The 57,671-nt window shown below is 54.6% G+C and carries 48 protein-coding genes, 1 tRNA gene and 1 other RNA gene (2 of these 50 running past the window's edge); 24 read left to right on the forward strand and 26 right to left on the reverse strand.

Annotated elements, in window-relative coordinates; all coding sequences use genetic code 11:
- A protein-coding gene (gene argS, locus ACPUC8_RS01830) for an arginine--tRNA ligase (protein ID WP_494925492.1) crosses the window boundary here: on the forward strand, positions 1-723 show its 3' end. 1,008 nt of this gene lie to the left of the window's left edge; the window shows 723 of its 1,731 coding nt (coding positions 1,009-1,731); its start codon lies off the left edge, out of view; its stop codon occupies positions 721-723.
- Between the two features lie 122 nt (positions 724-845).
- Here the strand turns inward: argS and flhE are convergent, their stop codons facing one another.
- The 10 genes from flhE to ACPUC8_RS01880 form a co-directional block, all read right to left on the reverse strand.
- The gene (flhE, locus tag ACPUC8_RS01835; RefSeq protein WP_494925493.1) at positions 846-1,253 is read right to left on the reverse strand and encodes a flagellar protein FlhE; all 408 of its coding nucleotides are present in this window, start codon (positions 1,251-1,253) and stop codon (positions 846-848) included.
- A gap of 3 nt (positions 1,254-1,256) precedes the next feature.
- Positions 1,257-3,344 (reverse strand): flagellar biosynthesis protein FlhA, encoded by a 2,088-nt coding sequence (gene flhA, locus ACPUC8_RS01840; protein ID WP_039335289.1) that lies wholly within the window; start codon positions 3,342-3,344, stop codon positions 1,257-1,259.
- Positions 3,337-4,488: a flagellar biosynthesis protein FlhB gene (gene flhB / locus ACPUC8_RS01845; protein WP_039335288.1), complete on the reverse strand. Its 1,152-nt coding sequence runs from the start codon at positions 4,486-4,488 to the stop codon at positions 3,337-3,339. The genes flhA and flhB overlap by 8 nt, the downstream gene beginning before the upstream one ends.
- Before the next feature lie 87 nt (positions 4,489-4,575).
- Positions 4,576-5,385: a uroporphyrinogen-III C-methyltransferase gene (gene cobA, locus ACPUC8_RS01850; protein WP_058972526.1), complete on the reverse strand. Its 810-nt coding sequence runs from the start codon at positions 5,383-5,385 to the stop codon at positions 4,576-4,578.
- Positions 5,386-5,396: 11 nt separating this feature from the next.
- On the reverse strand, positions 5,397-8,000 hold the full coding sequence (locus ACPUC8_RS01855) for a nitrate reductase (RefSeq protein ID WP_058972527.1): 2,604 nt from the start codon (positions 7,998-8,000) through the stop codon (positions 5,397-5,399).
- A complete protein-coding gene (gene nirB / locus ACPUC8_RS01860; RefSeq protein WP_081998137.1) occupies positions 7,997-12,064 on the reverse strand; it encodes a nitrite reductase large subunit NirB in 4,068 nt (1,355 codons plus the stop codon). The genes ACPUC8_RS01855 and nirB overlap by 4 nt, the downstream gene beginning before the upstream one ends.
- Before the next feature lie 10 nt (positions 12,065-12,074).
- Positions 12,075-12,863, reverse strand: a complete 789-nt coding sequence (locus tag ACPUC8_RS01865; RefSeq protein ID WP_039335220.1) for an ABC transporter ATP-binding protein — start codon at positions 12,861-12,863, stop codon at positions 12,075-12,077.
- Positions 12,864-12,873: 10 nt separating this feature from the next.
- Entirely contained in the window at positions 12,874-13,749 is an 876-nt protein-coding gene (gene ntrB / locus ACPUC8_RS01870; protein ID WP_039335218.1) for a nitrate ABC transporter permease, read from the reverse strand.
- Positions 13,750-13,760: 11 nt separating this feature from the next.
- Positions 13,761-15,014, reverse strand: a complete 1,254-nt coding sequence (locus ACPUC8_RS01875; protein ID WP_494925502.1) for a CmpA/NrtA family ABC transporter substrate-binding protein — start codon at positions 15,012-15,014, stop codon at positions 13,761-13,763.
- A gap of 266 nt (positions 15,015-15,280) precedes the next feature.
- Complete coding sequence (locus tag ACPUC8_RS01880; RefSeq protein WP_039335214.1) at positions 15,281-16,501, reverse strand: nitrate regulatory protein; 1,221 nt, start codon at positions 16,499-16,501, stop codon at positions 15,281-15,283.
- 485 nt (positions 16,502-16,986) lie between these two features.
- On the opposite strand from ACPUC8_RS01880, the gene ACPUC8_RS01885 reads away from it, so the two are divergent.
- The 8 genes from ACPUC8_RS01885 (at position 16,987) to ACPUC8_RS01920 (ending at position 25,974) form a co-directional block, all read left to right on the forward strand.
- Positions 16,987-17,478 carry an SH3 domain-containing protein gene (locus ACPUC8_RS01885; RefSeq protein WP_197063365.1) on the forward strand — a complete coding sequence of 164 codons (492 nt, stop codon included), beginning with the start codon at positions 16,987-16,989 and terminating at the stop codon, positions 17,476-17,478.
- An 85-nt stretch (positions 17,479-17,563) separates the two neighbouring features.
- Entirely contained in the window at positions 17,564-18,778 is a 1,215-nt protein-coding gene (gene icmH / locus ACPUC8_RS01890) for a type IVB secretion system protein IcmH/DotU (protein ID WP_039335213.1), read from the forward strand.
- On the forward strand, positions 18,778-20,892 hold the full coding sequence (gene tssM, locus ACPUC8_RS01895) for a type VI secretion system membrane subunit TssM (protein WP_494925494.1): 2,115 nt from the start codon (positions 18,778-18,780) through the stop codon (positions 20,890-20,892). The genes icmH and tssM overlap by 1 nt, the downstream gene beginning before the upstream one ends.
- A 13-nt stretch (positions 20,893-20,905) precedes the next feature.
- The gene (tagF, locus tag ACPUC8_RS01900; protein WP_039335209.1) at positions 20,906-21,604 is read left to right on the forward strand and encodes a type VI secretion system-associated protein TagF; all 699 of its coding nucleotides are present in this window, start codon (positions 20,906-20,908) and stop codon (positions 21,602-21,604) included.
- A 33-nt stretch (positions 21,605-21,637) separates the two neighbouring features.
- Entirely contained in the window at positions 21,638-22,753 is a 1,116-nt protein-coding gene (gene tagH / locus ACPUC8_RS01905; protein ID WP_039335207.1) for a type VI secretion system-associated FHA domain protein TagH, read from the forward strand.
- Positions 22,750-23,526, forward strand: a complete 777-nt coding sequence (locus tag ACPUC8_RS01910) for a PP2C family protein-serine/threonine phosphatase (RefSeq protein ID WP_494925495.1) — start codon at positions 22,750-22,752, stop codon at positions 23,524-23,526. The genes tagH and ACPUC8_RS01910 overlap by 4 nt, the downstream gene beginning before the upstream one ends.
- A 14-nt stretch (positions 23,527-23,540) precedes the next feature.
- Positions 23,541-24,491: a hypothetical protein gene (locus ACPUC8_RS01915; protein ID WP_039335204.1), complete on the forward strand. Its 951-nt coding sequence runs from the start codon at positions 23,541-23,543 to the stop codon at positions 24,489-24,491.
- Positions 24,492-24,558: 67 nt separating this feature from the next.
- The gene (locus tag ACPUC8_RS01920; RefSeq protein ID WP_494925496.1) at positions 24,559-25,974 is read left to right on the forward strand and encodes a serine/threonine protein kinase; all 1,416 of its coding nucleotides are present in this window, start codon (positions 24,559-24,561) and stop codon (positions 25,972-25,974) included.
- Here the strand turns inward: ACPUC8_RS01920 and ACPUC8_RS01925 are convergent, their stop codons facing one another.
- Complete coding sequence (locus tag ACPUC8_RS01925) at positions 25,975-26,643, reverse strand: gamma-glutamylcyclotransferase (protein ID WP_039335199.1); 669 nt, start codon at positions 26,641-26,643, stop codon at positions 25,975-25,977.
- A 546-nt stretch (positions 26,644-27,189) separates the two neighbouring features.
- Here ACPUC8_RS01925 and chaA point away from each other — a divergent pair.
- A complete protein-coding gene (chaA, locus tag ACPUC8_RS01930) occupies positions 27,190-28,281 on the forward strand; it encodes a sodium-potassium/proton antiporter ChaA (protein WP_039335196.1) in 1,092 nt (363 codons plus the stop codon).
- 131 nt (positions 28,282-28,412) lie between these two features.
- Here the strand turns inward: chaA and kdsA are convergent, their stop codons facing one another.
- From kdsA to hemA, 6 genes are read right to left on the reverse strand one after another with little or no spacing between them, the layout of a single operon-like run.
- On the reverse strand, positions 28,413-29,267 hold the full coding sequence (gene kdsA / locus ACPUC8_RS01935; protein ID WP_039335194.1) for a 3-deoxy-8-phosphooctulonate synthase: 855 nt from the start codon (positions 29,265-29,267) through the stop codon (positions 28,413-28,415).
- 26 nt (positions 29,268-29,293) lie between these two features.
- Positions 29,294-30,103, reverse strand: a complete 810-nt coding sequence (gene sirB1 / locus ACPUC8_RS01940) for an invasion regulator SirB1 (protein ID WP_058972533.1) — start codon at positions 30,101-30,103, stop codon at positions 29,294-29,296.
- Positions 30,100-30,498: a SirB2 family protein gene (locus tag ACPUC8_RS01945; RefSeq protein ID WP_039335189.1), complete on the reverse strand. Its 399-nt coding sequence runs from the start codon at positions 30,496-30,498 to the stop codon at positions 30,100-30,102. Before ACPUC8_RS01945 ends, sirB1 begins: the two co-directional genes overlap by 4 nt.
- A gap of 14 nt (positions 30,499-30,512) precedes the next feature.
- Entirely contained in the window at positions 30,513-31,343 is an 831-nt protein-coding gene (gene prmC, locus ACPUC8_RS01950) for a peptide chain release factor N(5)-glutamine methyltransferase (RefSeq protein ID WP_494925497.1), read from the reverse strand.
- Positions 31,343-32,425, reverse strand: a complete 1,083-nt coding sequence (gene prfA, locus ACPUC8_RS01955; RefSeq protein WP_283228297.1) for a peptide chain release factor 1 — start codon at positions 32,423-32,425, stop codon at positions 31,343-31,345. The genes prmC and prfA overlap by 1 nt, the downstream gene beginning before the upstream one ends.
- 41 nt (positions 32,426-32,466) lie before the next feature.
- On the reverse strand, positions 32,467-33,723 hold the full coding sequence (hemA, locus tag ACPUC8_RS01960; RefSeq protein ID WP_039337413.1) for a glutamyl-tRNA reductase: 1,257 nt from the start codon (positions 33,721-33,723) through the stop codon (positions 32,467-32,469).
- Between the two features lie 216 nt (positions 33,724-33,939).
- Between hemA and lolB the strand changes: the two genes are divergently transcribed.
- The 4 genes from lolB (at position 33,940) to ACPUC8_RS01980 (ending at position 37,904) form a co-directional block, all read left to right on the forward strand.
- Positions 33,940-34,563, forward strand: a complete 624-nt coding sequence (lolB, locus tag ACPUC8_RS01965; RefSeq protein WP_039337411.1) for a lipoprotein insertase outer membrane protein LolB — start codon at positions 33,940-33,942, stop codon at positions 34,561-34,563.
- Entirely contained in the window at positions 34,563-35,417 is an 855-nt protein-coding gene (ispE, locus tag ACPUC8_RS01970; protein ID WP_494925503.1) for a 4-(cytidine 5'-diphospho)-2-C-methyl-D-erythritol kinase, read from the forward strand. Before lolB ends, ispE begins: the two co-directional genes overlap by 1 nt.
- Positions 35,418-35,554: 137 nt before the next feature.
- Positions 35,555-36,502, forward strand: a complete 948-nt coding sequence (gene prs, locus ACPUC8_RS01975) for a ribose-phosphate diphosphokinase (protein WP_102136006.1) — start codon at positions 35,555-35,557, stop codon at positions 36,500-36,502.
- A 226-nt stretch (positions 36,503-36,728) separates the two neighbouring features.
- Positions 36,729-37,904, forward strand: a complete 1,176-nt coding sequence (locus tag ACPUC8_RS01980; protein WP_494925498.1) for a GGDEF domain-containing protein — start codon at positions 36,729-36,731, stop codon at positions 37,902-37,904.
- On the opposite strand, the gene ychH is transcribed toward ACPUC8_RS01980, so the two are convergent.
- Complete coding sequence (gene ychH, locus ACPUC8_RS01985) at positions 37,901-38,176, reverse strand: stress-induced protein YchH (RefSeq protein WP_039337403.1); 276 nt, start codon at positions 38,174-38,176, stop codon at positions 37,901-37,903. The genes ACPUC8_RS01980 and ychH overlap by 4 nt on opposite strands.
- 258 nt (positions 38,177-38,434) lie before the next feature.
- Between ychH and pth the strand changes: the two genes are divergently transcribed.
- Both pth and ychF read left to right on the forward strand, forming a co-directional pair.
- The gene (gene pth, locus ACPUC8_RS01990; RefSeq protein ID WP_058973484.1) at positions 38,435-39,022 is read left to right on the forward strand and encodes an aminoacyl-tRNA hydrolase; all 588 of its coding nucleotides are present in this window, start codon (positions 38,435-38,437) and stop codon (positions 39,020-39,022) included.
- A gap of 111 nt (positions 39,023-39,133) precedes the next feature.
- Positions 39,134-40,225, forward strand: coding sequence for a redox-regulated ATPase YchF (gene ychF, locus ACPUC8_RS01995; protein ID WP_039337399.1), 1,092 nt, complete (start codon positions 39,134-39,136; stop codon positions 40,223-40,225).
- A 41-nt stretch (positions 40,226-40,266) separates the two neighbouring features.
- On the opposite strand, the gene ACPUC8_RS02000 is transcribed toward ychF, so the two are convergent.
- Positions 40,267-41,079: a DUF817 domain-containing protein gene (locus ACPUC8_RS02000; RefSeq protein ID WP_494925504.1), complete on the reverse strand. Its 813-nt coding sequence runs from the start codon at positions 41,077-41,079 to the stop codon at positions 40,267-40,269.
- 136 nt (positions 41,080-41,215) lie between these two features.
- On the opposite strand from ACPUC8_RS02000, the gene ACPUC8_RS02005 reads away from it, so the two are divergent.
- Together ACPUC8_RS02005 and gap are read left to right on the forward strand one after the other, a co-directional pair.
- Complete coding sequence (locus ACPUC8_RS02005) at positions 41,216-42,193, forward strand: GlxA family transcriptional regulator (protein ID WP_494925499.1); 978 nt, start codon at positions 41,216-41,218, stop codon at positions 42,191-42,193.
- 78 nt (positions 42,194-42,271) lie between these two features.
- Positions 42,272-43,282 carry a type I glyceraldehyde-3-phosphate dehydrogenase gene (gene gap / locus ACPUC8_RS02010; RefSeq protein ID WP_494925505.1) on the forward strand — a complete coding sequence of 337 codons (1,011 nt, stop codon included), beginning with the start codon at positions 42,272-42,274 and terminating at the stop codon, positions 43,280-43,282.
- A 36-nt stretch (positions 43,283-43,318) separates the two neighbouring features.
- On the opposite strand, the gene phoA is transcribed toward gap, so the two are convergent.
- Positions 43,319-44,725 (reverse strand): alkaline phosphatase, encoded by a 1,407-nt coding sequence (gene phoA, locus ACPUC8_RS02015; protein WP_039337283.1) that lies wholly within the window; start codon positions 44,723-44,725, stop codon positions 43,319-43,321.
- A gap of 245 nt (positions 44,726-44,970) precedes the next feature.
- On the opposite strand from phoA, the gene ACPUC8_RS02020 reads away from it, so the two are divergent.
- The 3 genes from ACPUC8_RS02020 (at position 44,971) to ACPUC8_RS02030 (ending at position 45,731) form a co-directional block, all read left to right on the forward strand.
- Positions 44,971-45,058: transfer RNA gene (locus tag ACPUC8_RS02020), tRNA-Ser, on the forward strand.
- A 48-nt stretch (positions 45,059-45,106) separates the two neighbouring features.
- Positions 45,107-45,237, forward strand: a non-coding RNA gene (locus ACPUC8_RS02025) — RtT sRNA.
- Between the two features lie 341 nt (positions 45,238-45,578).
- Positions 45,579-45,731 carry a Hok/Gef family protein gene (locus ACPUC8_RS02030; RefSeq protein ID WP_039331820.1) on the forward strand — a complete coding sequence of 51 codons (153 nt, stop codon included), beginning with the start codon at positions 45,579-45,581 and terminating at the stop codon, positions 45,729-45,731.
- Positions 45,732-45,832: 101 nt separating this feature from the next.
- On the opposite strand, the gene ACPUC8_RS02035 is transcribed toward ACPUC8_RS02030, so the two are convergent.
- Positions 45,833-46,687, reverse strand: coding sequence for a LysR family transcriptional regulator (locus tag ACPUC8_RS02035; protein WP_039331819.1), 855 nt, complete (start codon positions 46,685-46,687; stop codon positions 45,833-45,835).
- A 94-nt stretch (positions 46,688-46,781) separates the two neighbouring features.
- On the opposite strand from ACPUC8_RS02035, the gene ACPUC8_RS02040 reads away from it, so the two are divergent.
- Complete coding sequence (locus tag ACPUC8_RS02040) at positions 46,782-47,774, forward strand: nitrilase family protein (RefSeq protein WP_039331817.1); 993 nt, start codon at positions 46,782-46,784, stop codon at positions 47,772-47,774.
- Positions 47,775-47,854: 80 nt separating this feature from the next.
- Positions 47,855-48,061, forward strand: a complete 207-nt coding sequence (locus ACPUC8_RS02045) for a hypothetical protein (RefSeq protein WP_039331815.1) — start codon at positions 47,855-47,857, stop codon at positions 48,059-48,061.
- A gap of 68 nt (positions 48,062-48,129) precedes the next feature.
- On the opposite strand, the gene phoH is transcribed toward ACPUC8_RS02045, so the two are convergent.
- The 5 genes from phoH to putP all read right to left on the reverse strand — a co-directional run bounded on the left by phoH (position 48,130) and on the right by putP (position 54,527).
- On the reverse strand, positions 48,130-48,918 hold the full coding sequence (phoH, locus tag ACPUC8_RS02050; RefSeq protein WP_039331813.1) for a phosphate starvation-inducible protein PhoH: 789 nt from the start codon (positions 48,916-48,918) through the stop codon (positions 48,130-48,132).
- A 574-nt stretch (positions 48,919-49,492) separates the two neighbouring features.
- Positions 49,493-50,773: an iron uptake transporter deferrochelatase/peroxidase subunit gene (gene efeB / locus ACPUC8_RS02055; RefSeq protein ID WP_039331811.1), complete on the reverse strand. Its 1,281-nt coding sequence runs from the start codon at positions 50,771-50,773 to the stop codon at positions 49,493-49,495.
- Positions 50,774-50,775: 2 nt separating this feature from the next.
- Positions 50,776-51,894, reverse strand: a complete 1,119-nt coding sequence (efeO, locus tag ACPUC8_RS02060) for an iron uptake system protein EfeO (protein WP_039331809.1) — start codon at positions 51,892-51,894, stop codon at positions 50,776-50,778.
- Between the two features lie 54 nt (positions 51,895-51,948).
- Positions 51,949-52,782 (reverse strand): iron uptake transporter permease EfeU, encoded by an 834-nt coding sequence (efeU, locus tag ACPUC8_RS02065; protein ID WP_039331807.1) that lies wholly within the window; start codon positions 52,780-52,782, stop codon positions 51,949-51,951.
- Positions 52,783-53,042: 260 nt separating this feature from the next.
- Positions 53,043-54,527: a sodium/proline symporter PutP gene (gene putP / locus ACPUC8_RS02070; protein ID WP_039331804.1), complete on the reverse strand. Its 1,485-nt coding sequence runs from the start codon at positions 54,525-54,527 to the stop codon at positions 53,043-53,045.
- A 445-nt stretch (positions 54,528-54,972) separates the two neighbouring features.
- On the opposite strand from putP, the gene putA reads away from it, so the two are divergent.
- Positions 54,973-57,671, forward strand: the 5' portion of a protein-coding gene (gene putA, locus ACPUC8_RS02075) for a trifunctional transcriptional regulator/proline dehydrogenase/L-glutamate gamma-semialdehyde dehydrogenase (RefSeq protein WP_039331801.1). 1,246 nt of this gene lie beyond the right edge of the window; 2,699 of the gene's 3,945 nt are visible here — the first part of the coding sequence; it begins with the start codon at positions 54,973-54,975; its stop codon lies off the right edge, out of view.

Below are 57,671 nucleotides of genomic sequence, written 5' to 3' on the forward strand. Positions count from 1 at the left end.
ATCGACTCACGCCAACATCAACACTTGCAACAGGCCTGGACCATCGTGCGTAAAGCCGGTTATGTGCCAGAGTCGGTGCCACTTGAGCACCACGCGTTTGGCATGATGCTAGGCAAAGATGGTCGTCCGTTTAAAACCCGCAGTGGCGGCACCATCAAGCTGGCCGACTTGCTGGATGAAGCGGTAGAGCGTGCGCACGCGTTAGTGAGTGAGAAGAACCCAGAGATGTCAGCGCAAGAGCTGAAAGATCTGGCGGAAGTGGTCGGTATTGGCGCAGTGAAATATGCCGATCTGTCAAAAAGCCGCACCACTGATTACATCTTCGACTGGGACAACATGCTGGCGTTTGAGGGCAACACCGCGCCTTACATGCAGTATGCCTACACCCGCGTGCTTTCCGTGTTCCGTAAAGCCGGTATCGACGCTGAGACACTGAGTGGCGACATCGTGTTAACCGAAGATCGTGAAGCGCAACTGGCTACCCGTCTGCTGCAGTTTGAAGAAGTGATTACTCAGGTCGCTCGCGATGGGACGCCGCACGTGATGTGTGCTTACCTGTACGATCTGGCTGGCCTGTTCTCCGGCTTCTACGAACACTGCCCGATTCTCTCTGCCGAGGATGAACAAGTGCGTAACAGCCGTCTGCAGCTGGCCGCGCTGACGGCTAAGACGCTGAAGCAAGGTCTGGATACGCTGGGGATTAAAACCGTCGAGCGTATGTAAGAACCACCCGCTATACGAATGGCGCAACGCTAACCTGTGATGCGCCATTCGGTCGCCATAAATGGCGCCCCTACAAGAACGGATACTTCTTTTCGTAGGGTGCGCATTTATGCGCACTAAACCTACCTGTAATTCACCGTCACTTCACTGCTGATTACCCGCAAGCCCGGGGGCAACGCGCCTTTCCCCTGAAAACCAAACGCCAAATGCAGGGTTTCCTCAGCTGAGATATTTGCCAGCCCACGCGTACTGCCGCTACCGCCCTCAAGCTCCACGCAACGTTGCGTGGTACACAACCGCACGATCATCCCGGAAGGCGCGGGACGGCTGAGCTGATAACGCCAGTTCACGACTGTAATAGTGCCCGGTGCAGCAGAGGGTGCCTTTAAAGCCGGCGTCATTAGCCAGTTACCGCGCACCCCGATACTCGGACCACTGGCGCTGTCGCTCCATGCACCCGTTGCGGCATCGGCATACAGTGGCAGCGCCACCATCGGTAACATCATTAATGTCCAACACCAGCGACGCATGGATTACTTACCTCCAATGGTGGCGGTCATACGGATTTGACGATTATCGGTCAGTTCCATATTCGACAGCACCACCAGTTGCGGCAGATTACGACGCAGGAAGCGCGCCAGCAGCGCACGCAGCGGATGGTTAACCAGCAGCACCGGCGGTGCACCAGTCATCTCCTGCTGCTGCAATGCACCCTGTGCTTGTACCAGCAAGCGGTCTGCCAGGCCCGGTTCCAGACCACCACCGCCCTGCAATGCTTGCAGGAGCAGACGTTCTAAAGTGGCGTCGAGACCAATCACCTGAACTTCGCCGTTGCCGGGGAACCATTGCTGAGTAATCGCGCGGCCCAGGGCGACACGTACCACACTGGTGAGCTCCTGCGGGTCGGTTTGCACCGGAGCATGCTCTGCCAGCGTTTCGATAATGGTACGCATATCGCGAATCGAAACGCGTTCGATCAACAGGTTCTGCAATACCTTGTGCAGCGTGGTCAGGGTAATCACGCCCGGCACCAGATCTTCTGTCAGCTTTGGCATCTCCTGCGTGACGCGATCCAACAGCTGTTGAGCTTCCTGACGACCAAACAACTCGCTGGCATACTGACCAATCAGGTGGTTCAGGTGAGTCGCCACCACGGTACTGGCCTCTACCACGGTAAAGCCCTGAATCTGTGCCTGCTCTTTCAGTGCGCTGTCGATCCAGATAGCCGCCAGGCCAAAGGCTGGATCGACGGTCGGTTCACCCGGCAACGAACCTGCTGCGGTGCCCGGGTTAATGGCCATCCAACGCCCCGGATAAGCATCACCACTGCCAATTTCCACCCCTTTCATCAGGATGCGATATCGCGCAGGGGGCAGCTCCATGTTGTCGCGGATATGCACCACCGGCGGCAGGAATCCCACCTCTTGCGCCACTTTTTTACGAATACTGCGGATTCGCCCCAGCAGTTCACCATTTTGCAGGTGATCGACCATCGGGATCAGGCGGTAACCCACTTCGAGACCCAATGAATCTTCCAACTGGACATCGGTCCATGACGCTTCCACTGTGGCTGGCGTCTCCTGGGTTTTCACCAGGCTTGAGGTTTCAGGCGCTTTCTTCGGCTTCATCTCACGTCCACGCAGCCACCAGGCAAGACCCAGCAGTGCCGCAGTAAACAGCAGGAAGACAAAGTTCGGCATTCCCGGTACCAGGCCGAGCAAACCGATAACCCCGCCACTCAGCATCAATACCCGAGGATTGTTGAACAACTGGGTAACCATCTGCTCGCCAACATCCTGATCGGTGCTGACGCGCGTCACAATGACACCCGCAGCGGTGGAGATCACCAGCGCCGGGATCTGTGCCACTAAGCCGTCACCGATGGTCAACAGGGTATAAGTTTCACCTGCGTGACCGAGGTCCATACCGTGTTGCACCACGCCCACCAACAGACCGCCGATGACGTTGATCACCATGATCAAAATTCCGGCGATGGCATCACCACGAACAAATTTACTCGCACCGTCCATCGAGCCGTAGAAGTCAGCTTCCTGCGTCACTTCCGAACGACGACGCTTAGCCTCTTCTTCACCGATCAAACCGGCGTTCAGGTCAGCATCGATCGCCATCTGCTTACCTGGCATCCCGTCGAGCACGAAACGGGCGCCTACTTCGGCGATACGTCCGGCACCCTTGGTGATAACCATAAAGTTGATGATAACGAGGATGATGAACACCACGATACCGATGGCAAAGTTACCGCCTACCAGGAAGTGACCAAAGGCCTCTACCACGCGGCCCGCTGCGTCAGCACCGGTGTGACCATCCAGCAGGATGATACGCGTTGACGCCACGTTCAGCGCCAGGCGCAGTAAGGTGGAGAACAGCAGAATGGTGGGAAACGCGGCGAAATCCAGCGTGCGCTGCGTAAACATCGCCACCAGCAGCACCATGATCGACAGGGCAATGTTAAAGGTGAACAACAGGTCGAGAATGAATGCCGGTAACGGCAGCACCATCATCGACAGGATCAGCATGATCAGCACCGGCCCTGCCAGCACCTGCCACTGCGTGTCTTTAAAATTGCCCGGTAAACGCAGCTTTTCGGCCAGATTAGCCATCGTTTCTGTTCTCTCCTGCAAAGTCCATGTCTGCCGGAACCGGCAGCTGTTTTGGTTTGGTTGGGATCAGGCCGCCTTCACGCTTCCAGCGCCGCAGTTGCCATACCCACGCCAGCACCTCCGCCACCGCAGCATAGAGCGCGCCGGGGATGAACTGACCAATCTCTGTGTGTCGATAGAGCGCACGTGCCAACGGCGGTGCTTCAAGGATCGGGACGCGGTGCTCTTTTGCCAGCTCACGTATTTTCAGGGCGATATCACCGGCCCCTTTGGCAATCACCTTGGGCGCGCTCATCTTGCCTTCCTGATACTGCAGCGCCACCGAGTAGTGCGTTGGGTTGGTAACAATCACATCCGCTTTCGGCACATCCGCCATCATGCGACGTCGCGCGGCTGCACGCATCGCCTGACGAATACGCCCTTTCACGTGCGGGTCACCTTCGTTCTGCTTATGTTCGTCTCGGATTTCCTGACGCGACATTTTCAACTTTTTGAAGTGGCTGTAGAGCTGCCAGAACACGTCGAAACCCACCATCGGAACCAGGCCCAGCATGATCAGCGCACAGCTGATGGCCATCATGCTTAAACCGTGGTGCAGCGCGTTGACCGGGGATTCACTGATCAAGCGCAGCATCTCTTGCCAGTGTGACCAGATGTACCAGCCTGCCACCAGCCCCACCAGTACTGCTTTCAAAATCGCCTTTAACAGCTCAGCCCAGGTTTGCGAGGAGACCATGCGTTTCAATCCGCTAAGAGGATTGAGCTTATTGAAATCCAGCTTGATAGATTTGCCACTGATGTTGATACCGCCGAGTAGCATCGGTGCTGCAATCGCGACAATCACCAAGCCCGCCATCAAAGGCAGCAAAGCCATCACTGCCTGACCAATCAGGTTGCTAATGTGTGCAATGATCATTTTGTCATCGGTGACCATGGCGTGATCAAAGCGAAACCCGGTGGCCAGCATACTGGCCAGCTGTTCCGCCATATGGGTGCCACCCAGCCACAGGATCAGCAAGCCCGCCAGCAACATCAACACCGATGTCAACTCGCGCGATCGCGGAATCTGCCCCTCTTCGCGCGCCTTTTCTAGTCGGTGCGCCGTGGGCGATTCTGTTTTGTCCTCGTCGCTCTCTTCAGCCACGACATACCTCAGCTGGCAGGAATTCTGAGCATAGGATGCCAAAACCCGCCGTGGCTAAAGCGTGGATTAAGGGGGAGAAATGCGAGTTTATTGGGCCATAAGTGAAATTGCGCTGCAGTGCTCGCGATAAAACCGCACCACCTCTCCCACCAACAGCAGTGCCGGAGATTGTGCCTGTTCGCGGACAATGGTTGCCGACAAGTCCGCCAGCGTTGTCACCATCACACGTTGATCGATGCGCGTGCCATTTTCGATGATTGCCACTGGCGTATCGGCAGCGCGGCCCTGTGCCAGCAGTTGTGCGCTGATGCTGGCGCTCCACTTCAGCCCCATGTAGAACACTAAGGTCTGATTGCTGGCGGCTAAACTGGCGTCTTCCAGTTGAGGTTCGCCGCTCCTGCCATGCCCGGTGATTAACCGCAGCGATTGCGCGCAGTCGCGATGGGTAAGTGGAATGCCGCTGGCCGCAGCACAGCCTGCTGCAGCGGTAATCCCTGGCACAACCTGACAGGTAATACCCGCTTGCTGGAGAAACAACATCTCTTCGCCACCGCGTCCGAAGATAAAGGGATCGCCTCCCTTCAGCCTCACCACCAAGCGACCACTCGCGGCTAAATCTGCCAGCAACTGATTGATCTGCGCCTGCTTCAGCCCATGGCTGCCCGGCTTTTTACCGACATCAATAGCCAGCGTACTGTGTGGGACTTCGGCCATAATCTCATCGCTGACCAGGCGGTCAAATACCACCACATCAGCAGATTTGATTAACCGTAGCGCTTTAAGCGTCAGCAACTCGACATCCCCCGGCCCGGCCCCCACCAACCAGACACAGCCCTGAACAGTTTCGCTTCCCTGCGGATTGAGCAACTTATCAAGAGAGCTTATCGCCTGAGTCATCACATGCCCCTTTACTGCGCGACGCGCAGGGTTGTCAGTAAATTTTTTAACTCTGGAATACAGGAGCCACAATTGGTGCCACATTTCAGCATTGCGCCAAGTGCGGCCGTGGAATCGCAGCCCTGCTCAATCGCCCGTCGAATCGCTACGTCGCCGACACCGAAGCAGCTGCAAATAGTCCGGCCTGGATTTTCACCTTGTGCTGGACGCCCGCCCAACAGGGTATGGCGCTGCTGAGGTGAATTCGGTGTGTGCGTAAAAGCGCGAGCAACAAATCCATGATCGATTTCCGGCAACCAAGGGGCCGCATAAAAGGCACATACCAGGTTGCCGTTACGCCAGCCCAGCATATGCCGCTGCTGACCCGACTGTGCTTGTTGCCACTGCACATCCCGCATGCCCGGTTGCTGCATCAGCCAATCCGATGCCTTACCGTTGCCTGCCACGACATAACGCTGTACCCCCTCTTGAGGCGCGCGAGACCAGTACAGCAGTTGTTGAGGTGCCATCACCGCTGGCATGAACAGCCACCCCTGCCATGCAGGACGCAACGGCTGCAGACGCACGGCGGTTTGTTTCAGAGCAGGTTGGCCAGAATCGGGACAGCAGTTGGCCGCCACTAAGCCATCTACGTTGGCCTGAGCGCTAAACTGGCGCGTCCAGTGCATAGGAATAAACAGCTGACCACGCGTTAATCCGCTGTCGATCACCACACGACCGCTCCACCAGCCCAGCGCAGACTGTACACGCGTCAGATCCCCCTGACTTAAGCCATGCGCTGCCGCGTCGTGCGGATGCAGTGACACAAAGGGCTCATCGTAATGCTGCATCAATCGCGGAACATTGCCGGTGCGGGTCATGGTGTGCCACTGGTCGCGAATACGACCAGTGTTCATTAACAAGGGGTAATCGTTACAGGTCTGGGTTTTGATGGGGATGGCGGGTGGCAGCAAGCGCGCTTTACCATCTCCATGGAAGAAGCGCCGATCGGCAAACATCCGCGCCGTGCCTTCAGGCCTTCGCGCATTGATTGGCCACTGCACCGGCGTCAGCTGGTCATATTGTTCCCGGGTGATAGTTGCCAGCGCGCTGATATCAAAAGCACGGCGACCACCATTCTCGAAGCCAGACAGCGCGGCATGCTCAGCAAAAATCTCGCAGGGGTGCTGCCAGGCAAAGGCCGCGCCGAATCCCAACCGCTGCGCCACCTGCGCCAGCAACCACCAGTCAGGTTTCGCTTCGCCTGCCGGTTCGATAAAACATCGCTGGCGTGAAATACGACGTTCGGAATTCGTTACCGTGCCATTCTTCTCGCCCCAGCCTTGCGCGGGGAGCAGCACATGCGCTAAATCCGCGGTATCGCTATGGGCGCTCACCTCCGACACCACCACCAGTTCGCATCGGGCTAACGCCTGAGCGATACGATTACCTTCTGGCATCGAGACCGCGGGATTGGTGCCCATGATCCACACCGCTTTCACTTCACCACGATCAATCGCCTTAAACAGATTGACCGCCGTTAACCCTGGCTGACGGGCCACGCGTGGGCTGTTCCAGAAGCGGCTGACCCGGTCCACCTCCTCCTCACTGAACCCCATGTGCGCCGCCAGTTGATTAGCCAGTCCACCCACTTCCCGGCCGCCCATGGCATTCGGCTGCCCGGTCAACGAAAACGGTCCTGCGCCGGCATAGCCAATTTTGCCGCTTAACAGATGCGCATTGATAATGGCGTTGTTGTTGTCACTGCCGGTTTGCGACTGATTAATGCCCATACACCACAGCGTCAATACGCGTGGTTGCGATGCAAATAGCTGCCAGAAGTTGGTGATTTCCTGTTCGCTAAGCTGGCAGGCTTCTGCCACCGTCGCCAGATCCCACACTTTGCAGGCTGCCAGCGTCGCTTCAACGTTCGCCAGATGCGGCAACATGGCGGCATCGACGGCATCATGGTCGCTCAGCCAGTTGAGCAGCCCGGCAAACAGCGCGCTGTCCGACCCTGGTTGCAAGGCGAGATGCAGGTCCGCGATATCACAACTGGCCGTGCGGCGGGGATCGATCACCACCAGTTTCATCTCGGGGCGATCGGTTTTCGCCTGCACCAGTCGCTGCCACGCTACCGGGTGCGCCCATGCCGCGTTCGAGCCGACCAGCACCACGACATCGGCCTGTTCGATATCTTCATAGCAGCATGGCACCGCATCCGCACCCAACGCGCGCTTGTAACCGACCACGGCGGACGCCATGCACAGCCGTGAATTGGTATCGATATTGGCCGCCCCAATAAAGCCTTTCATCAACTTGTTGGCGGTGTAGTAATCCTCGGTCAGCAACTGGCCCGAGCCATAAAATGCCACGGCCTGTGGGCCATGTTGATCGATGACCTGCTGCATTCTTGCCGCTACATGATCCAGTGCCACCGACATGCTGACACGCTCACCATTGATCTGTGGCCACAGCAGACGCCCTTCATGAGACAAGGTTTCGCCCAGCGCAGACCCTTTCACACACAGACGGCCAAAGTTGGCGGGATGCTGGCGATCGCCGCTGACAGGTTGATCCGGCGCGCTGACCTCGACACCACAACCCACGCCACAGTAAGGACAGGTGGTTTTCATGATGCCGCCGCGAGCGCCAGCATTGGCTGATGCCCTAGCCACACTTTGCCGCCATCAATCCGCACCGGCCAGCAGCGCAGTTGATGTTCAGCGTTATCGAGGCTTTGTCCATCCCGCAGACGAACACGCTGTTTGTAGAGGGGCGAGATCACCACCGGTTCACCCGCCACATCGCCAAGAATGCCGCGTGACAGCACGCTCGCCTGTGTGCCCGGTTCGATATCCTCCAGTGCGTAAATGGTTTCGCCCATGCGGAACAGTGCCACGCGCTGGCCACCCAGCCGAGCGCCGATACCCGCGGATGCCGGAATCGCTGTCACATCACAAATCGCGCTCCAGGGTTCGTCAGGCAATGTTGTCACTGGAATGATGTCCATTGATGCAGGCTGGCGCTGATCGCGCACCCGCACATAGTTCAGGGTTTCATCCGCTTCCTCGCTGTTGAGCGTGGGGGTAAACAATGCGCGGCGGGAAGGATCTTGCAGCGTGCTGAGCCATTCACACTGGTAGCGATCCACCACTAACTGCATCTCCTGCTCCAGCCTCTCGCCGATACCCAGCACATCCTCAATCACCACTCGACGCAGGTAGTCCAAACCGCCTTCCATGTTATCCATCCACACACTGGTGCGTTGCAGACGATCGGCCGTGCGCACGTAGAACATCAGGATACGATCGACGTAACGCAGCAAGGTTTCATCATCGAGATCGCTGGCAAACAGGTCTGCGTGGCGCGGTTTCATGCCGCCGTTGCCGCACACATACAGATTCCAGCCCTTATCGGTGGCAATCACGCCTATGTCTTTGCTCTGTGCTTCCGCGCACTCACGGGTGCATCCCGATACCGCCATTTTGATTTTGTGCGGCGCGCGCAGCCCTTTGTATCGATTCTCCAGCGCAATGGCGAAGGCGGTGGAGTCCTGAACACCATAGCGACACCAGGTCGAACCCACGCAAGACTTCACCGTACGCAACGATTTACCGTAAGCGTGACCGGTCTCGAAGCCTGCAGCAATCAGGGTTTCCCAGATATCCGGCAACTGTTCAAGGCGTGCGCCAAACAGATCGATGCGCTGGCCGCCGGTAATCTTGGTGTAGAGGTCGTAGCGTGCGGCCACCTCCCCGATGGCGATCAAACCTTGCGGAGTAATCTCACCGGCTGGCACACGCGGCACCACAGAATAGGTGCCATCCTTTTGGATATTGGCAAAGTAGCGGTCGTTGGTATCCTGCAACGGCAGGTGCTGCGGTTTAAGCAGGTATTCGTTCCAGCAGGATGCCAACAACGACCCGGCCAGGGGTTTGCATACTTCGCAGCCATGTCCACGGCCATGCTGCTGGATCAGTTGTTCAAAGGTGGTGATATGGTCGACGCGGATCAGGTGATACAGCTCCTGACGTGAATAGGCGAAGTGTTCGCAAATATCTTTCTTTACCTCCACGCCTTGGTTCGCCAACTCCAGTTCCATCACCTGCTTAACCAAAGCGCTACAGCCGCCGCAGCCGGTGGCCGCTTTGGTACAGCTTTTGATCGCTGCCATATCGCCACAGCCACTCTGCACCGCAACGCAGATATCCCCTTTGCTGACATTGTGGCAGGAGCAGATTTGCGCGCTTTCAGGTAATGCTGCCACGCCAAGGGCTTTGGAGGGTGAACCTGCCAGCTGTGGCAAAATCAGGCTTTCCGGTTCACTGGGCAACGGCATTTTATTCAACATCATCTGCAACAGGCTGCTGTAGTCGCCGCTATCGCCCACCAGCACACCGCCGAGCAAGGTTTTGCTCTCTTTGCACACCACCAGTTTTTTATAGATGCCTTTCGGGTTGTCTGTCCATTGGTAGCTTTGGCTGTCGGCCGTGCGACCGTGCGCATCCCCAAAAGAGGCGACTTCGACGCCGAGCAGCTTGAGTTTGGTGCTCATGTCCGCACCGCTGAACGCCAGTTCCTCCTGGGCCAACTGCGCGGCCAGTACACGCGCCATTTGATAGCCCGGTGCCACCAGACCGAAAATTTGCCCCTGCCAGAGCGCGCACTCGCCGATGGCATAAACTCCGGCTACGTTGGTTTCACAGCCATCGTTGATCGCAATGCCGCCGCGCTCGCCAAGTTGAATCCCCGCCGCGCTCGCCAGGGTATCACGAGGACGAATCCCCGCGGAGAACACAATCAAATCGGTCTGCAGCACACTGCCGTCGGCAAAACGCATCTGCACGCTGCCATCGGGCAGGCTTTCAATGGCTTCCGTCTGTTTGCTGGTGTGCACCTGCACGCCAAGTGCACTGATCTTGCCGCGCAACATCTGCGCGCCGCCATCATCGAGCTGCACCGCCATCAGGCGCGGGGCGAACTCCACGACATGCGTTTCTAACCCGAGCTGTTTCAGCGCGTTCGCGGCTTCCAGACCTAACAGCCCTCCGCCAATCACCACGCCGCGGGTGGCGTGTTCGGCACAGGCAGCAATTGCATCCAAATCCGCGAGTGTGCGATAGACAAAACAGCGCGAATGTTCACGTCCAGGCACCGGCGGCACAAAGGGTATCGATCCCGTCGCCAGTACCAGTTTGTCCCAGGCCAGTTCCGCACCGCTGGCATCGCGCAGGCTGCGCTTATCGGTATCTATCGCCAGCACTTCGCAGCCGCTGCGCAGCTCAATACCGTATTTCTCAAAGAAGTTGTCGCTCACCAGTGAGAGATCGTCAGCCGTTTTTCCGCCAAAATACTCGGTGAGATGAACGCGGTCATACGCCATTTGAGGCTCATCGCCATACACCACGATGTGGTAGTGCTGGTGCAACTCGCGGCTCACCAGCTGCTCCAGAAAATGGTGGCTGACCATACCGTGGCCCACCACGGCGAGAAGAGGTTTGCTCATCACATTGCTTCCTGCAGCACACGGCTGCGTTAAGGGGTTATCCAGTCCGAACAGTGCATTGATATCCACACGTTCACCCTGTTGAAGTGGGTTAAGCAGCGCGCCTGCACGTTGGGTATCGCCAAACAGCAATACGCCGCGCAACGCGCCGTTACGCAGAAACAGGCGCTGATAGTGATTGTCGATAGGATCAAAACTGCTGATGGATTCGCCTTCGCGAATATCGCCTGCACTGAACATCTCAATGCCGGTGACCTTTAGCCGCGTACCGCTCTCTTGATAGTGAAAGTCCGCCATCGGCTCACCGGCGAGTTGTGCCGTCAGCACATCGGCCTGCGCCAGACAGGGGGCGACCAGTCCAAAGGTTTCACCTTCGATTTCGCAACATTCACCCAGTGCATACACGTCATCGATGGCGGTTTGTAACTGACGATTGACCACAATGCCGCGCTGGCACGGCACACCGGCCTGCTGCGCCAGTGCCATTTCCGGCAGCACGCCAATCGCCATGATCACCTGCTGTGCAGGTAAACGTGTGCCATCGGTCAAGGTGACCGCATCGCTATGGATCGACTGTAGCGATACGCCAAGGTGGCAGTGAATACCTCGCTGGGTCAGATGCTGCGTCAACAACGTGCCGGCCTGCTGATCCAACTGACGGTCCAGCAGCCAAGGGCGATGGTGCAGCAACGTGACATCACGCCCACGCAGACGCAGTGCCGCCGCCGCTTCCACACCTATCAATCCCCCACCCAGCACCACCACCGGGCCTTGTTGCGCCAACATCGTCTCGACATCACGTAATGTGCGGAAACCCAGCACCTGAGGGCGTTCGACTCCCGGCAGATCGGGCATACGCGGTCGTGAACCACAGGCGAACACCAGTTTGTCCCAGTGCAGCGTGCGTTGATCGGTGAAGACCCTTTGTGCTTTGAGATCCACCTGCAGTGCTGTTTCACCCATCAACAATTGCACCTGATGGGTGATGTACCAATCCGGCGCGTGGATCAGCGTATCCAGAAAGGCTTTCTCGCCTGACAGCACAGGAGACAACATCACACGGTTGTAATTGCCCTGGGCTTCACGGCCAATGACCGTGATGGCATAACGGCCCGGTGCGCGCTGCAAAAGGGTTTCCACCATCCGCATCGCGGCCATCCCGTTACCAATCACCACCAGCTGCTGCACCATGACCTGTTCCTTAAGCGACCGCAGTCTGCTTTTCGTAGAGGAAGTGCAGAATCTGCTGACGCAACTGGTGATAGCGCGGCTCGTCAGCCAAGGCCACGCGAGAACGTGGACGCGGCAGATCGATGGTGAGAATCTCACCGACTTGTGCCGCAGGCCCGTTGGTCATCATCAACACGCGGTCTGACAGCAGCACGGCCTCATCCACATCGTGGGTGATCAGCACAATGGTGGTCTTCAGCTCCTGCTGAATGCGCATCACGCTGTCTTGCAAATGTGCTCGCGTCAGGGCATCCAGTGCGCCAAACGGCTCGTCCAGTAGTAGCACGCGCGGTTTCATCGCCAGCGCACGCGCAATGCCCACACGCTGTTTCATGCCGCCGGAGATTTCCGCTGGCCGCTTGTGCATGGCGTGGCTCATCTGCACGCGATTGAGGTTGTGTTCGATCCACTCACTCATTTCGCTTTTGTTCATCTGCCCCTTAAACACCTGCTGTACCGCCAGTTCGACATTTTGGTAAGCCGTGAGCCACGGCAGTAATGAATGGTTTTGGAACACCACGGCACGCTCTGGACCGGGGCCATTGATTTCGCGGTTTTCACACAGCAATACGCCGCTGCTGGGTTGGGTCAATCCGGCAATCAGGTTAAGCAAGGTGGATTTACCGCAGCCTGAGTGACCAATCAGGCTGAGAGTTTCACCCGGGTGAATATCAAAGCTAACGTTATCGAGTGCCAGGAATTCACCGCTGGCGGTGTTGAAACACTGGCTGACCTGCTGAACGCGAATAATGGGGTTCATGGTTGGCTCCTTATTTATCCCAGCTAAAACGACGTGCCAGCAGCATCAATGCCTGCTCCAGCAGCAACCCAATGACACCAATCACCACGATGGCAATCAGGATGTTTTCGACGTTGAGGTTGTTCCACTCGTTCCAGATCCAGAAACCGATGCCCAGCCCCCCCGTTAACATCTCCGCGGCAACAATCACCAGCCAGGCGATACCCATCGAGAGGCGCATACCGGTCAACACAGCGGGCAGAACCGCTGGGAACAGAATGCGGCGCATCACCGTCCATTCGTTAAGGCGCAAGACACGGGCCACATTGAGGTAATCCTGGGGGATACGCTGCACTCCTTCGGCGGTGTTAATCACCATCGGCCAGATTGAGCAGATGAAAATGGTCCAGCTGGAGGCAGGCTCCGCGCGTTGAAACAGCAGCAGACCAATCGGTAACCACGCTAAAGGGCTGACAGGACGCAGCAGTGCGATGATGGGATTGAACATGCGTGCCACAAAGGTGAAGCGCCCAATCAGGAAACCTGCGGGTATCCCCACCAGCGCTGCCAGACCAAATCCCACCGCCACACGTTGCAGCGATGCCACGACATTCCAGCCGATGCCCTGATCGTTGGGGCCGTTGTTGTAAAAGGGGTCGGCGAACAGCGTCACTGCCGCTTGCCAGGTCGCCAACGGCCCAGGAAAACCTTTGCTCGACATGGCGGCCAACTGCCAGACGAATAGCAGGACGATCAGTCCGCAACTCGCCGGGATCAGCCGCAGTAACAGCGGCCGCAGCCAGCGTTGCCGTGCTCGCGGTTGTTGTGCGACGTTCAGCGCAATCACCTGCGCCGGTTGAGCGACGGCGGGAGTCGCCACTTTCAGCGTACGGGCTTCAGATTTCATGCTGACCTCACTTAGCTACGTTTAATGGCGAAACTGTCGGCATAGGCGGCAGGATTGCTGCCATCCCACACTTTGCCGTCAATCAGCGTGCTGCTGCGCATCTCGGCAGACGGCACGGAGACGCCACCCACCGCGCTGGCGGCTTGTTTGTAAATGTCGATACGGTTGATTTTCCGTGCGATGGCGGCGTAATCGGGCACGGTTTTCACCATCCCCCAGCGCTTCATCTGCGTCAGGAACCACATGCCATCGGAGATCCATGGGAAGCTCACTTCGCCATCGCGGTAGAAGCGCATCGAGTGGCCGTCTTGCCAGCTCTGGCCCAGGCCATTCTCGTAATGGCCCAGCATGCGGCCTTCCAGCGTTTCAACTTTGGTGTTGATCCACGCTCGCCCGGCTAACACAGCGGCAGTCTCTTTGCGGTTTTCGTCAGAGGCATCGATCCAGCGGGCGGCTTCGAGGACCGCAGCCGTCATTGCACGCGCGGTGTTGGGGTTCTCTTGCACCCATTGCGCCCGTGTCGCGAGGATTTTTTCAGGATGGTCCGGCCAAATTTGCTGTGTGGTGGCGGCAGTGAATCCGATGTTGTCGCTGATGGCGCGCTGGTTCCAGGGTTCGCCAACGCAGAAACCACTCATGTTGCCCATTTTCATGTTCATCACCATTTGCGGTGGCGGTACCACCACGGTGCGCACATCTTCAAATGGGTCGATACCTGCATTCGCCAGCCAGTAATAGAGCCACATGGCGTGGGTACTGGTGGGAAAGGTGTGCGCGAAGGTGTAACTGCCTTTTGCCTGGCTCGCAATCAGCGTTTGCAGGCTGACTGCATCCGTGACCTTTTGCTCTTTCAGTTGGTTTGCGAGTGTGATGGCCTGACCGTTGTTATTCAGCGTCATCAGGTTGGCCATGTCGTGCTGTGGCCCTGCGACACCTAATTGCAGGCCATAGATCATGCCGTATAGCGCATGCGCGGCATCCAGTTCACCCGCCGTCAGTTTGTCGCGTACCGCCGCCCAACTGGCCTCTTTGCTTGGCTGCAGTGTGAGTCCATATTTTTTGTCGAAGCCTTTCACTGAGGCCATCACCACTGGCGCGCAGTCAGTGAGGGGAATAAAGCCAACGCGAACGCTGCTTTTTTCTGGCGCATCCGAGCCGGCAGCCCACACCGCATTGCGTAAGCCCGGCAGTAAATAGCTGCCACCTACCACCGCACTGCCCAGTAGAAACTGACGACGTGATACCGAAAACCGCGTTTTGCTCATCATGCGCATCCTGAAAAAAAGAAATAAAAAAAGGCGTCCTCCCGCATGCTGTAAAAACATGGGGCCGGACGCCTTTATCCAAAGCACTCGCTTCACCGCCGTTGGCGAAACAAATGCGCAATGTCAGTAAGGTATTGCAAAGCCTGTGCCAAAAAAATTCTCTTAAAGAATCAGCACGCCACCCCACTTGAATCAGTGAAAGTGCGCAAATCTGCACTGTGCTGACGCACAATACGCACAGGCTTTGTGCAACTACCTCCTTGGAGTTATGACTTCAACGTTGCCGCAACGGCCAGGATGGCTTGGGCGATGTCCAGGATGCGTTTGTTTTGATTCATGGCACTTTTTCGCAGGGCTTGCCAGGCATCCTGCTCACTAAAACCGTGTTGCTCCATCAACCAGCTTTTGGCTTGATCGACAATTTTCCGTTCATCGAGTGACGCACGCATGGTGGCCAGTTCATCGGCCTGCGCCTTTAAACGCTGCGCCTGTTCGCCGATCAGTGAAAGTACTGAACGGCCCAGTTGCGGCGCGAGGCCCTGACTGTCGAGCGTGGTTTCCTGCCCGTCCAGCCAACTGGCCCCGGCGATATAAAGAGAGAAACTGGCCTCTTCACGGTGTGCCACCTGTTGCGGGTCCGCCTGTTCACTGGCGCTAATCGCACGCTGACAGCAGTTCATGAGGGTAATGCACAACGTATCTTCTATTTGCTTCATCTGATCCAGCCGCTGGCTCAGCAGCGTAAACCATTGGAGAACCCCATTTTCACCACAAGGAGCATCGGTGCAGGCAATACGCCGCAGCCGTTCAATTTGGCTGCCCGCGTCAGCCATTTCCTGCCAGCGTTGTAGATTTTGGCTGTCAGCGAACTGGCTGAAGGTGTTGAAACTCTGCTCCTGAGCAGCGATCAGTGCCAGAATGCGCTGGCGTTGTTCCGGGCTAAAGGTCCCGGCAGCAAAACCTGCCGAACCCGTCGCGCGCTCCTGACCAGCCAACTCCTTTCCCTGCATAAAACTAAAGAGGGCGATTAGCGCACGAGAAATTTCCGGTTCGCTTGCGGTGTCTGCAGCCTCAAATACCAGGTTGAGTAATGTGCGAATCACATGGTTGAACGCCTCCATGGCTTGCGCGTGGCGACAACTTTGTTTGCGCACCTGCTGACGCAATACTGGCAGGCTATCGAGTGCCTGCAACGCGGCGGCGATTAACATGCAAAACCGACTGTAGCCCGGTTGCGCGACAGCGGCAGGTAACATTGTCATCGCTACGTCTTGCCGCTGCTGCACCTCAATCGCACGCGCTTCCAGCTCATCACCAAACAGGCGGCCCTCTGAACACAGCCAGATATTGCTGGCACCGCGCTCACGCTGCAGCACATGGATTAATTCACTGAGCGCAAGAATTTGCTCGCCCGTACGTAATAAACGTTGCAGACTCGCAATCTCGCTGGCGCGGCTAGCACGTAGATACTCCAGAGCCCGGTTCATTGCTGACTCCCACTATCAGGCAAATTTAGGGCAATACTCAAGCAAAAGCCGTGCCGAACTCGACTTCAATTTGGACGGATGGGCGCCCGTAAATTCTGAAAGTCAGAAAATTGTTTACTGGCGCAATCTTTTTTTAACGTCAAAAATAGATTAATCTTATTTAATAATTTTCATTATATCCATTGTGCGAAAATTGTGTTTTCGCCTGCGTTTTACACTTCCACTGGTAAATAAGTAAATTCATCTTATATATCACCCTCAGCACGTGTTTTTTATCACCTGTTCCAGCTGCATTTTCGCCCGGTAGCACGGGATTTCTCTCGGTGCAATGGTTTGAATTCTCAAAAGTCTTAGGTAGACTGAGCACAGCACTATCTTTCTGTAATCTGACTGTTTTTTGATGGCTTTCTTGCTGCGTAATCTGCCCGCTTCCATTGCGTGTGCCGCATTTTAATCTGCAGCTAATCTGATGAAATTTGAGGTTCATGGTGAATAAGAGTCTCGTGCTAACCCTACTGGCGGTGTTAACGTTAGCGGGTTGTAAAGCGCCAACGCCGCCCGTTACTGATGACACTTTGGTCACCAGTGAAGTCAATGGCGTTAAGCTGGTTCACCGGAATGCGGTGGCAGCACCAGCCGAGTTCACGCCGGTCAATGAAAGTTTTCGCGCACTCTATGCTGCTTCGGTCATGACCACGCCTGATTTTGGCGGCAAAGTGGTGCGTTATCTCGACAATGCTAAGTCGTTTGAAGTGCTTGGCCGTGTTGAGCACAGCTGGTTAGCCGTTGCTGATGAACCGAATGGACAGCTGATTGGTTATATTCCGCCCAAGGCTGGGGTGGAAAGCAGCCGTTATGACGCCACCGTGCGTAGCGATCGTCCACGCCCCCGCCGCAACAAACAGGTCTGTGTGGCCGTTGGAGGCGCCAGCAAGGCATGTCGCACCAACGATACCGCGACCTGGATCCTAGACTGATAATGCAATACGGCGCAGATTGTCCGCAGAAAGGTCGCTCTTTGCGGACAAGAAATAGCGCCATTGCCAGGAAAATCGAGATTTAATGACCCAGGATTCTGTTGCACGCGATGGCATTGTCGCGGGCAATGATAACCTTTTGCTTAATGCCGCAGCACCGATACTGAATGCCGTTGTTCGCCTGCGGCAGGCTGCCACGCATGATGATCCTGCCGGTTTACGCCAGCTTTTGATCGAAGAAATCCGCCAGTTTGAACAACGCTGCAAGCAAGCGGGACTGCCCTTTGAGATGATCATTGGCGCACGCTATTGCCTATGCAGCGTGCTGGATGAAGCCGCGGCACAAACGCCATGGGGCACGCGAGGCGTATGGTCTGGCAACGGCATGCTGGTGACTTTCCACAACGAAAGCTGGGGCGGTGAAAAAGTTTTCCAGCTGCTGTCACGCGTTTCGCAGAGTCCACAGCAACACCTCTGGCTGCTGGAAGTGATCCACTATTGCCTGCTACTGGGCTATGAAGGCCGCTATCGCGGCAGCGACAGTGGTCGCGCCCAGTGTGACAGCATTCGCAAGCGCCTGGCACAGTTAATTCAGGAAACTCGCCCGACTACCGTTAACCCGGCCGCGCCGCTGGTTGAAGTGCATCCCTTGGTGAGCAGCTTGACGCGACCCATGGTGCCGCTGTGGGCTTGCGCCACCTTAGCCGCTTTGATTGCCTGCCTGATATACAGCGGTCTCAACTGGCGATTGGGCAATGCAGCTGAACCCCTGCTTCGCGCCATCTATCAAACGCCATTGCCACAAATCATGCCTGGCCGTCGTCCTACCTCACCACAAGCCTTGCTCGATCTTCATCAACGTTTAAATGATGTGATTGCTGCAGGCCAGTTAGAGGTAAGTGATGGCGCATTCGGCAGTAAAGTGATCATCCCCGCAGACAAACTGTTTTCATCTGATGGCACCGTGGTCAATCAGGTTGGCCGCGCACTGCTGGCGCACGTCGCCAGCGCGATGAAAACGGTGAAAGGCACCGTTTTGGTCTCGGTGTACACCGATAACAGCCCGGTTGATGGTCGCTTTGCTTCCAGTTACGAATTCTCTTTTGCCCGCGCACGCGCCGTTACGCAGTTACTCAATCCGCAGCTCGCTGAAGGACACAGCGTGAAAGCTGAAGGGCGCGGCGACAGTAATCCCCTGCTTCCCAACGACAGCAATGAAAATCGCGCGCGCAACCGGCGCGTAGAAATCACCCTGTTCGCGGCACCGGAAACCCTTGGCAATCATCCGGGAGGTCAGTGATGCGTGCATCGATGCAACATTTTTTAACCCACCGCCTGTTGTGGAGCCTGATTGGCGTCACGGCCCTGAGTTGCGTGCTGTGGATGTTGGGCCCGCTATGGACCTGGGGTGATACCCGTCCGCTTGAGCCGATTTTCGCTCGTCAGTGCGTGGTTGGCCTGTTGTTCTTCTGCTGGGTGCTGTTCCAGTTTATTCCGGCAATCTGGCGTGGCTGGTTCAACAGCAAAATGCTTAACCGCCTTCAGGAAATGAACAGTGAGGAGCTCTCTGACCGACAAGCCACGGATACGCTACTGGCACAGCGCTTCAGCGAAGCCGCACTGCGATTAAAACGCACCCAGTTTGGTCGTCGTCATCAGCAGAGTTGGCTGGCACGTTTCCAGAGCCACTATCTTTATCAATTACCGTGGTATGTGATGATGGGCGCACCCGGCGCGGGCAAGACCACCGCACTGCTGAATGCCGGCCTCGAATTCCCGCTCACGGACAGCCTGGGTAAAGGCGCGGTGCGTGGCGTTGGTGGTACACGCCACTGTGACTGGTGGTTTACGGATAGCGCAGTCCTGATCGACACCGCTGGCCGTTATGCCCTGCAAGAGAGCCAACGCGCCCGTGATGGTGCCGAGTGGCAGAGTTTTATCAATCTGTTGAAGCGTTATCGTACCCGTCAGCCGATCAACGGTGTGATCATGACGATCAGCGTCTCGGACCTGCTCACGGACTCGGCTGAGGCCCGTCACGCGCAGGCCAGCGCACTGCGTATGCGCATGCAGGAACTGCATCAGCAAACCGGAATTCACTTCCCGGTGTATGTGATGGTGACCAAAACCGACCTGCTGAAAGGCTTTATGAGCTTTCATGCCGGTTTAAGCAAACCGCAACGCGATGCCATCTGGGGTTTTACCTTCCCGTGGGAGCCCGGCAAACCGCATAAAGATGACTGGCACAACAGCTTTACTCAGCAATATCGACACTTAGAGCAGCGTTTACAGCAACAACTCGCCAATGTGATGGCGAACGAGCGCGATCTCACGCAACGTGCGGACAGTTTCCTGTTTCCACAGGAGTTCAGTTCATTGCGCCCACTGCTCAATGAGTATCTTGATGTGGTGTTCTCTCGTCACGAGGACGAAATCGCGTGGTCGGCACGTGGCCTGTTCTTTACCAGCGGCACGCAGGAAGGACTGCCGTTTGACCGCATTATGGGGGAACTGAACCGTAAGTTGCAGTTACCGCACACTGGTGAAAACAGTTTTGCCACCTGGGATAGCGTCACCCGCCACAATCCTATCCCGGGTAACAAAGGCCAGAGCTTCTTTATTCGCGATCTCCTGAGCGACCTGGTGTTTCGCGAGAGCGGTCTGGCCGGCAGTAATCGGCACTGGGAATATCGCAACCGACTGTTCCATTGGATCGGTTATGGTGCGTTGACCGGAGCGTTGCTGCTGCTGTCGGGTTTATGGCTGGCCAGTTATCTGCAGAACCAGCGTTATCTCGACCAGGTCTCGGCACGCATTGCCCCGATCACCGTGCAAAGTCAGCAGGTATTGCATCAGCCAGCCGATAATATTTTTGATCTGCTACCCTTCTTAAATAACCTGGTAAAACTGCCATTATCAGAGCGTTTTTCCCTCGACAATCCGCCGCTTACCATGCGCGTGGGTTTATATCGTGGCAACCAGGTGAGTGATGCTGCATGGGTGCTTTATCAAAATGCGCTTAAGTCTCTGCTGTTGCCTCGTGTCGCTCAACAGATTACCAATCTGCTGCGTAACGATCCGGGGAACGATGATGAGTACAGTCGTAATGCGCTGCGCGCCTATCAAATGCTTTATCAGCCGCGAAATTATGACGGCGAGTTTTTGCGTGGCTGGCTGATGCAAAACCTGCAACGAAATCTGCCGGAAAATGTCAGCGCTCGCGATTTGCAGCAGTTGGACTGGCACCTCAGCCAACTGTTGGATCAGCAGATTCAGTCATCGCCTTATGCGCGAGACAACGCTTTGATGATGCGCAAGCTTGCGGAGAATCTGAAAAATGCCGGTGAAAACGGCAACACGCTGGCGATTGTGCCAGATGCGTTGTCGCAGCGATTGACCGGACACAGTGAGTAATGGTGAGGTAACAATGGCGACGCATACCGCGCCGGGTTGGTACGGCAAATTACCGGCCACCGGTGATTTTCTGCGCCAGCGCCTGAGCGAGAATACCGTGACGCCCTGGAGCCACTGGTTTCAACAAGGGCTGATGCATTGGCACCAACAATCCGACGCGAACACTCCGCTCTTTTTGCGTGCGCCGGTGTGGAACTTTGTGTTGCCGCTGTCGCCGCTACGTCAGCAGGTTCAGATGGGCTGTTTATTGCCCTCTTGCGATCGCGTAGGCCGTAGTTGGCCGCTGCTGGCATTACGCAGTTTTCCGCTCAGCCACTGGCATAGCGCGCAATTGGCGATGTCAGGAGATTGGTATCAAGAGCTGGGTGCTTTGCTATTGCGCAGCGTGAAAGATCGTCTCAGCCCGGATGTGCTGGAACAGCAGATGCAACAGTTAGCTCCACTGATGGTGCCAGATAACCAGCGCAGCGACATTATGGATGTCATTGGTTTTGATGACCTGCCCTGCACACTGAGCTGGCGTGAAGTGGCAGACCGATTTGATCCGCAGCAGCATATTAGCTACTGGTGGAGTAATCGCAGTGACGGATTTGCCCATGCCACACACAAACACAGTGGGCCGCTCACCGCGCAACTTTTTTCCTTACTGTTTAACCCGGCATCTGGTGCTCAGCCGGGACGCAATGGCCTCTATCCACCGATGTTTGAATAGGCTGTCGCGTTTTCCTTGTTAATGGGATGACTCATGCAATTTACCATTGTGCAGTGCAATACGGATGTGCCCGCAAAGACGGTCGCCTTTAAACCGCCGGGGGGAACTATCGGCCGCAGTCAGGACAACGATCTGGTGCTGCCTGACGAGACACGCGCGATTTCGCGTTTGCAAGCACTGGTGCATCTGTCACCTGAAGGCGAATGCCGTTTGACCAATCAGGGCAGCGTCACCTCAGTGGTGCTCAATGGCATGGTTCTGCAACGTGGTTCGCAAGTGCTGTTACATCACGGCGATGCCTTACAAATCGGTGAGTATGGCTTGCAAGTGAACGACCCAGCCTGTCAAAACAGTCAACAAGATGATCCACTGGCGTTCTTTGCAGAGAGTGCGGATGACCCGCTCGGTATTCAACAGGAACCTGATGTCCTGCCAGAGACCGCCACTGTTCGCCACGAGCGTCGCACAGATCCACGCCTCGCCATCGATCCCCAAAGTGATTCACCCGCTCTCCCTGCCGCATTACCGGGTGCCGATCAGGATAAGCTGATTGCGGCACTGTTAGAAGGTATGGGACTCAACAACGGACACCAAACGCCCTTCACCGAAGAGCAAATGCGTGTCACCGGTCGCATGTTGAGCCTGTTTTCCCAAGGCACCGTCGCTCTGCTCTCTTCGCGCTCAATTTTGAAGCGTGGAGTCAAAGCCGATATGACGATGATCCTGAACGAAGCCAACAACCCTTTTAAAATTCTGCCATCGGGCAAGACCGTACTGATGCAGATCTACCAGAGCCAGATGCCCGGCTTTATGTCACCGGAAGCTGCTGTGCGCGATGCATTAGTGGATTTGCAAGCTCACCAGCTGGGCATGATTGCCGGTATCCGCGCCATCATTGCCGCTATGCTGCAGTCGTTTAACCCGCAACGGCTGGAAGAAGAGGCACGTAAAGACGGCGTGTTGCCAAAGCTGCCGTTTAATGGTGGACGCAAAGCGGCGTTGTGGGATTACTTCTCACGCCACTATCAGCGCACGGCCGGCGAAATTGAAGATGACTTCCACACGCTGTTTGGCGAAGCCTTTTTGCACGCCTACGATATGGAAGTTAACCAGTACAAAGATTCACAGACGCGGACTGAAGACGCATGAAGATGATGTTTGCCAGTCGCTGCCAGCAGGGAATGCGCGACGAAAATCAAGACCGCACCGGGGCAGAACTCGACGAACACAAAGCCTGCTTTTTAGTATGTGATGGCGTTGCGGGCTTACCGGGTGGAGATATGGCGGCACAGATCGTTCGGGACACGCTGCTGACCTCTTTGCACAACAGCGACACCTTTACCCCTGACAGCACCCGTGCCGCCATTGAGCAATGCCAGCAGGTATTGCTGGAGGCGCAGGGAAATAATCCGAAATATGCCCGCATGAGCACCACGCTCGCCGCACTCTTTATCGACCGCGAAACACAGCGCGCATGGTGGGCGCACGCAGGTGACAGCCGGGTTTATCACTTCCGTCACGGGGTCTTGAGTCAGGTCACGCGTGACCACAGTCTGGCTCAACAGTTACGTGAAGCGGGCTATGAAAATTCCGGCATTAACAGTAATTTACTTTATAATGCGCTCGGTGTTGAGCCTGCCCGTCCCGCCACCTTCAGTGAAGTGATTTCGCTCACCGATGGTGATGCGTTTTTGGTCTGTACCGATGGGTTTTGGCTCAATCTGACCACCCACGAGATGGAACAAGCCCTGCGCATGGTCAATGCCTGCGAAGAGTGGCTGACTTTGATGGAACAAGCCGTTAACCGCAGTGTTAAAAGCGACAATCTCAGCGCTCTGGCAATCTGGATTGGCGAGCCGCAGGAAGCGACGCTGCTTTATTCCCAGGCCGATGCGGCACGTTTTCTGCCGACACGTTATTGATTCCAAGGATCCTTATGAAAGTGTGGTTGCCGGGTTTAGCGACCCTGTTGCTGGCTCTAAATGCACAAGCTGATGATTATCGCGTGGTTTACTCGCCGAGCCTGTCATTGGAAGTTTATATCGATAACGTGGCCAGCAATTCGCCGAATGACTGGTGTAAAGAGACACTGCCGTTACGCATTGTTTCAGGTAAAAGCACCGATTCCAGCATCCTGACCAGCTTCCTGCCACGCGTGGGGACGCTGTTAGCGAATCAGTGTGGCACGCTGGATGAACTCCCCTGGCAGATGACCAACAAAGACGGGAGCGTCCTGGCGAATGGTAGCGCAGCCAAACTGCAAAACTGGCGCCCTATTGTGATTAACGATGCCACTGCCAGCGCCAGTGCCAGTAACGCCGCCCCGCTTGACCTGTCAAAACCAGCAGATACGGCCCCCTTGCAACACTTCGCTTTGCCGGCCGGATGTCATTTCCGCACCTGGTGGGATGAAAATGGCGATTCACTCTTTATTCCTGACAATCCGCAACAGCACTGCTCGACCGAAGGTTGGCTGGAAGGCCCAAGTGATATCACGCTGATGAACAACGGTAATACCCGCAGCGTGGCGGTTAACTTTTATCAGGGCTACCCGATTGCCGACCTTAAGCTAAGCGGCCCAGCGCTGGAAGTCGTCGCCGTGAATAAGCAGCGCATGATAGTGACGCGCCCTGATGCAGATGATAGCTGGCTGGTGCTGCCCTTTGACAGCCAGCAGCACGTGTGGCGCTTCACTGGCAACCTGCTGATTAAAATGGATAAGACAGCCGGCCAAGACAGCGATGCGGTTAAGAAGCGAGTTGAAACTTTACGTGGCGTCTGGTCGCCACAATTTATGCCACAGCAAAAAGTGACTGTGTTACTGATTGACACCCTGCATGCGGATCTGGCCGATCCGGCGATTGGTGCCTGGCGTAACATTAATTAATTAGCGATCGTCGCCCTGGATCAATGAAGTTGACCGGGCGCTACAGGACGTGTTCAGAGAGTTCACTATGTCGGCAAACGAAAACCACACACCGAATGCCCTGCCTGCGGGCTATCGGTTTAACGAATTTGAAATCAAGGAAGTGATCGGCGGCGGTGGCTTTGGCATTGTTTATCGTGCCTGGGACCATCAGCTCGAGCGCACCATCGCGATTAAAGAGTACATGCCGGTTTCTCTGGCGGTGCGTGCTGCCGACCTGTCGCTGGAGCTGCGTGGCGAACGCTTCCAGAAACTGTTTAATGCCGGGCGCAACAGCTTCATTCAGGAAGCGCGCCTGCTCGCACGTTTTAATCATCCTGGTCTGCTGCATGTCTTGCGCTTCTGGGAAGAGAACGGCACCGCCTATATGGGCACACTTTACTACAGCGGCATGACGCTGAAAGAGTGGCAAGTGACCTGCCCGGAAAGCATCAGTGAAAGCTGGATCCGTCGCCTGCTGCCTCCGCTGTTTGGTGCCATCAATACCATTCATACCGCGGGTTATCTGCATCGTGATATTTCGCTGGATAATATCCAGATTCAGGAAAACCAGTTACCGGTGTTGCTCGATTTTGGTTCCGCGCGCAAGGAGATCGGCAACCTGTCGGACGAAACCGAAATCATGCTGAAACCCGGCTTTGCGCCGATTGAACAATACAGCGAAGAGGGCGAAGTCGAACAAGGGCCGTGGACGGATATCTATGCGCTCGGAGCGGTGCTACACAATCTGATCACCGGTCATGCGCCACCAGTGAGCGTGGTGCGTTGTATCGAGGATAACTACCAGCCGCTGGTCGAACGCCAGCCAGAGAGCTACTCGCTGCCGCTGCTTCATGCTATCGACTGCGCGCTGGCCATGAAGCCGGCTGACCGTCCACAAAATATTGATGCCTTTGCCAGCCTGATTGATTTACCTGTCAGTGATGTTGAGGCGCTGGTGACCACCTTCCCGGTGATCGCCGAAGTCCCGGCTGCCGAGCCGGTCGCGGTTGTGGTGCCAGAACCTCAGGTGATGGCGGTGAATCATGCTGCCGCCGCCATTGAACCCGTGACGCCGCGTAATGTGCGTCGTCTGTCGCCAGGTTTAGTTGCTGCGGCGGCGATTGCGATTCTGGCGGTGGTGGTTGTGGTATGGAAAGCCAATCGCCACAGCGATGCGCCACCAGTCACCTCGATCCCTGCGGCAACCGCACCCATGGCAAACCCCAGTGCGACTCCCCCTGGTCCCTCCCTGGCAACGGTCTATTTACGTTTACAGGAAGGCGACAATATCGTGCTGAATGGTGAAGTGAAGGATGTGAAGCCTGCCAGCAGCGGTTTTGCCTCACTGAATCTGGCAGCCGGCAACTATCGCATTGAAGTCCATCATGGTAGTGAAGTGCTGGCGCAATCACTCACGATTGATAAGCCGGGAACCTGGCTGATTAATCCCGGCAAACCCTGATTAGCGCGCTGCAGATTTTTGCAGCGCTCTGACCTCTGCGGCCAGACGCGTTAAGGCTTCTTCTTGCATACCGCGTTTGCCCAGCTCCTGTTCCAGCGAATAGAGATATTGGGCATTCGTTCCCAGCGGCCCACTCGCTTGTGCGATCAATGGCGCGATAGTGCTACGGCAGGAGTCGGTTTCATACAGCGGATGTCGAGGGTCCATGATAAACACCAACGCAGTCACCTTACGCGCATCATCCAGCTCCAGTTCACACCAGGTTGGCAGGTAGCAGCCGGTGATCATCTCACGCTTCCATAACAACTCGAGTTCATCATGCAGTCGGGATTCCGGCAGACGGAACGCCAGCCCGCTGGTTGCACCGCCCTCTTTCAGCGCCAGCATACGACCAGGAGCCTCTACCGTGCCGCGTCCGGCGGTAAGGCGTAAACAGAACGCCCGATGCCAGCCTTCCAGCCGCCCGGAAGCCACTTCTTCCGCTTCAAAAACCGGATTCCACATCAGGGAACCATAGCCAAAGATCCAGACCGGGCTTTGGTCAGGGCGACAGGCCAGCGTGGCCGCAAGCGATGCTGCGCGCTTTTCACAGCTCCACAGCAGCGCTTCGTCAATATCGCCAAAGGATGTTTTACAATCCGCTTTTAAAAGAAATTCCCGGGTTAACAATGCGACCTCCTCTACTGCGCTGACATCCTGTCGGTTCGGCTCCTCAAAGATGATGTCTTACAGGCAACACGCGTTGCGTCGACTTAAGAGAAGACATTAATGCATTTTTCATAAAAGTTTCAAGATTGACCCCGATCACAAAGGGGAAATTCTTCGTAAATAGCATCGGCTGCCTGGCGAAGAACTTGAATTAGGGAGGCGGTTTAATAGAGAGTCATGCATGCAAGTTAGAAAAGTCTAACTTTAGTTAAATAAACCGAAACTTCTTAATCAAACCAAAATAAGAGCGATTTAACCTCGTTAAATTTGGTGCCATTTTATAAATTAAGTGAATTTACTCTCATTTCAACCCAATGAATATCAGACGTTATTACTGGATAATACTCAGTTTTATCAACTTAGGTCATTAATATTCATTAAGTAAAAACGCGTAAAGACTCTGCAACACAACTGTTGAAAAGTTACACTGCGCTGCGTCAGAAAAGTCATTATATTTATCAGGCACTGATGGCCTGTTTTGGTTCTTTTTTCCGGAGAGGATGGTGAATGGCTACACATGAAAAGACCCGACATACCGAATACTCGCTGATTTTCCCCATTGCTGCGCTCGCGGTGCTGAGCTTCTTTGGCGGCCAAACCGCGCTGATGCCGGTTATCGGCATTAACTTGCTGTCTCTGGTAGCAATCCTCTGCAGTGCGTTCAGCGTAGTACGTCACGCCGACGTTCTGGCACACCGCCTGGGCGAACCCTATGGTTCGCTGATTTTAAGCCTGTCGGTGGTGATATTAGAAGTGAGCCTGATCTCCGCATTAATGGCCACCGGTGATGCTGCACCGGCGCTGATGCGCGATACCCTCTACTCCATCATTATGATTGTTACCGGTGGCCTGGTTGGTTTTGCACTGCTGCTCGGCGGACGTAAATTTGCTACGCAATATGTGAATCTGGCAGGCGTGAAACAGTACATGATCGCCATTTTCCCGTTGGCGATTTTGGTGTTGGTGTTCCCTAACGCGTTACCGGGTGGTAATTTCACCACCGCCCAGGCACTGATCATCGCGGCTATTTCAGCGGCGATGTATGGCGTGTTCCTGCTGATTCAAACGAAAACGCACCAGAGCCTGTTTGTGTATGAGCATGAAGATGACGGCGACGATGGCGATCCTCATCACGGCAAACCTTCCGCTCACAGTTCTGTGTGGCATACCATTTGGTTGATCGTGCATCTGATTGCCGTTATCGCGGTCACCAAGATGAACGCCAATACTCTGGAGCAACTGCTGACAGAACTGAATGCACCCGCGCAGTTCACCGGTTTCCTCGTCGCGTTGCTGATTCTGTCACCAGAAGGTTTGGGGGCGATCAAAGCGGTGTTAATGAACCAGGTCCAGCGCGCCATGAACCTGTTCTTTGGTTCGGTGTTAGCCACGATTTCCTTAACGGTTCCCGCAGTCAGTATCATTGCCACCCTGACGGGCCAGCAACTGATATTTGGCCTGGAGCCACCGCATATGGTGATCATGAGTGCAGCATTGATCTTGTGCCACATCTCGTTCTCAACCGGACGTACCAATGTGCTAAACGGTGCCGCGCACCTGGCGCTGTTTGCAGGTTATTTGCTGACGATAATGCTGTAGGAACGCGTAGCGGCTCAATTTATTGCGCGCCCCTGGCAGTCACACCGCTGCACGATTGCGCGATAAATCGCGCCGCTACCACCATAAAAAAAGGCGCCATCGGCGCCTTTTTTACAATCATCAGCAATCAATCAGTTGCTGGTATCCAGCTCCGGGAAGCTCTTCACCAGATCATCAATCGCTTTCATCTGCACCAGGAACGGCTCCAGTTTATCCAGCGGCAGCGCGGAAGGACCGTCGCACTTCGCGCTGTTTGGTTCTGGGTGCGCTTCAATGAACAGACCGGCAATACCCACAGCCATACCCGCACGGGCCAGTTCACCCACCTGCGCACGACGGCCGCCAGAGGCCGCACCGAATGGATCTCGGGTCTGCAGAGCATGCGTCACGTCGAAGATCACCGGGCTGTTGTTAGTGACTTTCTTCATCACGTTAAAGCCAAGCATATCCACAACCAGATTGTCATAGCCAAAGTTGCTACCACGGTCGCACAGGATCACTTTGTCATTACCGCCTTCGGCGAATTTATCGACAATGTTACCCATCTGGCCAGGGCTAACGAACTGAGGTTTCTTCACGTTAATCACCGCACCGGTTTTCGCCATTGCTTCAACCAGATCGGTTTGACGTGCGAGGAAGGCAGGCAGCTGAATCACGTCAACCACATCAGCAACGGGCTGCGCCTGTGATGCTTCATGAACGTCAGTGATGATTTTCACGCCGAAAGCCTGCTTCAGCTCCTGGAAAATCTTCATGCCCTCTTCCAGGCCCGGACCGCGATAAGATTTGATGGAAGAGCGGTTAGCTTTGTCAAAAGAGGCTTTGAACACGTAAGGAATGCCGAGTTTATCGGTCACTTTTACATAGTGTTCGCAAATACGCATGGCGAGGTCGCGCGATTCCAGCACGTTCATACCGCCAAAGAGAACAAATGGCAGATCGTTTGCGACCTTGATATCGCCAATATTCACTATTTTCTGGGTCATGCCTTTTCCTTTTTTTCGAGGGACGCTTAATGCAGCGTCACCTGTTTCTGTTCAATTGCGTGAATCTGCACTTTAATCATTTCGCTGACCGGGTCCTCAGGACACTGCTCAACAAAGTAGGTCAAATCCGTCAGTGCGATATGTTCGCACTCAAGCTGGGCATAGATGAGACCACGATCGCGTATTTCATACGGATCATCAGGATCAATCTGCAGCAATACCTTGCTGACATTCAGCGCCAGCTCCATCTGCTTCTCTTCCATTAACGCCGCTTTCAGCGTATCGAGCATTTTGCGCATCACGTTGATGGTTTTCGCTTCGTCGAGATCGTCGTTGTAGAGTTTGGCTGTCGGGCTGATATTGCCTTTGAGCCACACTTCCAACGTATGCTTATCGAGCGTCTCGCCGTTAAACGGGTTGATCAGCCACATTTCGCCATCAAGCCAGTCGGCACGCAGAATCAACTGAGTGGGGAAAATCACCGGCATCAACGGCAGTTCCAGCTCATCCGCGATATGCAGCAGAATCACGCCCAGTGATACCGCGGTGCCCTGACGGCTCTTCAGCACTTTATCTATCCAAAGTGCATCGGATAAATTGTAGACACCGCTGGCGCCGCCAAATCCCCATTCGCGATAAAACAGCTCCAGCAGCTTGCCTAACTGCAAATCTGCATCCTGCTCACTGCTGACAAACTCACGGGCTTCATCTACTAAGGCGGCCAACTGTTGCTGCACAGAGGGCGCGGAAAAATCATTGCGTATGGCGCAGGTCGCACCAATCACCGCTTCACTCAACGGTGTTTCACTGTAATCGAGTTGCTCTGGCGAGGTCATACTATCCCCAATATCGGCATTTTGGTCATCGCCAGCTTAATCACAAACAGCAACGCAACGATTGCAATCAGGCAAGCGATCCAACGTGTCCCCATCTTGCGTGGGCGACGGCTCAATGCCACGGAACCTAAGGCGATGTAGATGATAACCCCTAACAGCTTCTCCGTCAGCCAGCTTCCTTGTGGCGAGAACGGATAAAAGTGCGTAATTACCACTAACCCCACGCCGCTGAGTAGCAAAAATGTGTCATTAATATGAGGCGCGATGCGCACCCAGCGGCGTTGCAGCATGGCAGAACCGGTTGTCAGCCAATAAAAACGCAGCAGAAACAGGCTGATAGTCAGCGCAACGGTCAGGAGGTGAAAATGTTTAATCAGCGGATACCAGCTCGCCATCGTACTTCCTTAAATCAGAAAAATTGTCCAAGAGTAACGCGGGGATTGCCGCCATAATCATTGACGCTGCTGATCTGCTGATAGCCATGTTGCGTCAAAATGGTTCGCACCGCTTCATCCTGTTGCCAGCCGTGTTCCAGCAAGAGCCAGCCGCCGGGTTGCAACCATTGCGGCGCGCTTTGAATGATGAAGCGCAAATCGGCCAGCCCGGCATCATCCGCCACCAGCGCGCTAAGCGGTTCAAAACGCACATCTCCCTGCTGCAGATGTTCATCGGCGGCATCGATATAAGGAGGATTGCTGACAATCAGGTCAAAACGTTGGGAGGGGAGATCGTTAAACCAGTGGCTGAGCTGAAAACGGGCATTGTTGATGTGCAGGCGCTGTGCATTATCTTGTGCCAGCGCGACAGCTTCGGGTATGCGGTCACATCCCAGCACCTGACAATCAGGCCGTTCACTCGCCAGTGCTAACGCGATAGCACCCGTGCCTGTGCCAAGATCAAGTAGAGAGGATGGCGTTGACGGCACGCGCACCAGCGCCTGTTCCACCAGCACTTCAGTATCCGGGCGCGGAATCAGCGTCGCATCACTGACACGCAGCGGCAACGACCAGAATTCGCGTTCGCCCACCAGATGGGCAATGGGTTCACCGGTCACCCGGCGCGCCAACAGCGCATCAAGCTCGGCGATTTGTGCGGCGTCGAGCTCGGTATCATCAAACGCCACCAGCCAACTGCGCGATTTACCGGTGACAAAACCCAGCAAAATTTCCGCATCGCGCTTCGGGCTATCGCCGCCAGAGAGGGCAACTATCGCCTGCTGCAGCCAGTGACGAATGATCATCAATCCTGTCCAGCCAACGCGGCCAGCTGATCGGCTTGATACTCTTGGACGATTGGCTCAATCAGGCTATCCAGCTTGCCTTCCATGGTCTCGTCCAGACGGTAAAGCGTCAGGTTAATACGGTGGTCGGTCACTCGGCCCTGCGGGAAATTGTAGGTACGGTTACGGTCGGAACGGTCACCACTGCCCAGCAGGTTACGGCGGGTTGACGCTTCTGCCGCATTACGTTTAGCGGTTTCCGCTGCATGAATACGCGCGCCCAACACCGCCAACGCTTTGGCTTTGTTTTTATGCTGCGAGCGTTCGTCCTGACACTCCACCACAATACCGGTCGGTAAGTGGGTAATACGGATAGCAGAGTCGGTGGTGTTAACGTGCTGACCACCCGCACCAGAGGAGCGGAAAGTATCAATTTTCAGATCGCCCGCGTTAATTTCTGGCATTTCCGCTTCGGGCAGTTCCGGCATCACCGCAACGGTACAGGCAGAGGTATGAATACGCCCCTGAGATTCCGTTTCTGGCACGCGTTGCACACGATGACCGCCTGACTCAAACTTCAAACGACCGTAAGCACCGTCGCCAATAATGCGCGCGATGACCTCTTTGTAACCGCCGTGCTCGCCTTCGTTAGCACTGATGATTTCCACCTGCCAACGGCGGGATTCTGCATAACGGCTGTACATACGGAACAGATCGCCGGCAAAGATGGCCGCTTCATCACCGCCGGTTCCGGCGCGCACTTCCACAAAGCACGAGCGTTCATCGTCAGGGTCTTTCGGCAGCAGCAGTACCTGAAGTTGTTGTTCCAGCACCTCACGCTTCTCACGCGAGAGTTTTAATTCTTCATTGGCCATTTCGCGCATTTCAGGATCATCGAGCATCATTTCAGCGGTTTCGATATCTTCCTGCACTTGCTGCCAGTCACGGAAACAACGGGTGACATCGGTCAGCTGCGCATATTCGCGAGACAATGCGCGGAAACGTTCTTGATCGCCAATAACGCCGGCATCGCCCAGTAACGCTTCCACTTCTTCGTGGCGTTCCTGGAGGGCTTCCAGCTTGGCAACAATAGAGCTCTTCATGTAATAGAGGGTATCCCAGTGATAGGTCGTGACAGACCAGATTACTCTAAACCGAGGCTGTCACGTAAGATCTGCAGGCGTTCGCTGTCGCCGTCGCGCGCGGCCTGCTGCAATGATTTGGTTGGTGCATGAATAAGGCGGTTAGTCAGCTTGTGCGCTAACTCCTGTAAAACTTTCTCAGCATCCGCGCCCTGGCGCAGAGCGGCTAACGCACGCTCTTGCAGTTCTGCGCGGACGTCGTCAGCCTGCGAGCGGTACTCACGGATGGTGTCGCCCGCGCTTTGCGCACGCAGCCACGCCATAAATTCACCGCTTTCCTGCACCACAATACTTTCAGCCTGCACGGCGGCGGCTTTACGCTGCGCCATGTTCTGTTCGATGATCGCCTGCAGGTCATCGACGCTGTACAAATAGGCGTTAGCCAGTTTACCCACTTCGGGTTCGACATCACGTGGTACGGCAATATCCACCAGCAACATCGGCTGATTACGGCGCGCCTTCAACGCGCGCTCTACCATGCCTTTACCAATAATCGGCAAGGGGCTGGCGGTGGAAGAGATAATAATGTCTGCATCCGCCAGACGCGTTTCGATATCACCCAAACCGATCACTTCTGCACCCACTTCGTCCGCCAGCAGTTGAGCGCGTTCACGGGTGCGGTTGGCAATCATCAGCTTTTGTACTTTGTGTTCACGCAGGTGACGCGCCACTAACTCGATGGTTTCACCGGCTCCCACCAGCAGGACGTTCACCGTGCTGAGGGATTCGAAGATTTGACGGGCTAACGAACAGGCAGCAAAGGCGACGGACACCGCACTGGCCCCGATTTCGGTTTCAGTACGGACGCGTTTGGCGACGGAGAAGGTTTTCTGGAACATACGCTCCAGTTCACTGCTCAACGCATGGTCACGCGATGAGTCAGCATGGGCTTTTTTCACCTGACCAAGAATTTGTGGCTCACCCAACACCAGTGAATCCAGACCGCTGGCGACACGCATCAGATGGCTTACCGCCGCATTATCCTGATGCCAGTACAGGCTCGCGCGGACATCCTCTTCCCGCAGATCGTGATACTCACACAGCCAGCGCACCAGCCTCTCCTGCAGGTCCGTTTGCTGCTCTACGCTAAGGTAAAGTTCAGTACGGTTACAGGTTGAGAGCACCACACCGCTCTGCACCATCGGCTGGGACAGCAGGCTGTTTAATGCCTGATCCAGCGTGTCGGGCAGAAACGCAACACGTTCGCGCAGGGCGACAGGTGCGGTTTTGTGGTTGATTCCGAGTGCAAGCAGCGTCATGGTGATCGGGTTGGGATGTCCCAATGATTGTCAGGGTTTTGTGAAGCGCATTCTACAAGATGCCACAGATCAAGAAAAGCCATACAAAGGCTATGACTGTAATAAGATTAAACTGATCGTGCGCAATTATCATTACATCGGCATTGACGGCACAGATTTGGATGGTTAGCGTTACCTGTTAGGAATTAAAAACGTGTCTGAGGAGACGACCACGTGATGCAATTGCCCCCGCGCAAGTTGTTGCGCCTTCTGCCCCTTGCCAGCGTGTTGCTGGCTGCTTGTAGCATCAATAAACCCCAGGGTCCGGGTCCCAGCACCACTTCACCGCAATGGCAGCAACATCAACAAGCTGTCGCGAAAATCACCCAGTATCAAACGCGCGGCGCATTTGCCTATCTCTCTGATAAGCAAAAAGTGTATGCGCGCTTTAACTGGCAGCAAACCGCCGCTGACCGCTATCGTCTGCTACTCACCAACCCGCTTGGCAGCACCGAGTTGCAGCTTGATGCCCAAGGTTCCGTGGTGCAAATCGTCGATAACAAAGGCAAGCGTTACGTCAGCAACGATGCCGAGAAGATGATCTCTCAGCTCACCGGCATGGACATTCCACTGGCGAACCTGCGTCAATGGATGATGGGCCTGCCAGGTGATGCCACCGATTATCAGCTGAACAGCAGCTACCAGTTGCAGAGTGTGAACTACAGCCGCAATGGACAACAGTGGAAAGTGAACATCTCCGATTACGACAGCAAAGTTAACCCGCCGCTGCCGGCCAATCTGGAACTGACCGAAGGTGGTCAGCGCATCAAACTGCGTATGGATAGCTGGACCACGAAATGATCACCACCTGGCCTGCTCCGGCAAAACTGAATCTTTTTCTCTACATCACTGGCCGTCGTCCTGACGGCTATCACAACCTGCAAACTCTGTTTCAGTTTCTTGATCACGGTGACACGCTGGAGATCACGCCGGACAGCAGCGATAGCATTACACTGCTCACACCGCTGGCAGGAGTGCCCGATGAAGAGAACTTAATTGTGCGAGCCGCGCAGGCACTGAAACAGGCCGCTGCCGCACGCGGCACCTTGCCTGCCAATGCTGGTGCGCAGATTGCACTTGAGAAACGTTTGCCGATGGGCGGTGGCCTGGGCGGTGGCTCCTCTGATGCGGCTACCGTGCTGGTCGCGCTCAACCATTTATGGCAAACACAGCTTAGCGTGGATGAGTTAGCCACCCTGGGTGTGGCGCTCGGTGCCGATGTACCGGTGTTTGTGCGCGGGCATGCCGCCTTTGCCGAAGGGGTTGGCGAACAGATTCAACCTGCTGAACCGGAAGAGAAATGGTATCTCGTCGCGCATCCGGGGGTCAGTATTGCTACCCCCGATCTGTTTCGCGATCCGGAACTGACGCGCAATTCACCGATACGCACATTAGGTGAGCTGTTACAGCGTCCTTTTCACAATGATTGTGAAGCTGTGGCAAGAAAACGTTTTCGCGAGGTTGATGCGCTGCTTTCCTGGCTGCTAGAATACGCGCCGTCGCGCCTGACCGGGACCGGAGCTTGTGTGTTTGCTGAATTTAACACCGAGTCCGACGCTCGTCAGGTGCTGGAGCTTGCCCCGAAATGGATTTGCGGATTTGTGGCGCGCGGGCTTAATATCTCGCCGTTGCATCGCACCCTTTCCGGGCTCTAAGCGTATGCGTGACAGTGCCACCCTGTTCCAGGCACTGCACGTGACGCATTAACACACCCGTATGAACGACTTCAAAAGTATTCGCCGGTTACTTTTGAAATGTTCATTCTCTGGACGACAAGCCTGAGGTTCCTCTCGTGCCTGATATGAAGCTTTTTGCTGGTAACGCTACCCCGGAACTAGCACAACGTATTGCCAACCGCCTTTACACTAGCCTCGGAGACGCCGCTGTCGGCCGCTTCAGTGATGGTGAAGTAAGCGTACAGATCAACGAAAATGTACGCGGTGGTGATATTTTCATCATCCAGTCCACCTGTGCCCCCACCAATGATAATCTGATGGAGCTGGTTGTGATGGTCGACGCTTTGCGTCGGGCTTCTGCTGGTCGTATTACTGCTGTTATCCCTTACTTTGGTTATGCCCGTCAGGACCGCCGTGTGCGTTCTGCTCGTGTGCCTATCACCGCCAAAGTGGTTGCCGATTTCCTCTCCAGCGTGGGTGTTGACCGTGTTCTGACAGTTGACCTGCACGCCGAACAGATCCAGGGCTTCTTCGATGTCCCGGTTGATAACGTGTTCGGTAGCCCAGTTCTGCTGGAAGACATGCTGCAAATTGGTCTGGAAAACCCGATTGTGGTTTCACCCGATATCGGTGGTGTCGTGCGCGCCCGCGCTATCGCGAAACTGCTGAATGACGCCGATATGGCCATCATCGACAAACGTCGCCCACGCGCAAACGTTTCTCAGGTCATGCACATTATCGGTGACGTTGCCGGTCGTGACTGTGTACTGGTCGACGATATGATCGACACCGGCGGTACGCTGTGCAAAGCGGCTGAAGCGTTGAAAGAACGCGGCGCGAAACGTGTCTTCGCTTACGCAACTCACCCTATTTTCTCCGGCAATGCCGTTGAAAACCTGCGTAAGTCAGTGATTGACCAGGTCATCGTGTGCGACACCATCCCGCTGTCGGATGAGATGAAGTCGCTGCCAAATGTGCGTACCTTAACGCTCTCTGGCATGTTGGCCGAAGCGATTCGCCGTATCAGCAACGAAGAATCCATCTCCGCAATGTTTGAACATTAATACATTGCATGAAACCGGGCCCCGCGCCCGGTTTTGTTTTTTATCTCCTCAGTCTTCACAACCGATGAAGCCGCTTTCGCTACAGATATTTTCGCGATAAATTTCGTTAAAACACCCCATTCTCGCTGCCTTTCACTCTTTTCATTTCAGACATCATGCTGCGCTTTAGCGCTCTAATGATTAGTGGTATTTTTCCTGTCACTTTTTTCTGAGAACTCCGACCACTATGACTCTCGACATCTATACATTATTTGTTTGTGAGCTCTACGTGCTCGGGTTTTTGAGTATTATTCTGGTCTTCGCCTGGATGGGTTCGCAGTACGATCGCGTGCTGGGTTTCACCACTCTCGCGCTCAGCCTGACGCTGTTAGCCGTATTCCTTAGCAGTCTTCGCAGCGCTGGATTTCACTTTCTGCCGATTGCCGTGGGCAACGTCGTCATGCTGCTTGCTTATGGCAATCTGTTGAATGCGTTTCGCATCTTTTGTGGCAAACCCTTGGGATTGAGCTGGCTGGCTGGTGCCTTACTCTGGGCGATACTTTGTATTTTCCCCGAGTTTTATTACAGCCAACCCAAGCGGGTACTGGTGCTTTGTCTGCTTTGTATTATTTACACCGGCGCGCTGATTCGCCTTTTATGGCACTCGCGCGCATCGCTGACGGTGACATTCTGGCCGGCACAGATGCTGCTGTGGATCCATCTGCTGTTTCATGTGGCGCGGATCTTTCTGGATGATGCCATTGCTACGCCGGTGCGCGGTGCTATTGCCGGTTCCAGCTTCTCGGTTTATGTGATCCTTGAGTCGATACTGTTTGTGATTGGCTTAACCTTTACTATCCTGGCAATGGTGAATGAGCGTACGCAGATCGCGCACAAACTGGCCTCGCTGCACGATCCTCTCACCAGCGTATGGAATCGCCGTGCGCTGTTCGAGCATGCTGACCGATTGGTGATGCGCAATGCCCGCCATCCTAAACTGTATATCTACACGGCAGTGCTGTTTGACCTCGACCATTTCAAAAGCATTAACGATCGCTATGGGCATCAGCAAGGGGATCGGGTATTAATCGATTTTTGCCAGGTGGTGCAGGCGCTGTTACCCGCAGAGAGTCATTTCGCCCGTTTGGGCGGAGAAGAGTTTGCCGCCATTTTGCCTGGCAACAGTGAGGAGGCACAGTGCGTGTGCGAACGTATTCGCCTGGCAACGCAGTTATCGATGCCTAACGACGTCTACTACACGGTGAGTATTGGCTTCGCTACCGCAATTCATCGCGATCAAACTTTCCCGATTTTACTCGGGTTAGCGGATGAAGCGCTCTATCGCGCAAAAGCCAGTGGCCGTAACCGCATCGAAGGTTACCGGGTGCCATTACAGCCATTGCAGGAAGCGATGCTCACTTAATGTGAGGAGTGATTACGACGGCAGCGTTTATCACCATAATGACGCAGCCAGTAGTAGCGGTCTTCCACTCTTTCACGTCCGCTGACGCGCGCGCCGATCAGCCACAGCAATGCGCCGATGAAGATACTGAACATCGCACCATGGGCGAGGAACTGAGGCAGATGCAGTGAAGGTAGCTGATTAATAATGGAATAGCCGACACCCAACACCATCGTCAGTAAACCCAGACACATCAGGCCATTACCCACAAAGCGGCAGTTTTGACGTTTCATGATTCACCTCCATCCTTATGAAAGAACAAACAGCACGTATGGTTAACTTGTCATAAGTTTAGGCAATGGCATGCGGTTAAGTTGCGTACAGGATCACACATCCTTCACAATCTCTGACATTTCTTTACCCTCAGCCTGTTGATTTCGATAGAAATTGATTAGTCACACAGCGTCATTATCTGGCCATTACACCCTTTGTCATCCCTGCCTGCAGGCAGTAAACTATCGCCCTTTCCGCAGTGAGACAGGATAAACATCGTGAGCAGCATTAAACTGATTGTGGGGCTGGCCAATCCCGGCGCTGAATACGCCGCAACGCGCCATAATGCAGGTGCCTGGTACGTGGATTTGCTGGCTGAAAGGCATAATCAGTCGTTAAAAGAGGAGCCGAAATTTTACGGCTACACGGCGCGCCTGTCATTGGCGGGCGAAGACGTACGCCTGTTGGTGCCAACGACGTTTATGAACCTGAGTGGCAAAGCGGTAGCAGCGATGGCGACTTTCTATCGCATCACGCCTGAAGAAATTCTGGTGGCGCACGATGAGCTGGACTTACCGCCAGGCGTGGCGAAGTTCAAACAGGGTGGCGGTCACGGCGGTCACAATGGCCTGAAAGACATTATTAGCAAACTGGGCAACAACAATAATTTCCACCGTTTGCGTGTCGGCATCGGCCATCCGGGTGACCGTAATAAAGTGACGGGTTTTGTTTTAGGTAAACCCCCGGCCAGCGAACAAAAGCTGATTGATGATGCCGTCGATGAAGCCGTGCGCTGCACGGAAGTCTGGCTGAAAGAAGACAAGATCAAGGCGATGAACCGCCTTCACGCCTTCAAGGCCAGTTAAGGCCAATTCCCGCGCCGCAGAAGGTAATTCTGTGTATAATGCGCGAAATTTTTTGAATCTGTCGACGCTGTCAGTCAGCGCCGCACACTCAGTGATAAAGGTAATCAGACCATGGGATTTAAATGCGGTATTGTGGGCCTGCCGAACGTCGGTAAATCCACCCTGTTCAACGCGCTGACCAAAGCGGGTATCGAAGCAGCCAACTTTCCGTTCTGCACCATCGAGCCAAACACCGGTGTCGTGCCAATGCCCGATCTGCGCCTCGATCAGCTGAGCGATATCGTTAAGCCACAGCGCGTAGTGCCAACCACCATGGAATTCGTTGATATCGCCGGTCTGGTGAAAGGCGCCTCGAAAGGTGAAGGCCTGGGTAACCAGTTCCTGACCAACATCCGTGAAACCGAAGCGATCGGCCACGTGGTGCGCTGCTTTGAAAACGACAACATCATCCACGTTTCCGGCAAAGTGAACCCGGCGGAAGATATTGACGTTATCAACACCGAACTGGCGTTGTCAGACCTTGATACCTGCGAACGCGCCATCCAGCGCTGCCAGAAAAAAGCCAAAGGCGGCGACAAAGATGCCAAAGCTGAACTCGCTGCTCTGGAGAAGTGCCTGCCGCACCTTGAACAGGCTGGCATGTTGCGCGCGCTGAAACTGGATGCGGACGAGAAAGCGGCAATCCGCTACCTGAGCTTCCTGACGCTGAAACCAACCATGTATATCGCTAACGTCAACGAAGACGGTTTCGAAAACAACCCATATCTTGATCAGGTACGTGCGATCGCTGAAGCCGAAGGCTCCGTGGTGGTGCCAGTCTGTGCGGCTGTCGAGTCTGATATCGCCGAACTGGACGATGAAGAGCGTGATGAATTCATGGCGGAATTGGGTCTGGAAGAGCCAGGTCTGAACCGTGTGATTCGCGCGGGTTATGCACTGCTCAACCTGCAAACTTACTTCACCGCTGGCGTGAAAGAAGTGCGTGCATGGACCATCCCTGTGGGTGCCACTGCGCCGCAGGCGGCAGGTAAAATCCACACCGACTTCGAGAAAGGCTTTATCCGCGCGCAGACCATCGCCTTTGATGACTTTGTCACCTACAAGGGTGAGCAAGGCGCGAAAGAAGCCGGCAAGATGCGTTCAGAAGGTAAAGAGTACATCGTGAAAGATGGCGACGTGATGAACTTCTTGTTCAACGTCTAACTTTCTCTGTGCCAGAAAATCCACGCCCCGGCGTGGATTTTTTATTGGGCGATGTGCACGCGTTTCTTAATATCCTTGAGAAACAACGTGATGGTAAAGGTCATCATCACCAGCAGTGACCATGCTCCCCACTTCCCTACATGCACAGTTGCCCATGCGCCAATTTGGTTGGGATACTGCCACACGCCAAAGAAAGTCCCCATGTTCTCCGCCAGCCAGATGAAAAAGCCAATCAGGATAAATGCCACCAGCAGCGGCATTCGGAATGGCCGGTCATAAGGGGTGAAAATCACTTCGGATCGCGCATACAAACCGAGCGCCACCGCCGCAATGTACCAGCGGTAATCGCCAATGAAATGGTGGGTAAAGAAGTTGGCATATAGGGCAAGTGAAAGCAGTACCGCATGAATGATCGGTGGATGGTGGCGGATTTTCAGATCCATTAATCGCCAGCACTGAATAATGTAACTGCCGACTGCAGCATACATAAATCCACTGAACAGCGGCACACCCGCCGCCTTGCTCCATGCTGCTTCGGGATAATGCCAGGAACCAATCGCTGCCGAGGTTTTAAAGAGCTCAAGCCCAAACCCAAGCAAATGAAACAGCGTGATGGCTTTTAGTTCATCCCAGCTTTCCAGCCGGGTTGCGACCATGATGAACTGGATAGTCAGCGCAATCATCAGCAGCAGGTCATAGCGTGCGATGCCCAACAAGCCGGTGCGCGGTACGCAAAAGATGGACAGGAAAAACAGTCCCGCAAACAAACAGGCTCGCGCTTCTTTAATGCCAAACCACAGAAACTCTAAAGCACAACGTTTGCTGCCGCGATACGCCATGGCGGGCGGATGCATTAAAAATTGGTCTAAGCGATTTTCCACTGATTGCTCCATGTGAAGTGATACATTCCTTTGGCTTAAATGTCTGGTCTTTGCCGACACCAGCATGCGACACTTTGACTTGCTTTGTCATCAAGAAACACTTTAAGCCATGAAAAATTTTCTCGTCATTGTGCCCGACGGCGGCATGCTGTTCGAAGCGGCGGGCATCGCCGACATCCTGATGCACGCCAATCTGCACTTGCCGGTTGGCCTCGATCAGCCGCGCTATCGTGTCAGTATCGCGACGACGCAAGCGCATCAAGTCATCCATGGACAGTCCGGGTTGAATCTGCTCGCCGACCTCAAACTGGCCGAACTGGATCCCCGTCAGGCCTGGGACACCATCATGATCACCGGCCGTGGCGACAGCGTGGAAGAAGGCAACATGGTGGTGGACTTTATCAAGCTGGCGGCCCCTCAGGCGCGACGCGTGGTATCGATATGCGGTGGTGCGATGCTGCTGGCGGAGGCAGGTTTACTGGATGGACGACGGGCCACTTCGCACTGGCGACTGCTTGATACACTGCAAACGCGCTTCCCACAGGTTAAGGTTGAAGGTGGCCCGCTCTATATTCAGGATGGCGCAATCTGGACTTCAGGTGGCGTCAGTTCTGGCTTTGACCTGACGCTGGCGTTGGTTGAAGAGGATTTCGGTTTCAGCGTAGCACGTGACATCGCGCAGGATATGGTGATGTATCTGCGCCGCCCCGGCGGACAGATGCAGTTCAGTCGCTACCAACTTCAGCAAAGTGACTCTTGCCCGATTAACGCGCTACAAAGCTGGATTCGCGACCATCTGGCCGAAGACTTATCCGTTGAAAAGCTGGCAGAACATGCTGCCATGAGCCCAAGAAACTTCACCCGCGTATTTACCCGTGAAACGGGTGCGCCGCCTGCACGCTTTGTCGCGGAAGCACGTCTGGCGGCTGCACGGGAAAGGCTGGAACAGACCCGTGACACGCTGGAGCGCATAGCTGAGGAGACCGGTTTCGGAAGCAGCATCAATATGCGACGCAGTTTTGAGCGCCAACTCCACCTCACACCCGGTGAATATCGCCAACGCTTTCACTGCCGAAAATTGGCGTAAAGTGATCCTTTTTTGTCGTTTACGCCATCCTGTGAACGGCCTACATTGACTGCAATCACTTCATATAAGGAGTCAATGATGATCAAGGTAGGCATTAACGGCTTTGGCCGTATCGGACGGAATGTATTTCGCGCCGCACTGGGTAGCGACGATATTGAGATTGTGGCAATCAACGATCTCACCGACAGCAAGACGCTGGCACACCTGCTGAAACATGATTCGCTGCTCGGCCGTTTACCCGCTGAAGTGGAAGCCTCTGAAGGCGAGTTACGTATCGATGGCAAGCCAGTGCGTGTGTTCAGCGAGCGCGACCCGGCCCATATTCGCTGGCGTGATGTCGGCGTTGATATCGTGATTGAAGCCACCGGCTTCTTCACCGAACGCGACAAAGCTGCAGTGCATATCACCAGCGGGGGCGCGAAACGGGTGATTATATCCGCGCCGGGCAAAAATGATGACCTGACGATTGTGCTCGGCGTGAACGATCAGCGCTACGATCCGCAGCAGCACTTCGTCGTCAGCAACGGCAGTTGCACCACGAACGGCTTAGCCCCTGCCGCGCAGGTACTTCACCAAGCATTTGGCATCGAGCACGGCTTAATGAACACCACGCATGCCTACACCAACAGCCAGGTGCTGCACGATCAGCCTGAAAAAGATCTGCGTGGCGCGCGCGCTGCGGCGCTGTCGATAGTGCCTTACTCAAGTGGTGCCGCTAAGGCGTTGGGACGCGTGATTCCCGAGCTGGAGGGTCGCCTGACCGGTTATTCATTGCGCGTGCCGGTTCCGGTGGTATCGATTGTCGATTTAACCGTGACATTAAAACGGGATGTGACTGCTGAGGAAGTGAACAACGCGTTTAAAGCGGCTGCGGCAGAAGGTCCGCTGAAAGGGATATTGGGCTATAGCGATGAACCACTGGTCTCCAGCGATTATCAGGGCGATCCGCGCTCATCGATCATTGATGGCCTTTCAACCTTGGTGATTGGCGGCAACCTGGTAAAAATCCTTGCCTGGTATGACAACGAGTGGGGTTTCTCCAATCGCTTAGTCGATTTAGCCCGTCTGATGGCTCAGCGCGGCCTGTAACAGTGAGGGGCGATCTTCAGACCGCCCCTGATTTTATTACTTAATCCCCATCGCATCCTTCAGCGTAAAGAACAGGTCGGTCTGATCGGTCAGACCCACTACGTTCGCCGCATGAGGGCCATAAGCCGCAATACGAATCTGTGTGCCGGTATGGCCTTGTGAATCATCTTCTGAATTACCGTAGCTGATGGTCATCACTGCGCCATCTTTGGTATTCAGCGCCTGCGTAAGACCCGGCGCTTTGCTGCCATTCTCGATAATCTGGCTACTGTGCGCATGGTCTGCGGTCACCACCACCAGCGTATCCCCGTGCTCACGGGCAAAAGCCAGCGCCTGCTGTACGGCTTCATCCAGATCGACGGTTTCACCAATCTGACCGCATGGATTCGCAGCATGATCCTGCTTATCGATCGATGCTCCTTCTACCTGCAGGAAGAAGCCTTTCTCATTGGTGCTCAGCAGATCGAGCGCCTTTTTAGTCATCTGCGCCAGAGTCGGTGCGGAAGCTGGACGTTCTTTGTTCACTTCGCAGGTCACCACTGGCTTATCAATATTGCCGTGATAGCTGGCTTTCGGCCCTTGCCAGCGCACCGGCATGTTGCCATCAGAGAACAGGCCCAATACCGGTTTAGTTTGATCGGCCTGCTGAATCGCATTCATGCCTTCAAGGTTATCCACCAGTTGATAGCCCAACGCCTGAGCCTGCTCACGAAGGGTTTTGCCTTGGTACTCACCGGCTTTAGCGCTTTCATTAAAGGATTTTGCGCCGCCTCCGAAAGTGACATCAGGACGGGTTTTTAGCATCTGCTCGCTGATTGATCCTTTACCGCCCTGCTCCAGCGCGTTAGTCGGACACAGCTCGCTGGTTTTTTCAGGGCCATAGCATTTACGCGAAGTGACATGCGCCATCAATGCAGCAGGTGTTGCATCCTGCAGTTCAGCGGTTGACACATTACCGGTGGCTTTCCCGGCGGCTTTCGCCAGCTCAAGAATGGTGACCTGATCTTTGCCATTCACATCGACGCCAATTGCGCCATTGTAGGATTTGGTGCCGGTGGCCCACGCCGTCGCTGACGCGGCTGAATCTGTCACGTAGTTCGGTTTGTGGGTTTTCTTGTCGAGGGAATAGTGCGTGTATTGCCCGGTCAGTGGCAATGCATCCAGACCGGGGAAGAATCCACCAGCCCCCATCGCCTGATTACGAGCGGCGGTAATTTCTGAATCGCCCATGCCATCGCCGATCAACAAGATGACGTTTTTAGCCGTGGTGTTCATTAATGACGCTTTCAGTGCTTCAGTTTGATCGCTGCTAAGGCGGCGCGCGCCACCGTGTTCGGTAATATCGCCAGTTGCGGCACGCGAGTATGTTGCATCATCTGCCACTGCTGACGCGGTCATTAATGAGGCCAGCAGAGAAACCGTGAAAAGAGGTATGTGTTTCATTTATCAGCATCCTTATCAGTAAATATAACCAAATGTTTCCGCAGACAAGTCTGCGACAGTTCGGTGACACTTTTGTGGCGGATAAGGAATAATTTGATGACAGAAACACCACTTCGTTGAGAGTTGCAGCAAGCTGCACAGAGCTTAAGCGAATAGAAGAAAAGGAGAAAATAGGGCTTGACCGTTTTCGGGTTACTCCCTATAGTAGCGCCCCGTTGACCCAGTGCGGTTAGCGGAAAAAACGTGGTGAGATGTCCGAGTGGCTGAAGGAGCACGCCTGGAAAGTGTGTATACGGCAACGTATCGGGGGTTCGAATCCCCCTCTCACCGCCATTATTTATATGAAAGTGCCCAGTTAACAACTGGGCATTTTTATTTGCATTTCCCGCCGATCTGAGGGGGATGAGAAGCCCCGATTGGGGTTCGACAACTGGCGTCAGCCAGTTGGACAACGGAGCCTGCGACGCTGCCCGAAGGGTGAGCGCAGCGAATCAATCCCCCTCTCACCGCCATTATTTATATGAAAGTGCCCAGTTAACAACTGGGCATTTTTATTTTCATTTCCCGCCGCCCACCGCCGACTTATGAAATTGAGGTTGCTCAATTTCATCATCTAACTCCAGCGGTCAAACTTTTCACGAATTAAGAATTCGACTACAAGGCATCTCATTGTGAGCTTGTATCAGGATAAGTAGTATTCGGGCGGGTGCTTGAGGCTTTCTGTCTTAAGCATTGCTGACGGCAGAAAGAAGAAAGCCCCGAGAGATTTATTCAATCAACCCGAGGCCTACCCTTAATGCCAGACAACATGAAAGGTAGCGTCTTACGTGCCGAAAGGCAAGGAGAAGCAACCATGAAGCAGCGTGAGGCGATCTTGATCGCCATCTTCTTCATCGCGGCAGTGCTGGCCGTGATACTGGTCACGAGAAAAGACCTCTGTGAGGTACGAATCCGAACCGGCCACATGGAGGTTGCTGCATTCATGGCTTACGAATCCTTGAAGTAAGAGCAACCGGCGGGAGGAAACTCCCGCCACTCTCTCTTGTTGGCATGGCTGACCTCAATGCACCCGCCCTTTTATCTTTCCCCCAGAGCCCGAAAACGCTTTTAGTTACTTCTCACCAGATGCAAAAAGTTATCTCTTACTGGGTCTTTAATCTGCGCATTCCAGGCCATGCCGGTTTGCCAGCGCGTATGTTCACCCTCAAGCGATAACAACTTTACGGCTGAGGGCAGGATATGCGCCACACTGGCGGGCAGTAATGCGATGCCATCACCTGCCGCTACTAATGCCAGCAATGTCTGGATATCATCGGCGGCCGCCACTGTGCGCGGCTTAAGGTGATGAGCACTAAGATAACGCTGTGCCTGCTCCGTTAGCCCGTCACCGCGATACGGCGAGAGCTGCAACAGTTGATGGGTTTCGATTAAGGTCGTCGATGTTGAAGCGCAATCGGCAGCAACCGCCAGCACCAGTTGGTCTTCGCCCAGTGCCAGACTGCACAAAGGCTCAGGCACCGGCAGACGCACAAATCCTACCTGAAGACGCCCCTCAATCAGTTGCTGGTACTGCACCGCAGAGGGCATGTCATTCAATGACACCTGCACGCCCGGATAGACATTGCGGAATGACGCTACCCGCTCGGGAGCCAGCCGAAATGACGAGATACCAAACCCAACGGTCAGCTTTCCCGCATGACCGCTTTGCAGATTAGCGATTGACGCACAAAACTGTGTATGCCGTTCAACAATATCCTGGGCATTTGGCAACAGTTGCTCACCAGCGATAGTCAGCCTTGCGCCATTACGCCCGCGCTGAAAAAGCGTGACACCAACAATATGTTCCAGTGTCTGTATCTGCTTAGTGAGCGCGGGTTGTGTCACACACAGTATGTCCGCGGCCGCATGATACGACCCTGTTTTGGCTAGCGTCACGAAGGCGCGCAGAAGTTTAATATCCATTCCGTTTGGTTATCAAAATGCGAGATTTTGTGATTATACACCGTTGATATCTCTCTGGTGAAATAGCGTCCAATTTCCCAAACGAGAAAACCAAATGGATAAAAAACTTCGTGTTGCAACGGTACAGTTTTGTCATCGAGCCGGGGACAAAGATTACAATCTCTCCACCATGGAGCAGTTCATTGAACAAGCTGCACAGGATAAGACCCAGGTTCTCGCCTTCCCTGAAATGTGTATCACTGGCTACTGGCATGTTCCGGATCTCCCTGCTGAAGAGGTGGAAGCGTTGGCTGAACGCAGTGATGACAGCCCCTCGCTGGCACGTATCGCGATGCTGGCAGAGAAGTACCAAATGGCAATCGGTGCTGGTTTCATTGAGAAACATCGCAATGGCCAGCTCTACAATGCCTATGCGATGTGCATGCCGGATGGTCAGCGTCATATCCATCGAAAAATCCACGCATTTGAACACCCAGCAATTTCCCAAGGGAATGAATTCACCGTGTTCGATACGCCATGGGGAGTGCGTATTGGGATTTTGATCTGCTGGGATAACAACCTGACTGATAACGTGCGCATTACCGCCCTGCTCGGTGCCGATATTTTGATTGCACCACATCAGACCGGCGGTACGCATTCACGTAGCCCCTTCGGCATGAAGCCGATTCCGCTCAGTTTGTGGGAGAAGCGGGAGCAGAATCCAGATGCACTTGAAGCTGCTTTAGCCGGAGACAGCGGACGCGGTTGGTTGATGCGCTGGTTGCCGTCACGCGCACACGATAATGGGCTGTTCTTGTTATTCAGTAACGGCGTTGGACTCGATAACGGCGAGATCCGCACAGGCAATGCGATGGTGATTGATCCCTATGGCCGCATTATCAATGAAACCACCACCTTCCGGGATGCGCTGGTCAGTGCCGAGCTGGATCTCTCTTTGCTCGCCATGTCCACCGGCCGACGCTGGATCCATGGCCGTCGGCCCGAGCTTTATCATCTGCTGTGTGAACCGCAAGGTTATGAGCGTGATGCGCGTACCGCCCGGTTTTCACAAGAAACGCCTTGTTTTAAATCACGAGCCAGTGATTAAAGCCCTCTGAGGTATAAGTTAAAACTGCTTCGCATAAATAAACACCGACAATAAATATTAAAAAATGACTGTGGGCTGAGATGGATAACGATAATTGCGAGGCGACTCAGGTTCATATTAAAGACACCGCACCAGGGAAATTTAACGTGAACGCCTTAGTTCTTGAAGGTGATTTTCAACATATGAAAGCGGATGGATTATTAGGGACCAACTTTCTGCAGAACCATGCAGTGTTAATAGACTTCCCCAACAATCAACTCATGATTCGCTCAACTGATCCCGGTTAACCGGGAATAAAAAAACCCGGCTTGCGCCGGGTTTTGCTTCGCTACACTCTCAATCTACTTCTAAAAGGTTAACTGTAAGCATGCAGCGTGCGCTGGCAGAGTGCCGAGCGAACGCAGTCGTCTTTACCGAAACGCACCACGCCAATCATCTCATCCTCTTCGAAGCGCGCTAACGCATCGGCCAGACCAGATTTGACGTTAGACGGCAAGTCACACTGTGTGATATCGCCGTTGACGATAACCGTCACGTTTTCGCCTAAGCGTGTCAGGAACATCTTCATCTGTGCGGCGGTAACGTTTTGAGCCTCATCAAGGATCACCACCGCATTTTCAAAGGTACGTCCGCGCATATATGCGAAGGGCGCGATCTCTACCTTAGCGATTTCGGGTCGCAGGCAGTACTGCATAAAGGAAGCGCCGAGACGTTTAACCAGAACGTCGTATACCGGTCGGAAATACGGGGCGAACTTCTCGGAAATGTCTCCGGGGAGGAAACCGAGATCTTCATCCGCCTGCAGAACCGGGCGCGTCACAATTATCCTTTCGATGTCCTTATTGATCAGGGCCTCAGCCGCTTTGGCTGCGCTAATCCAGGTTTTACCGCAACCGGCTTCACCGGTAGCGAATATCAGCTGTTTCGATTCTATGGCGTTAAGATAGTGCGCCTGAGCTTCATTTCTGGCTTCAATCGGACCACGATCGCGTGAATCACGCGCCATGCCTATTGAGTCCAACCCACCCATCTGCACCAGCGAAGTGACCGATTCTTCTTCGCGCTGACGGTGACTGCGAGAATCACTACGAACGACTCTTCTTGCTTCACGACGCGCTTTGATCACTGCTTTCTGTCTTCCCATAGTGGCACCTTACAGTTGGTTTCATTTATCGCGGCGGATCACCCGCGGCGATGACTTGAACGCTTTAGAGGTTTCGTTGGCTTCCTTGTAAGCCGAGTCTGGCCATTGAGAATAGTGTGCAACAACGACGAAGCGCTGTAGCGCACCGGTAAAGAATTGGCGTTAGTTCGGAAACGATAATTGAAAAGTGAAGAGGATACTTTGGAGGGAAGAAATCCCCCGCAGTGTACTGCGCTAGCTGAAGTGTATTTAACTGTCCATAGAAGGACCGGGTCATGCGCGAACTCCAGTGGACTTAGCCACACAACTGACAACGCTTATGAGTAAAGTGCATCAAATTAACCATGCTTTGCAACAGTATTTTTACGTCACGCTAAAGAAAAACAGATAAGCGAAGCATGAGAACTTTCGTCTTAAATTAAATTATCTATATCTTTCAGAGTGATGGATTATTTAGTGCGCGGCGAACTTTTTCAGAACATTCGGAAGTGGAAGAGGCCGGGGGAAAGTTTGTTGCAAGTAAAAAAAGCCCCTACGCGACCTTATCGCTGCGTAGGAACTGTGCATTTATTAATCAAGCCTGCAGTAGAGGCTGCCCAAGGTAATGTTTTTCATCAGGGACACCGGGTAAAACGAAAAAGTATCCGCCACCAATCGGGCGTATATATTCTTCCAGCGCTTCGCCATTCAGACGCTTCTGTACCGTTATAAAGCCTTTGGCTAAATCATGCTGATAACAGACGAACAATAACCCCATATCTAACTGCCCTGCTCCGGTGATACCAGAAGAGTAGCTGTAACCTCGGCGTAGCATCAAACTGCTGTCGGTTGCAGGCGTACGTGGGTTGGCGAGGCGAATATGCGCATCGAGTGCAATCACATCACCATCGGGGTCTTTGCTGTAATCCGGCACATCGTGTTCATTTTTCATACCCAATGGCGCACCGGATAATTTCTCGCGGCCAAAAATGGTCTGCTGTTCGCCCAGCGGGGTACGGTCCCACATTTCAACATGGAAACGAATAATACGCACCGCCTGATAGCTACCACCCACCGTCCAGGCAGGCTCTTGCTGATTGGTCGTGACCCACAGCAGTTGATCCATCAGTGCATTATTGTGCGTATCTGGATTCGCGGTGCCGTCTTTGAAGCCCAAGAGGTTGATGGGCGTTTCCTGACCTTTGCTGCGTGCAGCATGGTCCGCAATAAAGCCGTCACGACGCCAGCGCACCGCCAGCAGATCTGGGGTGTACTTGATGATGTCGCGCAGTGCGTGGATCACCGTGTCCTGGGTATTGGCGCAAATCTGGATCAACAGATCGCCATGACACTGCTCGGCATCAAGCGAATCATTGGGGAAACGCGTCATGGCTTGCAACTGCGTCGGTTTGTGGGCGCTGAGACCAAAGCGCTCGTCAAACAAGGAGGTACCGACTGACAAGGTGATGGTGAGATTATCAGGTGCAATATCGGCACCGAGAATACCGGAATCCATCGGCGGCAGCTGCGGGTTAGGCACTGCTGGCGCTGACCCACCTTTGGTCAGGAAAGCAAAGCGCGCGGTAAGTAGGCGGAACAAGCGCTCTAAATCGCTTTTATCACTGGCTAAGACATCAAATGCCACCAGCATCATGGATGCCTGTTGCGGAGTGATAATGCCAGCCTGATGCGGGCCGTAGAAGGGTTGCGCTTGTTGGCGTCCATCGGGTGCAACCGTGCCGGGAGAGAAGCTGTCAGCCGCGGCTGCCGTATGGAACGGACAGCCGCCACTGAGGGCGGCAGCGCCGCCCAGCATGCCTAATCCCTGCAATAAACGACGACGCGACGGTTGCGCCGCGTCATTTTTATTACTCATGATTAGTCGAGACCTAAAGTACCGCGCAACAGGGAGAGATCTTCCGCCAGGGTGGTGATCGGCCCTTTCAGCGCATTACGGTCAGCGGTGGTTAGCTTCTCGTAAGACTCAAATCCGTCTTTGGTGCGGTATTTGCTGAGAATGCCGTCCACTTTCTTGAAGTTTGCGTCAACTTTCGCCAGCAGTTGCGGGTTAGCTTTTTGTAACTGTGGACGCAGCAGATCAACGATTTTCTGTGCGCCATCAATGTTAGCCTGGAAGTCAGACAGGTCGGTGCGGCTGTAACGATCTTCCTCACCAGAGATTTTGCTGGCCGCCACTTCTTCAATCAGACCGGCAGCGCCACCGACCACTTTGGCTGGCGGGAATGCCAGTTCGCTGATACGGGTTTGCAGATCCAACACATCCTGGTTCAGCTTAGTGGCGAACTCTTCTGCACCTTTGGTGGTTTTGTCAGCCCACAGGATTTTCTCGATACGGTGGAAACCGGTGAATTTAGGATCTTCCGCTTTCTTCTCGAAGTCGTCTTCACGGGCATCAATACTGCTGTCGAGATCGGAGAACAGTTCCGCAATCGGTTCAATACGCTCATAGTGCGCACGCGTTGGCGCATACAGCGCTTTGGCTTTCTCCAAATCGCCCGCTTTCACCGCATCGGTGAAGGCCTGCGTCCCCGCCACCAGCTCTTTGACTTCGCTCATCACGTAAGTTTTGTAGTCGGTAATCGGGCCAGCCAGTTGCATGATGTCGGTTTTGCCTTTGGCAGCGGTTTTCGACTCCCCAGAGACCACCAGTTTGCCTTTCGGGTTGGTGAGCAGACCACAGGTCATGTCATATTCGCCCGCTTCGAGGTTAGCCGTCAGTTTCTGGCTGAAGCCAGGCGCGATGTTTTCACGCTCTTCCACCACCATCACCCCTTTCAGGATTTCCCACTCCAGCGCTTTCTGGCTGTTGTTTTTGATGATGAACTGGGTTTTCCCTGCCTGCACATTCAGTGACATCGGCTCGCACTGTTTGTCGGTGACGGTAACCGTGACCTGCGGGATGGATGCAGCAGAAGCGGCGCCTGAGAGAGCCAGCATTGAAACCAACAGCGCCTTGCGGCGGAAGCGAATCGTCATAGTGATATCCCTGTTACATGGAAGAACAGGCGCGCAATCGCGCCTGATTTAATTTCAGCGTGTAGTGCGAGCGGCATTGGCCGTTGGGCGTGCCGGGAAGAAAAACAGCAACAGTGCAGGGATCAGGTAAATTAACCAGACTGCCACTTCACTGACGCTAGGCGTTTCCTGATAGCCGAGAATGCCTTCCAGCAGCGTCCCCATTACCGAATGGGTTGAGAGCGTGTTGCTGAGGTCAAAAGCCACATCCTGGAAATGGTTCCAAAGTCCGGCTTCATGGAAGGCACGAATCGCCCCCGCCGCCAGGCCAGCAGCCACGAAAAGAATGAACAGGCTGGTCCAACGGAAGAAGCTGCCCAGGTTGAGGCGAATACCGCCGTAATAGAGCAGCATGCCCAGCACAATAGCGGTGATTAGACCGAGCACCGCACCAATCGGCGGCGCATAGCCCACATCCTGGGTAAAGGCAGCGAGCAGGAAGAATACCGATTCCAGCCCTTCACGAGCCACCGCCAGAAAGACCATCAGTACCAGCGGGAAGCCACTTCCGCCCTGCTTTTGCAACGCCTGATCAACCGATCGTTCCAGTGTGGCTTTGATATTGCGCGAGACTTTGCGCATCCAGAACACCATAGATGTCAGGATCACCACCGCCACAACAGCCACAATGCCTTCGAACAGCTCCTGCTGTTTCTGCGGGAATTCACCGGTGGTTTCGTTGATGAAGATGCCAAGTGCCAGGCAGAGCGCAGCCGCAATGAAGACACCTGCCCACATTGCAGGAAACCATTGGCTGCGCTGGGTGCGTTTCAGGTAACTGGCAATCAGGCTGACGATGAGCGCTGCTTCAAGACCTTCACGCAGCATAATGAGAAACGGTACGAACATCACCAACCTCTTGATTGTTAAGGAGGGTAAACCTTAGGTAAAAATACGTAAAGTGCGAACGATATCGATTATCATTACAGGGAGGAAAAATACAAGTCACTTAATGAAATAATTTCTCATTTGCGGAGTGGGAGACAGAATTAATGTATGGCCTTTATGGGACCTTGACCCTCTTCATCGCTATACGGGGCATTGGGCAATGAATGCTAAAAACAAAAAACCCGCCATTTTACGGGCGGGTTTGCAACAAAACTGAAAAATTACTTGGTGTTGTATTCTGCTTCAGCCGCGGCGAAGCGCGCCTGAGCTTCTTCTGACGGGCCGCTGCCGATCAGGCTGAACACTACAATCGCGATGCTGGCGAAGATGAATCCAGGGATAATTTCATACAGCTCGGTGTAACCGTAGTTCTTCCACAGCAGCACGGTCAGCGCACCAATCACCATACCGGCCAGCGCGCCGTTGCGCGTCATGCGCTTCCAGCACACACCGAACAACACCACCGGACCGAAGGCGGCACCGAAGCCTGCCCATGCATAGCTCACCAGGCCCAGCACGCGGTTTTCCGGATTTGCCGCTAACGCGATAGCTATCAGCGCAATCACCAGCACCATCAAACGGCCTACCCACACCAGCTCTTTCTGGCTGGCATTTTTACGCAGGAAGCCTTTATACAGGTCTTCGGTCAGGGCACTTGAACACACCAGCAGCTGACAGCTCAGCGTGGACATCACCGCCGCCAGAATCGCGGAAAGCAGAATACCGGCAATCCATGGATTGAACAGGATGCGCGCCAGTTCAATAAACACGCGCTCGCCATTCTGGCTGACGCCCGCCGCATGTTCAGGATGATTCTGGAAGTACGCGATGCCAAAGAAGCCCACCGCCACCGCACCGGCCAGGCACAAAATCATCCATGTCATACCGATGCGACGTGCTGCACGAATTGAACGATGGGAGTCTGCAGCCATAAAGCGCGCCAGGATATGTGGCTGACCAAAGTAGCCTAAGCCCCAACCGAGCAGTGAGATCACCGCGACAAAATTCAGCCCTTTCAGCATGTCGAGGTTTTCGAGGCTTTTCGCTTCAATGACCGCCAGGGAATCATCCAGACCGCCAACTGCAATAATCACAAACACCGGCGTCAGAATCAGCGCGAAGATCATCAGGCTGGCCTGAACGGTATCTGTCCAGCTCACCGCCAGGAAACCACCCACCAGCGTGTAAAGAATGGTGGCTGCCGCGCCGGCCCACAGCGCCGTCTGGTAATCCATACCAAAGGTGCTTTCAAACAGACGTGCACCAGCAACCACGCCAGATGCGCAGTAAATGGTGAAGAAGATGAGAATCACCACTGCGGAGATAACACGCAGCAGCTTACTTTTATCCTCGAAACGGCTGGAGAAGAAATCTGGCAGGGTTAAGGCATTGTCATGATGTTCGGTTTGCACACGCAGGCGGCCCGCGACAATTTTCCAGTTCAGCCACGCTCCAATGGTGAGGCCGATGGCAATCCAACTCTCAGAGATACCGGACAGGAAAATGGCACCTGGCAAGCCCATCAGCAGCCAGCCGCTCATATCCGATGCACCTGCGGACAAGGCGGTAACAACGCTGCCTAAACTGCGACCACCCAGAATATAGTCATCAAAACTTTTGGTTGAACGGTAGGCAATGAAACCGATTAGCACCATCCCGAGGATGTAAATTACAAAGGTCACCAACATCGGTGTACTTACACTCATACTCTCTCCACTTATTATGTAATCCATTAAGAGCAATCTTTTTTCCTGGGTTATCGGAACGGGATAACTCAGGGCTTTACCGCATCCAGAGAAAGCGATTCCTCTTAAGGCGCGGTATCCTGCCGCAAAGGGGCGGCGCGCACAATGCATTTAACACAGCTGTCACACTGGTTTCACCTGACTTCGATTTTTAAATGCCAATAGGTTGCACTCACTCACACTTTTAGTTGCACCCAAATCCATTTAAAACGTCGATGGTTAAGGTAGGTTGCAACCCTGGCGAGATTCTTGCAGCAAGTTTCATGCCGATTCATTCGGTTTTAACAACTCAGACAGTGAAAAACATGCAACTCAGGTCACATTTAACAAGGTTGCACAAAGTTGCAACTTAAGTGATAGTGCTGCCACGCTGGATTTGACGACATCATTTAAAGACGAGGAATTCATGGGAACCACTACCATGGGGGTGAAGCTGGATGAAGCCACCCGCGATCGCATTAAGTTGGCTGCAAACAAAATTGACCGCACACCACACTGGCTGATCAAGCAGGCGATTTTTAACTACCTCACGCAGTTAGAAGCGGGTGAATCCTTGCCTGAAATTCCCTTGCAACTGGCGGATGCCGCCAGCGAAGAAGGCACGCCAGACGAGGCTCTGCAACCTTTCCTCGACTTTGCGGAACACATTCTGCCGCAGTCGGTGACACGTTCTGCCATCACCGCGGCATGGCGTCGTCCTGAGACGGACGCGGTGCCGATGTTGCTGGAGCAGGCGCGTCTCCCTGCCCCACTGGCAGAAAAAACCCATCAACTCGCCTACAGTCTGGCGGAGAAATTGCGGCACCAAAAAGGTGCAACCGGACGCGCTGGCATGGTGCAAAGCCTGTTGCAGGAGTTCTCCCTCTCCTCACAGGAAGGCGTGGCATTGATGTGTCTGGCAGAAGCGCTGCTGCGTATTCCCGATAAGCCAACCCGAGATGCGCTGATCCGCGATAAAATCAGCAACGGCAACTGGCAATCACATCTGGGGCGCAGCCCGTCAATGTTTGTCAACGCGGCAACCTGGGGTCTGCTGTTTACCGGCCGTCTGGTTTCTACCCACAACGAAGCCAACCTGTCACGTTCACTGAACCGCATTATTGGTAAGAGCGGTGAGCCGCTGATCCGAAAAGGTGTGGATATGGCGATGCGCCTGATGGGCGAACAGTTTGTGACTGGTGAAACCATCGCTGAAGCGCTGGCCAACGCGCGCAAACTGGAAGAGAAAGGTTTCCGCTACTCTTACGACATGCTGGGTGAAGCCGCACTCACCGCCAGCGATGCCAAAGCTTACCTGGTCTCTTATCAGCAGGCGATTCACGCTATTGGTAAAGCCTCTAACGGCCGTGGCATTTATGAAGGCCCAGGCATTTCGATTAAGCTCTCCGCACTGCATCCGCGCTACAGTCGCGCGCAATATGAGCGCGTGATGGATGAGCTGTATCCGATCCTCAAATCACTGACCTTGCTGGCGCGCTCTTATGACATCGGCATCAATATTGATGCGGAAGAAGCGGATCGTCTGGAGCTGTCGCTCGATCTGCTGGAGAAGCTGTGCTTCGAGCCGGAGCTGGATGGCTGGAACGGTATCGGCTTTGTCATTCAGGCCTACCAGAAGCGCTGCCCGTTTGTTATTGATTCACTGATCGATCTGGCTCAGCGCAGCCGTCGTCGTCTGATGATCCGTCTGGTGAAAGGCGCGTATTGGGACAGTGAGATCAAACGCGCGCAGATCGATGGTCTGGAAGGCTATCCGGTTTACACGCGCAAGGTGTACACCGATATCTCCTATCTGGCATGCGCCCGCAAACTACTGGCGGTGCCGAACTTAATCTATCCGCAGTTTGCTACCCACAACGCCCATACGCTGGCGGCGATCTATCAGCTGGCAGGCAACAACTATTATCCTGGTCAGTATGAGTTCCAGTGCCTGCACGGCATGGGCGAACCGCTGTATGAGCAGGTGGTGGGCAAAGTGGCCGACGGCAAGCTCAACCGCCCTTGCCGTATTTATGCACCGGTCGGCACGCATGAAACCCTGCTCGCTTATCTGGTGCGTCGTTTGCTGGAGAATGGGGCCAATACCTCCTTCGTTAACCGTATCGCCGATAACAGCTTACCGCTGGACGAACTGGTGGCCGATCCGGTGACCGCCGTAGAAAAAATGGGCGTCAGCGAAGGTGCCGTTGGTTTACCGCATCCAAAAATACCGTTGCCGCGCGATCTCTACGGTGAGAATCGTGCTAACTCGGCGGGCCTCGACATGGCCAACGAACATCGTCTGGCATCGCTTTCCAGCGCCTTGCTGAACAGCGCCAGCCAGCCGTGGATCGCACAACCTTTGGTTGAGGCTGACCTCGGTGAAGGCATTAGCCGCCCGGTGCTCAACCCGTCAGCCCCTGGCGATGTGGTGGGCAGCGTACGTGACGCCACCGAAGCAGAAGTGTCAGAAGCGCTGGATGCGGCAGTCAATGCCGGTCCGATCTGGTTTGCTACTCCACCGCAAGAGCGTGCTGCCATCCTGGAACGTGCAGCGCAAGCAATGGAAGGCCAGTTGCAGCAGTTGATTGGTTTGCTGGTGCGTGAAGCGGGTAAAACCTATAACAATGCGATTGCCGAAGTGCGTGAGGCGGTGGATTTCCTCTATTACTACGCGGGTATGGTGCGTGACGATTTTGATAATGAAACCCATCGTCCGTTGGGACCGGTAGTGTGCATCAGCCCATGGAACTTCCCACTGGCGATCTTCACCGGTCAAATTGCTGCCGCGCTGGCAGCGGGTAATAGCGTGCTGGCGAAACCCGCCGAGCAAACGCCGCTCATTGCTGCGCAGGCGGTGCAGATTATGCTGGATGCCGGTGTCCCGGCGGGCGTGCTGCAACTGTTGCCAGGCCAGGGCGAGACCGTTGGCGCACAGCTGACTGGCGATGAACGTGTCCGTGGTGTGATGTTCACCGGTTCTACCGCTGTCGCTACTCTGCTACAACGCAACCTCGCCGGTCGTCTCGATCCACAAGGTCGCCCTACTCCGCTGATCGCCGAGACCGGTGGCATGAACGCGATGATCGTCGATTCATCTGCGCTAACAGAACAGGTGGTGGTGGA

The organism is Pantoea sp. CFCC18177, assembly GCF_059412425.1.

Excerpts from the sequence above, each read along its gene's own strand:
- flhE (WP_494925493.1), bottom strand. The coding sequence starts at position 1,253 with ATGCGTCGCTGGTGTTGGACATTAATGATGTTACCGATGGTGGCGCTG.
- flhA (WP_039335289.1), bottom strand. The coding sequence starts at position 3,344 with ATGGCTAATCTGGCCGAAAAGCTGCGTTTACCGGGCAATTTTAAAGAC.
- cobA (WP_058972526.1), bottom strand. The coding sequence starts at position 5,385 with ATGACTCAGGCGATAAGCTCTCTTGATAAGTTGCTCAATCCGCAGGGA.
- ACPUC8_RS01855 (WP_058972527.1), bottom strand. The coding sequence starts at position 8,000 with ATGAAAACCACCTGTCCTTACTGTGGCGTGGGTTGTGGTGTCGAGGTC.
- nirB (WP_081998137.1), bottom strand. The coding sequence starts at position 12,064 with ATGGTGCAGCAGCTGGTGGTGATTGGTAACGGGATGGCCGCGATGCGG.
- ACPUC8_RS01865 (WP_039335220.1), bottom strand. The coding sequence starts at position 12,863 with ATGAACCCCATTATTCGCGTTCAGCAGGTCAGCCAGTGTTTCAACACC.
- ntrB (WP_039335218.1), bottom strand. The coding sequence starts at position 13,749 with ATGAAATCTGAAGCCCGTACGCTGAAAGTGGCGACTCCCGCCGTCGCT.
- ACPUC8_RS01875 (WP_494925502.1), bottom strand. The coding sequence starts at position 15,014 with ATGAGCAAAACGCGGTTTTCGGTATCACGTCGTCAGTTTCTACTGGGC.
- ACPUC8_RS01880 (WP_039335214.1), bottom strand. The coding sequence starts at position 16,501 with ATGAACCGGGCTCTGGAGTATCTACGTGCTAGCCGCGCCAGCGAGATT.
- ACPUC8_RS01885 (WP_197063365.1), top strand. The coding sequence starts at position 16,987 with ATGGTGAATAAGAGTCTCGTGCTAACCCTACTGGCGGTGTTAACGTTA.
- icmH (WP_039335213.1), top strand. The coding sequence starts at position 17,564 with ATGACCCAGGATTCTGTTGCACGCGATGGCATTGTCGCGGGCAATGAT.
- tssM (WP_494925494.1), top strand. The coding sequence starts at position 18,778 with ATGCGTGCATCGATGCAACATTTTTTAACCCACCGCCTGTTGTGGAGC.
- tagF (WP_039335209.1), top strand. The coding sequence starts at position 20,906 with ATGGCGACGCATACCGCGCCGGGTTGGTACGGCAAATTACCGGCCACC.
- tagH (WP_039335207.1), top strand. The coding sequence starts at position 21,638 with ATGCAATTTACCATTGTGCAGTGCAATACGGATGTGCCCGCAAAGACG.
- ACPUC8_RS01910 (WP_494925495.1), top strand. The coding sequence starts at position 22,750 with ATGAAGATGATGTTTGCCAGTCGCTGCCAGCAGGGAATGCGCGACGAA.
- ACPUC8_RS01915 (WP_039335204.1), top strand. The coding sequence starts at position 23,541 with ATGAAAGTGTGGTTGCCGGGTTTAGCGACCCTGTTGCTGGCTCTAAAT.
- ACPUC8_RS01920 (WP_494925496.1), top strand. The coding sequence starts at position 24,559 with ATGTCGGCAAACGAAAACCACACACCGAATGCCCTGCCTGCGGGCTAT.
- chaA (WP_039335196.1), top strand. The coding sequence starts at position 27,190 with ATGGCTACACATGAAAAGACCCGACATACCGAATACTCGCTGATTTTC.
- kdsA (WP_039335194.1), bottom strand. The coding sequence starts at position 29,267 with ATGACCCAGAAAATAGTGAATATTGGCGATATCAAGGTCGCAAACGAT.
- sirB1 (WP_058972533.1), bottom strand. The coding sequence starts at position 30,103 with ATGACCTCGCCAGAGCAACTCGATTACAGTGAAACACCGTTGAGTGAA.
- ACPUC8_RS01945 (WP_039335189.1), bottom strand. The coding sequence starts at position 30,498 with ATGGCGAGCTGGTATCCGCTGATTAAACATTTTCACCTCCTGACCGTT.
- prmC (WP_494925497.1), bottom strand. The coding sequence starts at position 31,343 with ATGATCATTCGTCACTGGCTGCAGCAGGCGATAGTTGCCCTCTCTGGC.
- prfA (WP_283228297.1), bottom strand. The coding sequence starts at position 32,425 with ATGAAGAGCTCTATTGTTGCCAAGCTGGAAGCCCTCCAGGAACGCCAC.
- hemA (WP_039337413.1), bottom strand. The coding sequence starts at position 33,723 with ATGACGCTGCTTGCACTCGGAATCAACCACAAAACCGCACCTGTCGCC.
- lolB (WP_039337411.1), top strand. The coding sequence starts at position 33,940 with ATGCAATTGCCCCCGCGCAAGTTGTTGCGCCTTCTGCCCCTTGCCAGC.
- ACPUC8_RS01980 (WP_494925498.1), top strand. The coding sequence starts at position 36,729 with ATGACTCTCGACATCTATACATTATTTGTTTGTGAGCTCTACGTGCTC.
- ychH (WP_039337403.1), bottom strand. The coding sequence starts at position 38,176 with ATGAAACGTCAAAACTGCCGCTTTGTGGGTAATGGCCTGATGTGTCTG.
- ychF (WP_039337399.1), top strand. The coding sequence starts at position 39,134 with ATGGGATTTAAATGCGGTATTGTGGGCCTGCCGAACGTCGGTAAATCC.
- ACPUC8_RS02000 (WP_494925504.1), bottom strand. The coding sequence starts at position 41,079 with ATGCATCCGCCCGCCATGGCGTATCGCGGCAGCAAACGTTGTGCTTTA.
- ACPUC8_RS02005 (WP_494925499.1), top strand. The coding sequence starts at position 41,216 with ATGAAAAATTTTCTCGTCATTGTGCCCGACGGCGGCATGCTGTTCGAA.
- gap (WP_494925505.1), top strand. The coding sequence starts at position 42,272 with ATGATCAAGGTAGGCATTAACGGCTTTGGCCGTATCGGACGGAATGTA.
- phoA (WP_039337283.1), bottom strand. The coding sequence starts at position 44,725 with ATGAAACACATACCTCTTTTCACGGTTTCTCTGCTGGCCTCATTAATG.
- ACPUC8_RS02030 (WP_039331820.1), top strand. The coding sequence starts at position 45,579 with ATGAAGCAGCGTGAGGCGATCTTGATCGCCATCTTCTTCATCGCGGCA.
- ACPUC8_RS02035 (WP_039331819.1), bottom strand. The coding sequence starts at position 46,687 with ATGGATATTAAACTTCTGCGCGCCTTCGTGACGCTAGCCAAAACAGGG.
- ACPUC8_RS02040 (WP_039331817.1), top strand. The coding sequence starts at position 46,782 with ATGGATAAAAAACTTCGTGTTGCAACGGTACAGTTTTGTCATCGAGCC.
- ACPUC8_RS02045 (WP_039331815.1), top strand. The coding sequence starts at position 47,855 with ATGGATAACGATAATTGCGAGGCGACTCAGGTTCATATTAAAGACACC.
- phoH (WP_039331813.1), bottom strand. The coding sequence starts at position 48,918 with ATGGGAAGACAGAAAGCAGTGATCAAAGCGCGTCGTGAAGCAAGAAGA.
- efeB (WP_039331811.1), bottom strand. The coding sequence starts at position 50,773 with ATGAGTAATAAAAATGACGCGGCGCAACCGTCGCGTCGTCGTTTATTG.
- efeO (WP_039331809.1), bottom strand. The coding sequence starts at position 51,894 with ATGACGATTCGCTTCCGCCGCAAGGCGCTGTTGGTTTCAATGCTGGCT.
- efeU (WP_039331807.1), bottom strand. The coding sequence starts at position 52,782 with ATGTTCGTACCGTTTCTCATTATGCTGCGTGAAGGTCTTGAAGCAGCG.
- putP (WP_039331804.1), bottom strand. The coding sequence starts at position 54,527 with ATGAGTGTAAGTACACCGATGTTGGTGACCTTTGTAATTTACATCCTC.